The organism is Chryseobacterium sp. GVT01B, assembly GCF_019970045.1.
In the GTDB taxonomy this organism is placed as follows: Bacteria; Bacteroidota; Bacteroidia; order Flavobacteriales; family Weeksellaceae; genus Chryseobacterium.
Map to the genome: position 1 here is coordinate 1 of NZ_JAHXYI010000002.1, position 57,671 is coordinate 57,671.

Annotated in this window: 59 protein-coding genes (1 of these 59 running past the window's edge); 24 read left to right on the forward strand and 35 right to left on the reverse strand. The window is 36.1% G+C overall.

From position 1 onward, the window contains the following. The first annotated feature begins 6 nt into the window (after positions 1 to 6). Complete coding sequence (locus LC457_RS23475; RefSeq protein ID WP_223599152.1) at positions 7 to 99, forward strand: IS3 family transposase; 93 nt, start codon at positions 7 to 9, stop codon at positions 97 to 99. A gap of 50 nt (positions 100 to 149) precedes the next feature. Here LC457_RS23475 and LC457_RS03410 read toward each other — a convergent pair whose 3' ends face one another. Then, complete coding sequence (locus LC457_RS03410) at positions 150 to 923, reverse strand: GLPGLI family protein (RefSeq protein WP_223598607.1); 774 nt, start codon at positions 921 to 923, stop codon at positions 150 to 152. A gap of 71 nt (positions 924 to 994) precedes the next feature. After that, positions 995 to 1,279 (reverse strand): hypothetical protein, encoded by a 285-nt coding sequence (locus LC457_RS03415; RefSeq protein ID WP_223598608.1) that lies wholly within the window; start codon positions 1,277 to 1,279, stop codon positions 995 to 997. A 442-nt stretch (positions 1,280 to 1,721) separates the two neighbouring features. Here LC457_RS03415 and LC457_RS03420 point away from each other — a divergent pair, with 442 nt between their 5' ends. Next, positions 1,722 to 2,228, forward strand: coding sequence for a pyridoxamine 5'-phosphate oxidase family protein (locus tag LC457_RS03420; RefSeq protein ID WP_223598609.1), 507 nt, complete (start codon positions 1,722 to 1,724; stop codon positions 2,226 to 2,228). Positions 2,229 to 2,476: 248 nt separating this feature from the next. On the opposite strand, the gene LC457_RS03425 is transcribed toward LC457_RS03420, so the two are convergent. From LC457_RS03425 to LC457_RS03435, 3 genes are all read right to left on the reverse strand, one after another. Continuing rightward, positions 2,477 to 2,710: a thioredoxin family protein gene (locus tag LC457_RS03425; RefSeq protein WP_223598610.1), complete on the reverse strand. Its 234-nt coding sequence runs from the start codon at positions 2,708 to 2,710 to the stop codon at positions 2,477 to 2,479. Between the two features lie 9 nt (positions 2,711 to 2,719). Next, positions 2,720 to 3,604, reverse strand: coding sequence for a dihydrodipicolinate synthase family protein (locus LC457_RS03430; protein WP_223598611.1), 885 nt, complete (start codon positions 3,602 to 3,604; stop codon positions 2,720 to 2,722). Positions 3,605 to 3,707: 103 nt separating this feature from the next. Next, complete coding sequence (locus LC457_RS03435) at positions 3,708 to 4,163, reverse strand: cupin domain-containing protein (RefSeq protein ID WP_034698222.1); 456 nt, start codon at positions 4,161 to 4,163, stop codon at positions 3,708 to 3,710. 101 nt (positions 4,164 to 4,264) lie between these two features. Between LC457_RS03435 and LC457_RS03440 the strand changes: the two genes are divergently transcribed. After that, a complete protein-coding gene (locus tag LC457_RS03440; RefSeq protein WP_223598612.1) occupies positions 4,265 to 5,695 on the forward strand; it encodes a PLP-dependent aminotransferase family protein in 1,431 nt (476 codons plus the stop codon). Positions 5,696 to 5,763: 68 nt separating this feature from the next. On the opposite strand, the gene LC457_RS03445 is transcribed toward LC457_RS03440, so the two are convergent. After that, positions 5,764 to 6,900, reverse strand: a complete 1,137-nt coding sequence (locus tag LC457_RS03445; protein ID WP_223598613.1) for an Atu1372/SO_1960 family protein — start codon at positions 6,898 to 6,900, stop codon at positions 5,764 to 5,766. Positions 6,901 to 7,028: 128 nt separating this feature from the next. On the opposite strand from LC457_RS03445, the gene LC457_RS03450 reads away from it, so the two are divergent. Beyond that, on the forward strand, positions 7,029 to 7,817 hold the full coding sequence (locus tag LC457_RS03450; RefSeq protein ID WP_223598614.1) for an AraC family transcriptional regulator: 789 nt from the start codon (positions 7,029 to 7,031) through the stop codon (positions 7,815 to 7,817). Here the strand turns inward: LC457_RS03450 and LC457_RS03455 are convergent. From LC457_RS03455 to LC457_RS03510, 12 genes are all read right to left on the reverse strand, one after another. After that, positions 7,814 to 8,470 (reverse strand): DUF6766 family protein, encoded by a 657-nt coding sequence (locus tag LC457_RS03455; protein WP_223598615.1) that lies wholly within the window; start codon positions 8,468 to 8,470, stop codon positions 7,814 to 7,816. The two genes, LC457_RS03450 and LC457_RS03455, sit on opposite strands and share 4 nt — an antisense overlap. 38 nt (positions 8,471 to 8,508) lie before the next feature. Then, a complete protein-coding gene (locus LC457_RS03460; protein ID WP_223598616.1) occupies positions 8,509 to 10,038 on the reverse strand; it encodes an FAD-dependent oxidoreductase in 1,530 nt (509 codons plus the stop codon). A gap of 24 nt (positions 10,039 to 10,062) precedes the next feature. Further along, complete coding sequence (locus LC457_RS03465; RefSeq protein WP_223598617.1) at positions 10,063 to 10,227, reverse strand: hypothetical protein; 165 nt, start codon at positions 10,225 to 10,227, stop codon at positions 10,063 to 10,065. A gap of 28 nt (positions 10,228 to 10,255) precedes the next feature. Then, entirely contained in the window at positions 10,256 to 11,002 is a 747-nt protein-coding gene (locus tag LC457_RS03470) for an SDR family oxidoreductase (protein ID WP_223598618.1), read from the reverse strand. Between the two features lie 48 nt (positions 11,003 to 11,050). Then, the gene (locus LC457_RS03475; RefSeq protein WP_223598619.1) at positions 11,051 to 11,551 is read right to left on the reverse strand and encodes a CinA family protein; all 501 of its coding nucleotides are present in this window, start codon (positions 11,549 to 11,551) and stop codon (positions 11,051 to 11,053) included. 119 nt (positions 11,552 to 11,670) lie between these two features. Continuing rightward, positions 11,671 to 13,815 (reverse strand): catalase, encoded by a 2,145-nt coding sequence (locus LC457_RS03480; protein ID WP_223598620.1) that lies wholly within the window; start codon positions 13,813 to 13,815, stop codon positions 11,671 to 11,673. A gap of 57 nt (positions 13,816 to 13,872) precedes the next feature. Beyond that, on the reverse strand, positions 13,873 to 14,250 hold the full coding sequence (locus tag LC457_RS03485; protein WP_223598621.1) for a hypothetical protein: 378 nt from the start codon (positions 14,248 to 14,250) through the stop codon (positions 13,873 to 13,875). Between the two features lie 14 nt (positions 14,251 to 14,264). Beyond that, positions 14,265 to 14,567, reverse strand: coding sequence for a hypothetical protein (locus LC457_RS03490; RefSeq protein ID WP_047422939.1), 303 nt, complete (start codon positions 14,565 to 14,567; stop codon positions 14,265 to 14,267). 65 nt (positions 14,568 to 14,632) lie between these two features. After that, on the reverse strand, positions 14,633 to 15,220 hold the full coding sequence (locus LC457_RS03495) for a ferritin-like domain-containing protein (protein ID WP_223598622.1): 588 nt from the start codon (positions 15,218 to 15,220) through the stop codon (positions 14,633 to 14,635). A 359-nt stretch (positions 15,221 to 15,579) separates the two neighbouring features. Then, positions 15,580 to 16,194, reverse strand: coding sequence for a Crp/Fnr family transcriptional regulator (locus LC457_RS03500; protein WP_223598623.1), 615 nt, complete (start codon positions 16,192 to 16,194; stop codon positions 15,580 to 15,582). A 55-nt stretch (positions 16,195 to 16,249) separates the two neighbouring features. Next, complete coding sequence (locus tag LC457_RS03505) at positions 16,250 to 16,846, reverse strand: Crp/Fnr family transcriptional regulator (protein WP_223598624.1); 597 nt, start codon at positions 16,844 to 16,846, stop codon at positions 16,250 to 16,252. 317 nt (positions 16,847 to 17,163) lie between these two features. Further along, positions 17,164 to 18,048 (reverse strand): DMT family transporter, encoded by an 885-nt coding sequence (locus LC457_RS03510; RefSeq protein ID WP_223598625.1) that lies wholly within the window; start codon positions 18,046 to 18,048, stop codon positions 17,164 to 17,166. Between the two features lie 96 nt (positions 18,049 to 18,144). Here LC457_RS03510 and LC457_RS03515 point away from each other — a divergent pair, with 96 nt between their 5' ends. Then, positions 18,145 to 19,566 (forward strand): PLP-dependent aminotransferase family protein, encoded by a 1,422-nt coding sequence (locus LC457_RS03515; protein WP_223598626.1) that lies wholly within the window; start codon positions 18,145 to 18,147, stop codon positions 19,564 to 19,566. Between the two features lie 150 nt (positions 19,567 to 19,716). On the opposite strand, the gene LC457_RS03520 is transcribed toward LC457_RS03515, so the two are convergent. From LC457_RS03520 to LC457_RS03540, 5 genes are all read right to left on the reverse strand, one after another. Then, on the reverse strand, positions 19,717 to 20,313 hold the full coding sequence (locus tag LC457_RS03520) for a Crp/Fnr family transcriptional regulator (protein WP_047374905.1): 597 nt from the start codon (positions 20,311 to 20,313) through the stop codon (positions 19,717 to 19,719). Beyond that, a complete protein-coding gene (gene ytxJ / locus LC457_RS03525) occupies positions 20,310 to 20,690 on the reverse strand; it encodes a bacillithiol system redox-active protein YtxJ (protein ID WP_223598627.1) in 381 nt (126 codons plus the stop codon). The genes LC457_RS03520 and ytxJ overlap by 4 nt, the downstream gene beginning before the upstream one ends. Next, complete coding sequence (locus LC457_RS03530) at positions 20,687 to 21,148, reverse strand: DUF1569 domain-containing protein (RefSeq protein WP_223598628.1); 462 nt, start codon at positions 21,146 to 21,148, stop codon at positions 20,687 to 20,689. The genes ytxJ and LC457_RS03530 overlap by 4 nt, the downstream gene beginning before the upstream one ends. After that, a complete protein-coding gene (locus tag LC457_RS03535; protein WP_223598629.1) occupies positions 21,142 to 21,678 on the reverse strand; it encodes a YfiT family bacillithiol transferase in 537 nt (178 codons plus the stop codon). The genes LC457_RS03530 and LC457_RS03535 overlap by 7 nt, the downstream gene beginning before the upstream one ends. A gap of 211 nt (positions 21,679 to 21,889) precedes the next feature. Then, the gene (locus LC457_RS03540) at positions 21,890 to 23,032 is read right to left on the reverse strand and encodes a DEAD/DEAH box helicase (protein WP_223598630.1); all 1,143 of its coding nucleotides are present in this window, start codon (positions 23,030 to 23,032) and stop codon (positions 21,890 to 21,892) included. Between the two features lie 245 nt (positions 23,033 to 23,277). Here LC457_RS03540 and pncA point away from each other — a divergent pair, with 245 nt between their 5' ends. After that, on the forward strand, positions 23,278 to 23,883 hold the full coding sequence (gene pncA, locus LC457_RS03545) for a bifunctional nicotinamidase/pyrazinamidase (protein WP_047374914.1): 606 nt from the start codon (positions 23,278 to 23,280) through the stop codon (positions 23,881 to 23,883). A 191-nt stretch (positions 23,884 to 24,074) separates the two neighbouring features. Here pncA and LC457_RS03550 read toward each other — a convergent pair whose 3' ends face one another. Continuing rightward, the gene (locus LC457_RS03550) at positions 24,075 to 25,016 is read right to left on the reverse strand and encodes a pseudouridine synthase (protein WP_308116399.1); all 942 of its coding nucleotides are present in this window, start codon (positions 25,014 to 25,016) and stop codon (positions 24,075 to 24,077) included. 338 nt (positions 25,017 to 25,354) lie between these two features. Between LC457_RS03550 and aroB the strand changes: the two genes are divergently transcribed. From aroB to LC457_RS03580, 6 genes are all read left to right on the forward strand, one after another. Further along, on the forward strand, positions 25,355 to 26,401 hold the full coding sequence (aroB, locus tag LC457_RS03555) for a 3-dehydroquinate synthase (RefSeq protein ID WP_223598632.1): 1,047 nt from the start codon (positions 25,355 to 25,357) through the stop codon (positions 26,399 to 26,401). A gap of 279 nt (positions 26,402 to 26,680) precedes the next feature. Continuing rightward, a complete protein-coding gene (locus LC457_RS03560; RefSeq protein WP_223598633.1) occupies positions 26,681 to 27,316 on the forward strand; it encodes a porin family protein in 636 nt (211 codons plus the stop codon). Between the two features lie 233 nt (positions 27,317 to 27,549). After that, on the forward strand, positions 27,550 to 28,176 hold the full coding sequence (locus tag LC457_RS03565) for a porin family protein (protein WP_223598634.1): 627 nt from the start codon (positions 27,550 to 27,552) through the stop codon (positions 28,174 to 28,176). 204 nt (positions 28,177 to 28,380) lie between these two features. After that, positions 28,381 to 28,965 (forward strand): porin family protein, encoded by a 585-nt coding sequence (locus LC457_RS03570; RefSeq protein WP_223598635.1) that lies wholly within the window; start codon positions 28,381 to 28,383, stop codon positions 28,963 to 28,965. Positions 28,966 to 29,421: 456 nt separating this feature from the next. Beyond that, positions 29,422 to 30,120, forward strand: a complete 699-nt coding sequence (locus LC457_RS03575) for a porin family protein (protein WP_223598636.1) — start codon at positions 29,422 to 29,424, stop codon at positions 30,118 to 30,120. 363 nt (positions 30,121 to 30,483) lie between these two features. Continuing rightward, the gene (locus LC457_RS03580; protein ID WP_223598637.1) at positions 30,484 to 31,191 is read left to right on the forward strand and encodes a porin family protein; all 708 of its coding nucleotides are present in this window, start codon (positions 30,484 to 30,486) and stop codon (positions 31,189 to 31,191) included. 248 nt (positions 31,192 to 31,439) lie between these two features. Here the strand turns inward: LC457_RS03580 and LC457_RS03585 are convergent, their stop codons facing one another. The 6 genes from LC457_RS03585 to LC457_RS03610 all read right to left on the reverse strand — a co-directional run bounded on the left by LC457_RS03585 (position 31,440) and on the right by LC457_RS03610 (position 38,390). Further along, positions 31,440 to 32,387 carry a glycerophosphodiester phosphodiesterase family protein gene (locus tag LC457_RS03585; protein WP_223598638.1) on the reverse strand — a complete coding sequence of 316 codons (948 nt, stop codon included), beginning with the start codon at positions 32,385 to 32,387 and terminating at the stop codon, positions 31,440 to 31,442. A 140-nt stretch (positions 32,388 to 32,527) separates the two neighbouring features. Further along, positions 32,528 to 34,027 (reverse strand): amidophosphoribosyltransferase, encoded by a 1,500-nt coding sequence (gene purF, locus LC457_RS03590; protein WP_223598639.1) that lies wholly within the window; start codon positions 34,025 to 34,027, stop codon positions 32,528 to 32,530. A gap of 140 nt (positions 34,028 to 34,167) precedes the next feature. Further along, on the reverse strand, positions 34,168 to 34,890 hold the full coding sequence (purC, locus tag LC457_RS03595; protein WP_027372243.1) for a phosphoribosylaminoimidazolesuccinocarboxamide synthase: 723 nt from the start codon (positions 34,888 to 34,890) through the stop codon (positions 34,168 to 34,170). A gap of 36 nt (positions 34,891 to 34,926) precedes the next feature. Then, on the reverse strand, positions 34,927 to 35,622 hold the full coding sequence (locus LC457_RS03600; RefSeq protein ID WP_223598640.1) for a DUF3307 domain-containing protein: 696 nt from the start codon (positions 35,620 to 35,622) through the stop codon (positions 34,927 to 34,929). Positions 35,623 to 35,624: 2 nt separating this feature from the next. Beyond that, positions 35,625 to 36,230 carry a SatD family protein gene (locus LC457_RS03605; protein ID WP_223598641.1) on the reverse strand — a complete coding sequence of 202 codons (606 nt, stop codon included), beginning with the start codon at positions 36,228 to 36,230 and terminating at the stop codon, positions 35,625 to 35,627. Positions 36,231 to 36,476: 246 nt separating this feature from the next. Further along, complete coding sequence (locus tag LC457_RS03610; protein ID WP_223598642.1) at positions 36,477 to 38,390, reverse strand: endonuclease; 1,914 nt, start codon at positions 38,388 to 38,390, stop codon at positions 36,477 to 36,479. 191 nt (positions 38,391 to 38,581) lie between these two features. Between LC457_RS03610 and LC457_RS03615 the strand changes: the two genes are divergently transcribed. From LC457_RS03615 to LC457_RS03660, 10 genes are all read left to right on the forward strand, one after another. Then, positions 38,582 to 39,721: an acyl-CoA dehydrogenase family protein gene (locus LC457_RS03615; RefSeq protein WP_034698301.1), complete on the forward strand. Its 1,140-nt coding sequence runs from the start codon at positions 38,582 to 38,584 to the stop codon at positions 39,719 to 39,721. A gap of 20 nt (positions 39,722 to 39,741) precedes the next feature. Beyond that, positions 39,742 to 40,239: a DinB family protein gene (locus LC457_RS03620; RefSeq protein ID WP_223598643.1), complete on the forward strand. Its 498-nt coding sequence runs from the start codon at positions 39,742 to 39,744 to the stop codon at positions 40,237 to 40,239. 366 nt (positions 40,240 to 40,605) lie between these two features. Continuing rightward, positions 40,606 to 43,536 (forward strand): reprolysin-like metallopeptidase, encoded by a 2,931-nt coding sequence (locus LC457_RS03625; protein WP_223598644.1) that lies wholly within the window; start codon positions 40,606 to 40,608, stop codon positions 43,534 to 43,536. Positions 43,537 to 44,002: 466 nt separating this feature from the next. Beyond that, complete coding sequence (locus LC457_RS03630; protein ID WP_223598645.1) at positions 44,003 to 44,716, forward strand: glycohydrolase toxin TNT-related protein; 714 nt, start codon at positions 44,003 to 44,005, stop codon at positions 44,714 to 44,716. Positions 44,717 to 44,726: 10 nt separating this feature from the next. Then, on the forward strand, positions 44,727 to 45,137 hold the full coding sequence (locus tag LC457_RS03635; RefSeq protein ID WP_223598646.1) for a hypothetical protein: 411 nt from the start codon (positions 44,727 to 44,729) through the stop codon (positions 45,135 to 45,137). Positions 45,138 to 45,354: 217 nt separating this feature from the next. Further along, complete coding sequence (locus LC457_RS03640; RefSeq protein ID WP_223598647.1) at positions 45,355 to 45,978, forward strand: hypothetical protein; 624 nt, start codon at positions 45,355 to 45,357, stop codon at positions 45,976 to 45,978. Positions 45,979 to 46,133: 155 nt separating this feature from the next. Further along, positions 46,134 to 46,601 (forward strand): nucleoside triphosphate pyrophosphohydrolase family protein, encoded by a 468-nt coding sequence (locus LC457_RS03645; protein ID WP_047374946.1) that lies wholly within the window; start codon positions 46,134 to 46,136, stop codon positions 46,599 to 46,601. A 3-nt stretch (positions 46,602 to 46,604) separates the two neighbouring features. Further along, the gene (locus LC457_RS03650; RefSeq protein ID WP_223598648.1) at positions 46,605 to 47,168 is read left to right on the forward strand and encodes a thioredoxin family protein; all 564 of its coding nucleotides are present in this window, start codon (positions 46,605 to 46,607) and stop codon (positions 47,166 to 47,168) included. A 2-nt stretch (positions 47,169 to 47,170) separates the two neighbouring features. Then, positions 47,171 to 47,776, forward strand: a complete 606-nt coding sequence (locus tag LC457_RS03655; protein ID WP_142716873.1) for a DUF4230 domain-containing protein — start codon at positions 47,171 to 47,173, stop codon at positions 47,774 to 47,776. Between the two features lie 71 nt (positions 47,777 to 47,847). After that, on the forward strand, positions 47,848 to 48,033 hold the full coding sequence (locus tag LC457_RS03660; protein ID WP_047423221.1) for a hypothetical protein: 186 nt from the start codon (positions 47,848 to 47,850) through the stop codon (positions 48,031 to 48,033). An 89-nt stretch (positions 48,034 to 48,122) separates the two neighbouring features. Here the strand turns inward: LC457_RS03660 and leuB are convergent, their stop codons facing one another. The 4 genes from leuB to LC457_RS03680 form a co-directional block, all read right to left on the reverse strand. Then, entirely contained in the window at positions 48,123 to 49,247 is a 1,125-nt protein-coding gene (leuB, locus tag LC457_RS03665) for a 3-isopropylmalate dehydrogenase (protein WP_223598649.1), read from the reverse strand. Beyond that, the gene (gene leuD, locus LC457_RS03670) at positions 49,228 to 49,836 is read right to left on the reverse strand and encodes a 3-isopropylmalate dehydratase small subunit (protein WP_223598650.1); all 609 of its coding nucleotides are present in this window, start codon (positions 49,834 to 49,836) and stop codon (positions 49,228 to 49,230) included. The genes leuB and leuD overlap by 20 nt, the downstream gene beginning before the upstream one ends. Positions 49,837 to 50,062: 226 nt before the next feature. Continuing rightward, on the reverse strand, positions 50,063 to 51,451 hold the full coding sequence (gene leuC / locus LC457_RS03675) for a 3-isopropylmalate dehydratase large subunit (protein WP_223598651.1): 1,389 nt from the start codon (positions 51,449 to 51,451) through the stop codon (positions 50,063 to 50,065). Positions 51,452 to 51,480: 29 nt separating this feature from the next. Next, entirely contained in the window at positions 51,481 to 52,644 is a 1,164-nt protein-coding gene (locus tag LC457_RS03680; protein ID WP_223598652.1) for a 2-isopropylmalate synthase, read from the reverse strand. Positions 52,645 to 52,792: 148 nt separating this feature from the next. On the opposite strand from LC457_RS03680, the gene LC457_RS03685 reads away from it, so the two are divergent. Further along, positions 52,793 to 54,337 carry a hypothetical protein gene (locus LC457_RS03685; protein WP_223598653.1) on the forward strand — a complete coding sequence of 515 codons (1,545 nt, stop codon included), beginning with the start codon at positions 52,793 to 52,795 and terminating at the stop codon, positions 54,335 to 54,337. A 260-nt stretch (positions 54,338 to 54,597) separates the two neighbouring features. Here LC457_RS03685 and LC457_RS03690 read toward each other — a convergent pair whose 3' ends face one another. Continuing rightward, entirely contained in the window at positions 54,598 to 55,572 is a 975-nt protein-coding gene (locus tag LC457_RS03690; protein WP_223598654.1) for a dipeptidase, read from the reverse strand. Positions 55,573 to 56,014: 442 nt separating this feature from the next. Between LC457_RS03690 and thrS the strand changes: the two genes are divergently transcribed. Further along, positions 56,015 to 57,671, forward strand: partial view of a threonine--tRNA ligase gene (thrS, locus tag LC457_RS03695; protein WP_223598655.1) — the 5' portion only. The gene runs 263 nt beyond the window's last position; the window shows 1,657 of its 1,920 coding nt (coding positions 1-1,657); the start codon lies at positions 56,015 to 56,017; the stop codon falls past the right edge of the window.

Sequence of the window (57,671 nt, forward strand, 5' to 3'; positions counted from 1 at the left end):
CAATATATTGACTATTATAATAATGATAGGATAAGAATTAATTTAAAAGGAAAGAGTCCGATAGAATATCGAACTCTTTATTATCAAAAGATTATTTAATTTTGTCTAAACTTTTGGGTGCACTCTATTTTTTTTGAGGTGCTTTTATTTTATTCAGATGGTTTATCTTCCCATTCATACTTTTGCTCTACAGAAAACCTCTGATTTGTAGTCACTCTGGCTTTATAGTTTTTGGGCAAAGCATCTGTAAGCTTAGCAAATATTTTATTCATGTGAGCTTCTTTTGCTGCAACATAATCCTTTAAACTAATTTTTTCTTTTTTTAAGAATTGAGGTTTAAAAGCAATATTTGATTTATCATTTAAGTCTACCGACTCAGCTTTCCATATGTCATAATCTTTATTATCTACTCTAATATCAAGAATTAATCCTGGAAGCCCATAAAATTTGAACGGCCCCGTAGAGTAGGGCAAATCTTTAGTAAAATAAGCAGTTACCTTTGAGCCTCTAAACATCGTTGTCGCTTTTTGACACTTGTAACCAGCTATTGTTTTGGTTTCTTTTTCTTCAATATTCCATTTTGGTTGTGGAACTTTGTCATAAATAAAAAATTCTCTACTATCTACATTAGAAGTGAAAAAGAAGTTTCTTTCCACTTCATTATTTTTATCTAAATCAGAAACAAAGTATTGTTTTGCTGGTTTTTTACCATTATCTAAATTCACACCCAAAGTCCAAGAGTCTGTTAATTTATTATTAATGATAATTGAATCTTGAATTGACAACACTTGATTATTTTTTATATACAGATCTTCATGTGTTGTTGTAAAAGAGGATAATACTCTTAGATATTTTACATGGACTTGTTGAGCGAAATAAAACCCACAAATTAAAATTGAGGATAATAAAAGTATCTTTTTCATAAATTATCTTTTTTAAAATCATAACCCTTTCAACATCTGCTGAAAGGGTTAGAAGCATTAAATCAACTTAATTAACTTAGCCAGAAACCAGCTGCCCATAAAGCGACTTTAACTCCTGTTTGGAAGTTTTGGCAACTCTGTAAATCGGGTTGATCTGATGTTATCGTTTCTTGTCCTACTATTTGGCCACCTGACCAATAAGTAACAACAACACCACACTCTTGATATGCAACAGTTTTTTGCACAGTTACAGTTTCAGCGCTTTCATCAATTTTGATCATTTTTCCAGTGTCATTGCCTTTAGCGTTAACAAGTCCAGCTACGCCGAAGGTAGCTAATAAAATTAATTTTTTCATAATAAATTGTTTTTTTTATGTTAAGTTGCTTTGTTGTAAGCGTTTACGCATATTTAAAAATAAAGATTGTAACTTTATTACGGAAATCCGTATTGTAATTAAGAAAGATTTTTTAAAGAGTATTTAAATAGTATTTAAATGGCATTGAAATAAAAAAAAAACATCCATCAGGATGCTTTTTTTATCATTGCATTACTCAAAAATTAAGACGTTTGAATTCGCGATTATAAATGTACAGAAAAATAAACTGTTTTAATAATCAACTTTATCGAAGATAAAATCCTTGCACCTTTATACCTAAAAAAATATCCTGCATCTTTTCGATTTCCAGTAAATACCATCAGTTTTTGAAAAAAAATCTATTCCAGGTACCACATTTTATTGCCTTTTGGTCAGGTATTTGAATAATTTAGTTTACACCAATCATTTAAAATATTATATTATGTCAACACAGAATCTCAGCCATCTCGAGGCGATTAAAAAAATCAAAGAACTTTCAGAAAGTGCAAAAATATGTATGTTCTGTACAGAATTGGAAACTGTTCCTGTTAATTCAAGGCCTATGACCCTTCAGGAAACAGATGACAGTGGAAATCTCTGGTTTATCAGCAGTGGAACCAGCAACAAGAATTTTGAAATCAAAGAAGACAGAAGAGTACAGTTGTTTTTTATGAATAACAGTGATTCCCAATATCTTTCAGTGTATGGAGAAGCTTCTGTTTATAAGGATAAGGCTACCATTGAAGAAAAATGGTCTCCTTTAGCGAAAGCCTGGTTCGATGGAAAAGACGATCCTAATGTTACCATTATCCGTGTAGAGCCTAAGGAAACCTATTATTGGGATACCAAAGCTGGAAAACTTGTCAGCTTGTTTAGCTTTGTCGCTTCTGCAATCACAGGAATTAAAACTAATAATTCTGACGGTGTAGAAGGAAATGCAACCATTTAGAAAATTCTGAACAGGTAATAAATTCTCTCAAAGATTTTACAGATAAATGTTATGAGGAAGAAAACAAAAAACGAGGCTGTTTCAGAAAGTCAAATAATTGGCTTTTGTCATTGACTACGTCGAATCTTCGATTTCTGACGAAGGAAGAATCTCATTAATAACTAAATACACGAGATTCTTCACTACACTTCATTTCGTTCAGAATGACACTTCTGAGACAGCCTCGTTTATACAACAAGATTAATATTCTATTTTTTCACATCTTCCATAGATGCTCCAAAATTGATATGAAGTACGTTTCCGTTGGGTGTTACTAAAGCAGGTACAGACTTTACGCCTTCCTTTTCGGCCTCTTCAATTTTGTTTCTGTCATTTCCTAAATGGACAATTTCAACATTTTCCAAACCTATAAGGTTGATAATATCATGTTCTGCACTGATACATACAGGACATCCTGCGTGATAAAAAATGGATTTTTTCATAAGATTGTATTAATTAACAAGGGTTTTAATAATATTTTTTAATTCTTCAGTTTCTTTTTCCTGAAGAGGTTTTAAAGGACTTCTCAAATTTCCGCCGTCTTCACCCAGAATTGTAAGCCCTGATTTTACAGCTCTTGGCAGTCCTTTATTCACAATAAATTTTAAAAGATCGAACTGTTGGTAGAAAATAGCTTTTGCTTTTTCCAGATTTCCTTCTTCAACGGCATTATAAAGGCTGATGGTAAGTTCGGGAATAAGATTCGGGGCCGCTGTACACCAACCTCTTGCTCCGGCAGAAAAGGCGGCCAAAGCCAAAGGATTAGAACCATTATAGAATGCCACTTCTTCTCCCAATTCTCTTCTCAAAAAGTGCATTCTCTGAATATCTCCTGTACTTTCTTTGATCATGGTTACATTAGGAATTTCCAGAAGTCTTTTCAACAAGGCTGGTGACATATCTACTCCACTTGTTGCCGGATTGTTATAGGCCATAATCGGAATTGAAATCTTCCGGGCTACCGCATCATAATGCGTTACAATCTCATCATCTGTAAGTTTCCAGTAACTCATCGGGATAATCATAACCGCATCAGCACCTGCTTTTTCTGCAAACTGAGCGTGACGAATGGTTTTCTCCGTTGTAAGATTGGAAACCCCTACAAGCGTTGGAATTCTTCCTTTTACCTGCTGTAAAGTAGCTTCCGTCACTTCTTCTTTTTCTTCATCAGATAAATAAGGCATTACCCCGGTACTTCCCAACGGAGCAATTCCATGGTTTCCGGAAATAACCAGTCTTTCAACCAAATGTTTGAAAAGAGGAATATTGACTTTTTCATTTTCATCAAAAGGTGTTATGGGATAGGCAATAATCCCTTTAAATGGAACATTTTTCATGTTTGCTGATTTAAAAATTTAAAATAATTCTAAACCATTAAGAGAACCTAAGCTGTTAAGAATATTGAGTTGAGAAAGCATCTTAATGGTTTACTATTTATTATTAAAGGTCTCTGCCCTCTTCTTCTCTCAAAGCAACTCCCAGATTCTGCAGCTGAGGAGCATTTTCGCAGGCAATATACTTGGCGGGTTCAGTATCGCTGAGATTCTGATGCTTATGCCACGCCCATGAAGGAATATATACGGCATCTCCTGCTTCCCAATGCACTCTTTCATCTTCTACTTCTGTCCAGCCTTTCCCTTCGATCACAAATAATACGGTTTCGTAGGTGTGACGGTGTCTGTTGGTCTGCTGTCCGGGAGTAAGTCCGCCAATCGTCATGCTAACATTCTTACTTGGTAGATCTACAAAGAAAACGGGATGTTTTCTTTCTGTTGAAAATTGGTTGTGTTCTCCTGCATTTTCAACATTTTTATGAATCAAATGGCTTGGCTTTACATACTTGGGTCTTGCAAAAGTTTCGTGGAAATCTTTAGAACTGAATTGTTTCTTATCCATGATTTTAAAATTATTATGGTTTTGTGCTTTATTGCATGACAAAATTATTTTATATTTGGACCATTCAAATGATTCAGTTTTTACATAAATAGATAGTCCAGATGTTACGCCCTTGGAAATTAGAATTGGAAATTGATAAAAAGCTTGATAAAGCCGTTTATCTACAGATTGCAGATACCATTATCAATGATATCCGCTCAGGAAGATTGAAAGCCGGAAATGCACTTCCCGGAAGCCGGAATCTTGCACAAACCCTGAAAATCAACAGAAATACCGTAGTAGAAGCTTATCAGGTGCTGATCAATGAGGAATGGGTCATTTCAAGAGAAAGGAAAGGCATTTTTGTATCAGAAAGACTGCCTCTTTTGCATGAAAGAAATGCTGAAATACCCCATCACTCTCACCATCACTCGGGAAAAAACGGTACTATTTTAATTAATTTTGATGATGGTCATCCCGACAGCAAAATTGCCCCTGTAACGGAACTGGCAAGGGCATACAGGCAGATTTTCAGCATTAAGGCGAAATGGCAGATGATGGGCTATGGAGATGAACATGGTGACAGGGAGTTTCGCAAAATGATTTCTCAAATGCTCAACCATCAGCGCGGAATGCATATTCAAGAAGATGAGATTTCTATTACAAGAGGCAGCCAGATGGGCATGTTTCTGACCGCTCAGACTCTTTTTACTTCCGGTGATGCTGTTATTGTAGAAGATCCGGGATATCAGCCTGCGTGGCAAGCTTTTGAGTATGCGGGAGCACAACTTTTACCTGCACCTGTAGACCATGAAGGAATCAGTATTAAAGCTATTGAAAAGCTTTTAACAAGGCATCAGAATATAAAAGCAATATACATTACCCCTCACAGACAATATCCTACTACTGTTACCCTGAGTTTATCCAGAAGATTAAAATTAATAGAATTGTCAAACCAATACAATATCACGATCATTGAAGATGATTATGATAATGAGTTTCATTTCGGTTATCGTCCTATTTTGCCGATTTCAAGCTTTCCGGAGCTTCAGAATTATGTTTATATCGGAACTTTGAGTAAGGTGGTTGCACCTGCTTTGAGAATTGGCTATCTCGCCACTGCCAATCAGGAATTATTGAAAAAAATAGGAAATCTGAGAAAGATTATTGATGTACACGGAGATGTCATTATGGAACAGGCCGTTCTTCAGCTGGTAAAAGAAGGCGCTGTAAAGAAACACATCAGAAAAGCAACCGTTCATTACAAAAATAAAAGAGATTTTGTTTTTGAGCTTTTGAAAAAATATATGACTGATATTGCAGATTTTACGCTGCCTGAAGGTGGACTTGCTTTTTGGATTGTGCCTAAAGTAAAATTAGATTGGGATGCCGTAACCGCTCAGTTATTGGAAAAAAATATAAAAATCATTCACCCGAAACAGTACAGTCAGCATCATGTAAATGGATTCAGATTGAGCTATGGTGCGCTTTCCGAAGAACAACTGGAGCAAAGTATTCCTGTTATTTCAGAAGTTTTTGCTCAGTTTTTTTAATATTTGAATAGCATAAAATGAAAAAATCTGTGGTCAAATAGTAACCACAGATTTTATTTTTTTGAAATCTATTCTACTTCAAAAACCGCCTGAATTTCAACAGAAGAATTCACCGGAATTGAAGAAGCTCCAAAAGTCGCTCTCGCATGTTTTCCTTTGTCTCCGAAAACTTCAACGGCCAGGTCTGAAGCAACATTCATCAAGTCTGCATGTTTTGTATAATCATCTTTTGTATTGAAAATTCCTGTAAGCTGCACACATTGTTTTACTCTGCTCAAATCTCCTCCTACCGCTTCATTCAATACAGAAATAACGTTTAGCATGGTCACTTTTGTAGCGTCTTTTACCTGTTGTTCATTTACTTCAACACCCAGTTTTCCCGGATTGAAAATTTTCCCGTCTTTCAAAGCAACCTGATTAATAAATACCAGATTTCCGGAACGCACAAACGGCTGATAGTTTCCTGCCGGCTTAGGAACCTGAGGAAGCAGAATATTTTTCTGTTTCAGTATTTCATTGAAGTTCTGATGAATTTCAACGATAGGTGTACTTTTTTTCGGACGGGTGTCTTTCAGTGCCAATGCTATTTTTGCAAAGTTTTTTCCTTGAAGTTCAGCAATATTCCGTTCTCCTTTGGTAGGTCTTTCCACATCTTTTAAAGAAGCCATACTTGTTACTCCTAAAACGGTATTTCCCTGCGGAATAGCTTTGTTCAGCTCTTCTGTTCCACGAATTCCGTTAGGTACCAGTACCATCCCGTGTACGGCAAGGCTGTTCCAGAATGCCTGAAGAGCAAGCTCCTTTCCTGCCCCGCTTCCTGCTGACATAAAAACAGTAGCCGGAACTCCTTCTAAAGCATGACTGGTCCAAAGCTGAACGGTTTTGGATAAAAATTCACTCATTCCCGTACTTATATTTCCAAAATAAACCGGTGAGCCAAAAGCAATTCCATCATAGTTTGTCAGTTCATCTGCCGTTGCTACAGGCAGGTTTTTCAGATTGGGATGTTGGGAAGGTTTGACTAATTTGATATAAGGAACCGCATTATTTTCGCTTTCAATGCCTTTGGCGACCTCTTTGGCCAGTTCGTAAGTTCCGCCATTATCAGAATGGATAAGAACCAGTATTTTAGCTTTATTTTGTGCCATGATATGGGTGGTATTAGATAATAAAATTAAAATAAAAAAAAGACATAATTTTTTCATTCAGAATAAGATATAAGTTAATATTTTTTGTTGAGACTATTGATTTTTAATGTCTGTTATCTTGCTCATACAAAATTACCATTGTCGTTTTTATTAAATTTGCCAAAATATACATACAAAACGACAATATGAAATGTGGACTGATTGAAAAAACGGAAAGCCAGTTTGTAGATTCCATCGAAAAAGAAGCTTACGTATGGTGTGAAAAAAACTGGAAACATGACGATTATGAACACCAGCATAACCGTGCCCAGCTCACCTTTGTGGAAGAAGGATACCAATATTTCCATATTGACCGGAAAATCTATCTTGTCCCACAACATCATGTCATTTGGATTCCCTCACAAAAAGCCCACAAAATAACGTCTGAAGCACAAACGGTGAATCTAATGGTATTTCTGTTTAAAAATGTTTTTGATGATGAATTTTATCAGAATGTACAGGTGTTTGCCGTTCCTCCTGTTCTTAAGGAGATGCTTTTGTATGCGTCAAAGTGGAATCAATCATTGGATGAAAACGAAGAACAGGATATTTTCTTTAAAGCGATATTAAAGAGTCTCCCTAATTTCTGCAAAGAAAGCAGCGGACTGGAAATTCCTGTTCCTACGGATACCAGATTGATTCCTGTATGTAATGATATCAATGCTCATTTTAAATATAATCTGGATATAGATTCGTTAGCTGAAAAAGCGCAAATGTCTGTGAGAAGCCTTCAGAGAATTTTTAAAAATGAAACAGGAATTACGCTGCAAAAATATCTTCAGCTGACAAGGATTTTAAAAAGCATAGAGCTGATAGACACCAGACAATACACCTTGAGTGAAGTTGCTTATAAAGTGGGCTATCAAAGTCTCTCCGCATTTACATCATCCTACTTTGCCATTATGCAGGTAAAGCCAAAACTCAACAAAAATTAAGGGGTTTCATCATGAGGCATATCAACCGGTTTTGATTCCGGTGAGCCTTTTTCACGAAGCCAGACAGATAAAAGAACAAGGGAAGCTACAGCCAGAAATTCACTTTGCCAGTTCTGAAAAGATTCAAACCAAAACCTTGATTCTGAAATATACTGCATTGCTGTTATGGCAGGTTTGCTTTTCATCATCTGTTCATCATTAAAATCCTTAAGACTTCCATAGAAATGCAAAATAAAACTTGTCAGGAAAAGGATTGCAAACGCAAGTGATAGTGAATGTTTATAGATTTTCAGCCATATTCCTCCTTTTTTAACGGGCCATGGCGCTTTGGAATGTGCTATGGGTTCTCTGTCAACATCTTCTTTGTCTGTCAGAGATTTTGATTCGCTGGAGCCTTTTTGTCTGAGCGAGATGGTTAACAAAACATAAAGCATCATCTGAAGAAATTCACTTTCCCAATTTTCAAAAGTGGCCTGTATAAAATGACCACTGTGGATGTATTCGCCGATCTTTAAAGCAGAGCGGCCGTTTTCAATCAGTTCTTTATTTTCTGTTCTCCAACCCATAAAAAATTGCCCTGCAAGAAAAATAATCATCAGGGTAATGAGAACAATACTTAAGCTGTTGCGATAAAAGAAACTGGGGCGTGACATGGGTTTGGGTTTAAAGTTTATAGTTCAGGGTTAAAAGTTTATGGGTTGCGTTTTTGATATGGAAATATCTTCTGCAGGTTCTTTGTGGTAGGTCCGGTAAGAATTTTTCCGTTGACATTGAAACGGGATCCATGACATGGACAGTCCCAACTCAGCTCGGCACTGTTCCACCGGACTTCACAACCAGCATGCGGACAGGTACTTTTGAGCAGATGCAAAGTCCCGTCATTTTCTTTATAAAGCGCATAGGATTCTGATTCGTAACGGATCACTTTCGCCTCACCTTCTCCTACTTCTGAAAAGGAATCAATTTTTTCGGTTACAATCTTATCTTTTATAAAGTCAAATGCTACGGTTGCAGCTTCTTTTACAAAATCCGAGAATCCGGCAACAGGTTTGATTCTTGAAGGATTGAATAAGTCTCCGTATTTACTTTTTCCGGTAACAATCAAATCATGCAGAATCTGTGAAGAAAGGGTCCCGAATATCATTCCATTACCCCGGAAGCCTGTTGCTGTAAATATTCTTTCTTTAGTTCCCGGAAGCTTTCCTATATACGGCAGTCCATCCACAGGTTCATAGTATTGACTGGACCAGGTGTAGTATACTGTTTCCACCTCAAAATATTTTCTTACATAGTTTTCAAGCTTTGAAAAACATTCTCCGGTATCGTCTGCATGCCCTGTTTTGTGATCTTCACCACCGGCAATCAATAAATTTTCCCCATTGAGACTCTGAATTCTGTAATAATGATAAGGTTCACAGAGATCATAACCAAGTTCCCAGGGATATTTATCATTTTTCATTGTAAATGCCATGGCATAGCTTCTGTAAGGAGCATTGGTAAAGTGAAGAAGGTTGACACCGGGCGGAATATGGGTGGCATATACTACATTTTTTGCCTTTATCTCTCCTTTTGACGTTTTTAAAATCACATAATCTTCATGTTCATCATGACTTTCACATAGACAGTTTTCCTGAATAGAACCCCCAAGTTTTATAAAAGCGTCACAAAGTCCTTTGATATATTTTATAGGATGAAAATGCCCCTGTCCTGGAATAAGCACCGCTTCTTTGAATGGGATCGGAAAAGGAATTTCATTTACATAACTCATTTCATGGCCTACGTTGGCTGCTCCTTCTACAATATCTTTCAAACGATCCTCCTGTTTTTCATCCAAAGCAAAAAGATAGGCTGATTTCCGTGTAAAATCACAGCTGATCTTATACTGATGGATATTATTTTCAATAATTTTAATAGCATCAACTCCTGATTGTGCATATAATTTGGCATTATCCAATCCAAAATCACGGATGACCTGATTAAAGGTGGTATCAAAAAAATCATTTAAATGGGCTGTTGTACCTCCTGTAGTACCAAATCCTATATTGGAAGCTTCCAGGATAATACACCGCTGCCCGGATTCCTGAAGCTTCAACGCTGTTGAAACTCCTGTAATTCCGCCACCTACTATGGCAACATCAAATAGCGGGCTGAGATCAGCTTCTGCAGAAAATTTTCTGACCTCTTCCTGCCATATACTTTTTCTTGCACCGTCTCTGTACATAACCAGAATATTTTGTTGTTAAACTTATCTGATACTCAAGGTATCGCTTTCGGGCAGACCTGTTTTACCAGCATTGGCCTGGTTATTCTTTTGGTCTCTTTTTTTGTTTTCATCTTCATCAATATTACACCTGCAGGAAGTAAAAGCAAATAAACTTATCACTCCCAAAATAAATGCTGTAGTTTTCATATTCTAATATTTTGTTGGGTTTATAATTTTAACCGTTTACGATCAATCCTCCATTGGGATGAAGTACCTGTCCCGTAACCTGTGAGGCCTCAGTACCTGCCAGAAATAAAAAGCTAAACGCGATTTCTTCCGGTGTGGCATTTCTTTCCAGAGGAGGTTTGTCAGGATTCTCTTCTTTTTCGTCAAATGTTTCTTCAGTAAGCGGAGTTGCAACCGGGCCTGGAGCAACAGCATTGACACGGATTCCTTTGGTTTTTGCCTGTAATGCCAGCGAACGGGTAAAGGAAACAATAGCGCCTTTTGTTGCTGAATAATCTAGCAATTCAGGGTGTCCCTGATAAGCAGAAACGGAGGTTGTATTGATGACAGAGCTTCCTTCTTTCAAATAAGGAAAAACGACTTTCGTTAGTAAAATCATTCCAACAATATTAGAATCAAAGGTCTGCCTGATGTTTTTCTCTTCAAGATCTTCAATTCTATCGGCAGGAAACTGAACCCCTGCATTATTGACGAGAATATCAATTTTCCCGAATGCGGAAATGACTTCTTTCACCGTTTCTTCACAGAATTCATAATCATTGATATCACCTTTGAAAATAATGCATTTTTTATTCAGACTTTCAATTTCTGCTTTTGTTTTTCCGGCATCATTATCACTGGAATGGTAAATAATTGCAATATCTGCTCCTTCCAATGCAAAAAGAAGAGCTACTGCTTTGCCAATTCCACTGTCTGCTCCGGTAATCAAAACGGATTTGTTTTCTAATTTTCGCATCTCATCATTTTTTTATTTTTCTCCTGTAGATTTCTGAATTTCTTCCATTTATTTCAAGATTAAAAGCCTGTTGAGCTCACTTTTAAAACAGCCTAAAATAAATTCCGTATAATACAGCTGGGCATTCAGGGCCTGAGTTTTGGGATGTAATTCCAGTTTTTTAGTCAGAATGATCTCCCCTTTATAGGAAAATGAGAAATACGCAAAAATTTTATACCCGGAATTCCGGATGGGTGTGCAGTAGCCGGTGGTAGCAATAGACCAGTCCGATTCGTAGAGCTTTGCAACATTTAATGCCATGGTTTCTGCAATATTTTCTGAAACACAGTCACATTCTTCAGCTTCCTGTCTGTTGACTTTTAATAGTCTTACTTTCTCTGGTAAAGAATAAGTTGTCATGCCCCCCTTGTAAAACATTGAGGCATTGGGCATCTGTGAAAAGGCCAGCTGCAGACACCCTGAAGTGACACTTTCAGCAATTGAAATGGTCTCATCGGTAGTCATCAATGACTGGCTTATATATTCTAAGAGATTTTGTTGAAAATCCATAATATTAATATTTTGAATGAGGTTTAAAATGAATTGGGAAAAACGAAAAAGAGAGGTTTAAAAAGCTGCTGAATGAATGCAGCAGCTTAACATTAATATTTAAATTGGTGTGAAAGGTGCTATGATGATGTGTTTCTCTCTATTTCAAGATCCCAGACTCTGTGTTTGGCAATAGCATCAATAAATTTATCTGCCGGATTTCCATCTTCCCAAGTAATAATCCCCGGATCATCATGTTGCTTAGCTGATACATTGGAATTATGATAAAGTGCCTGTGTATCTGTACCGAAATAAATGGCCTTACAATGCTTATAAGCTTCATTGATAAAATGCAGGACATGATGCTTATTTTCCGAAATCATCAGTTCTTTTACAGATTCTGCACCAGAACAGATGAATAGTGCATCGAAACAGACACTGGCAGTATTGGTCAGAGAATATTTCGGGATAAGATCTGTACCATCATTGGTTTTTACAGGAGCAAGACTTGGCGCGATTAATTCAACTTTAGCTCCTTCTGCTTCAAGTTTTGTTTTAAGATCGCTGACAGCTCCACCATCAACACCGTTGGCCAGGATAAATCCTATTTTTCTGGTTTTAATGGTATTTTTAACGGTATGTCTCATGCTTAAGGCGTCAGAAATCTTTGTATTAGGTTCCCTTTCTTCGCTCTGAAGTTCTACGATATTACTATCTGCCGGCAGACTTTGGTTGGGCCATTCTAATTTTTTGACTTCTACCCCTAATTTTTCTGCAATTCTCCAGGCGAGAATCATGTCAATATACGCCAGCTGCCCTACCACCCTTTCTCTAATTTCAGGACGGGTCACTTTAGACAATTCAAAGATCAATGCATTCTGAAGGTGAGTTTTTTCAGGTGTCGACTGACTGTTGTAGAATAGCTTAGCCTGCGAATAATGATCTACAAAACTTTTACTTCTTTCTCTGATCTTTACCCCGGAAACTCTTTCCTGCTGGGAAGTAAATCCACCTTCAGACATCATCGCCTGAAAAGGACACCCACCGCCTATAGAATTGGGTTCATAGCTCGTTTTTCCTTTAACAATCTGCTGTCTCATATGCCCATCCCGTTGATTATTATGAACGGTATTGAGAGATCTGTTAATCGGGATTTCATGGAAATTGGGCGATCCCAGTCTTGACAGCTGAGTATCGGTATATGAAAATAATCTTCCCTGCAGCAGCGGATCATTCGTAAAATCTATTCCGGGAATGATATGTCCGGGATGAAAAGCTACTTGTTCAGTTTCTGCAAAGAAATTATCCGGATTTCTATTAAGGGTTAATGTTCCTACTATTTCTACAGGAACTTCTTCTTCAGGAACCAGTTTGGTAGGATCCAGAAGGTCAAAATCAAATTTGTGCTCGTCTTCTTCAGGAATTAATTGTACGCCAAAATCCCATTCAGGATAGTCGCCGTTTTCAATTGCTTCCCAAAGGTCTCTTTTGTGAAAATCAGAATCTACTCCGGAAATAATCTGAGCTTCGTTCCAGGCTACGGAATGCACTCCCAGTTTTGGTTTAAAATGGAATTTTACGAAATGTACTTTTCCTTCCTCATTAATGAATTTAAAAGAATGTACTCCAAAACCTTCCATCATTCTCAAACTTCTGGGAATAGCTCTGTCGCTCATCACCCACATAATCATATGCATACTTTCCGCCATGAGTGAGATAAAATCCCAAAAAGTATCATGAGCGGAAGCGGCTTGCGGAATTTCATTATCCGGTTCAGGTTTTACCGCATGTACCAGATCGGGAAACTTCATAGCATCCTGGATAAAAAAAACAGGTATATTGTTGGCTACGAGATCATAATTTCCTTCATCAGTATAAAATTTTACAGCAAAACCTCTTACATCTCTGGCCAGATCTGTACTTCCTTTACTTCCTGCTACAGTTGAGAACCGAACAAAAACGGGTGTTTCTTTTCCCGGTTCCGTTAAAAATTTTGCTTTGGTATAAGCTGCAAGGCTTTTGTTAAGTTTAAAAACTCCGTGTGCACCGGAACCTCTTGCATGTACTACTCTTTCAGGAATCCTTTCATGATCGAAATGAGTAATCTTTTCTCTAAGGATAAAATCTTCCAATAATGAAGGACCGCGCTCTCCGGCTTTTAAAGAATCCTGATTGTTATTGATCTTTAAGCCCTGATTGGTAGTCAGTTTTTCATTTTCATTGGAAGTGCTGTGTACATCCAGTTGTTCTGCTTTTTTGTTGTGTTCGTTGGTTTTCATATTCATAATCTTTTTGTGGTTGGTGTAAGGTTGAAAAGCAGTGAGATGAGATACTCTGAAGAATTAATCTGCTCTTTTCTCCAGAATTTCAAGAAGTCTGTTGATATATTCTTCCTCCTTCAGCACCTTATAGTAAGCCGTTTTGGCATACAAAGTGAAATCCGGAGATTCAAATCTTATTTCAGCATCCATATCAGTAGTTTCCGTACTGTTTTTAGTATGAAACTCCCGGATATGAAGGATATATTCTTCTATGTAAGCATCTATTACTCCTTTCAGAATCTCGCACTGAGCATTATTTTTAATCTTTTCCAATGATTTGATCAGAAAAGCAGTCACTCCGTAAGAATTGATAATAAGCGGAAATAAAGATTCATTCTCTATCGCGTTATTTTTATCATTCAACCCGGAATGTTGTAAAGTGTCGTTTTCAAATATCATGTTCAAAAAGGGTATTAGTTATGGGAAGCTTTTAAATATTGCTCAAAATAGTGGAGGTCGTTTTTATCCTTGATGGACAGATAAAACATGATCTGTTCCGGCTCTTTTAATCCAATACTGTTGAAACAGTCAAAATGAGCAATTAATGCCTGTATATTTTCAATATCAATATCTTTCAGGATAATGAATAAAAGAAAAATGTTTTCTTTGATCTCTTTGGCATAGATCGCTGCCCCGTCCTCAAAACACTCCCCTGCATGAGGTATTTTTATAAAATCTTTGTGTCTCAGCGTTTTTATTATTTTCTGACCGTCCATATATATTTTGATTTCATGGTTAAAATAAGCCATATAGAACAAGCTACATGGCTTATTATGTGTTTTTAATCTTCCTGTTCTGCATCAAAATTGATGGATGTTTCCGCAATATCTGTAAGATGCGAATCAGTGTTTTCTTCTTCCTGAAGTGTTCTCTCAAGGAGATCGGCGGCTTTATCATGTCCCATGGTAATTGCAAGCTGTGCAAGCCCTCCATACGTTGCAATTTCGTAATGTTCTACTTTTTGTGCAGCAATAATCAATGCAACATCTCTTGTTGCAGAGCCGTCTTCAGTAGATTTAATGACTTCTTCACCTTCTTCAATGATTCCTTTTATAGCCTTACATTCTTTTTTTTCGGGCTTTTCGTCAATAAGTTTGAAAACTTTTTCCAGACGTTTTACATGCTTTTGGGTTTGAAGATGATGATCTTCAAAGGCATCCTTCAATTCTTCGGTGGTAGCAGCTTCCTGCATTTTTTCCAACGCATCAAGAATGGCATTTTCAGCATAATAAATATCTTTCAGGGCACTTACAAAGAATTTGTGAAGCGGGGCATTTTTCATCTCATCCTTGTTGATAATCTTCTTGTCCGCAGTTCCTTTCTGGGTGACAGAAACTGCATTATTGGTTTCTAATATTTTATTTGGCATGGTGTAAAATGGTGTTTATTTTAAAAGGATTACCTCTTTATATAGGTCTAAAGAGGTAATCCAGGAAAAAGAATTATGAATTACGTCCGCCTGAAATATCTCGTTTCCTGAACTACGGTTTTTTGACTTTCTAGTGTTCATAACTGAATTTTTATATTAATATTTAGTGATGTGTGTTGCAGTCCGTGACTAGTATTAGACGGCAACAGTTGGGTGTCGGTAATTTCAAAATGATTATAAAAGCAAATGCTTTTGTGTGTGCCTTTTACTAAGGTCTTAAGTATGTATTGAAAAACTTATATATCAAATGTACGTCAGAATAGCTCACTTTTTTATGACCTGAGTCATGTTAAAGCAGATTAATACAAAATTTTTTGGTCTTGTAAAGTAATGCTGCCTTCTTTCTCCATTTTTTTTAAGGTTCTGATGACAGTTTCGACACGCAGACCCGTGAGATTGGCGATCTGCTGTCTTGTAAATGCTATATGAAAGCAGTGATGACAGTCTTCATCGTGGTAACTTTTAAGGTAATCCAATAATCCTATCAGTCTTTGCATAGGATTTTGAGAAGCCAGGCTCTGCACCATTTTAAGTTTGTAATAGATTTCCTGTGAAAGACAGGCATTCATTTCCAAAGAGAGATGAGGATGCTGACTGATCATTTCAAAGAAATTATTTTTAGGAAGTCTTATTATTCTGGAATCTTCAAGAGATACAGCATTGATAGGATAATTATGGCTGAGGAAAAGCATTGCTTCTCCAAAACTCTGTTTTTTGCCTAAAATATTATGAATAAACTCTTTTCCGTCTTCATTATAATTATTAAGTTTTACTCTTCCCTCATTGATCTGAAAATAATAAAGTGCATGATCTCCTTCCTTAAAAACCGGCTCCCGTTTTTTATAATCCCTTCCTTCCGCACCAAAAGAGTACAGAAGGTTTTCATCAATATTCATGCAGCTTATTGTTTTCATAAATTCATTAGGTTTTAACTAAAAAAATCACAAAATCATATACCTGAAATTGATTCTAATATAAGATTTTGCGATTTTCAATTCTTAGGATTTTATCCCTTTCCATATGTTTAATGGTCCTTATAGCGGTTTCCACACAAAGGCCTGTAAGACTTGCCATCTGCTGCCTCGTTAAAGGGATCAGAAAAGAATAAGGAGTTATATCCTTCTGAAAGCTCTTAAGATAATCCATCAGTCCTTTTAATCTCGTAGAAGGATTTTGAGATGAGAGATTCTGCATCATGACAAATTTATAATAAAGGCGTTCGGAAAGAAAATTGCTTACCTCCATGTATAATTCAGGAGATTGATTCAGTAAATTGAAAAATAAGGATTTATGAAGTCTTAGAACAATACATTCTGTAATGGCTTCAGCATTCATAGGATAGGGTTTGTCTATGAAAAGGATAGATTCTCCACAGCTTTCTCCTTCGGATAGGATATTTTGAATAAATTCTCTCCCTTCCTCATTATAATTGTTGAGTTTCACCTGCCCTTTAATAATCTGGTAGTAATAATTACAAGTATCCCCTTCGCAGAAAATAGTCTCTGAAGGGGTATAGTGTCTCGTTTCTGCTCCCGCTGAAATCAAAATATTTTCGTCGATAACCATAATAGTTGCTTTTGGCGTTGTTTTCTTCTTCTCTTCTTCTTAGTCTTAGTAAAAATATCATTGGGAACTGATAGGATATGCATGCAAAAAACGAACCTTAATAATCATTAAAAAAGTTAAATAATGTTAATTTTTTATTAATTATAACTCCTTTTATTCTTATCTGGCTACATTTAACAACAAATCCATTTTATATTCATTATTCCATAATGAAATGAAAAAAAATATATTGCAACATTTTGATTATGAAAGCGAAAAGCCTCATTTCTAGTTGAAATGAGGCTTCTATAGGCATTTATATGAATTTTAAATTTTACTTATTTCGCAAATTTTTTAGTTCCTGCAACACACAGGATAACTCCTATTGTCACTCCCAACATTCCCATACTCACCTGCTCATGAAGAAGCCAGGCAGCCAATGCCAATCCAAAGAAAGGCTGAAGCAGCTGCAATTGCCCCACTGTAGCAATACCACCCTGCGCCAATCCTTTATACCAGAATATAAAACCAATGAACATACTGAAAAGGGAAATATAAGCCATCCCAAACCATCCCTGAAAACTCACATTTTGAATATCATCAGGAAAATAAATAAAAAATAAAGGAATCATAATTGGTAATGCCAGCACCAATGCCCAGGAAATCACTTGCCAACCCCCAAGTGTTTTAGATAATTTGGCACCTTCAGCATAACCCATACCGCATAAAATAACAGCAAGCAGCATCAGAATATCCCCAATCGGAGAGGCAGATATTCCTTGTGAAACGGCATATCCAATCACTAAAAGACTTCCAACAATCGAAAAAAACCAAAATACAGGATGAGGTCTTTCGCCGCCACGCATTACTCCAAATACAGCAGTTGCCAAAGGAAGCATTCCCAGGAATACTATAGAATGGGCCGAAGTAAGGTATTGAAGAGCCAATGCCGACAAAAGAGGAAAACCTACCACACAACCAAGAGAAACCAACAACAAAGGAGTTAATTGTTCTTTAACAGGACGCTTTTCTTTACCCAGCCATAATACAATAAGAGCTAATATCCCCGCCACGGCTGCACGAACGATCGTTACAAAAGTAGGACTCATTTCCATTACAGCTAATTTGGTAGCAGGTAAACCACCACTAAATAATACAACTCCTATAAAGCCGTTGATCCATCCGCTTATATTTTCATCTTTTGATATCTGTTTTGTCATCATCTTATTAAAGCTTTTAATTGATGGTTCAAAATTAGAAAGGATAATTAGATAAACACAGTATCAGTTTTGTATATTTGCATGAGCACAGTTGAAAATATGAGCAAAGAATTTTTATATACAGAAATTGCAGACGGTATTGCAGGACAGATCAGGAATGGTATTTTAAAGGCCGGAGACAAACTTCCTTCGGTAAGAATGCTATGCCAGGAACATCAGGTAAGTATGAATACAGCCAAGCGTGTTTTCCTGGAACTGGAATCCCAGTCCTTGGTAGAATCTAAGCCGCAATCCGGTTATTTTGTAAGTCAGTTATTATCCGCAAAACTTCCATTGCCGGAAGTGAGCCGTCCGTCATTGATCGCCAATAATGATGAACCGGATGAATTGATCAGTAAGGTTTATGAAAATATGGGTAAAAAGGATCTTACTTTTTTTTCTATCGGAATTCCGTCCGGAGATCTACTACCTCAGGCAAAACTGAAAAAAGAAATCGTAAATGCCATCAGGGAATTAAAAGATGGCGGTACAGAATATGAGGAGCTTCAGGGAAATCTGAAGTTAAGAAGAATGATTGCCATACGTTCTTTGCAATGGGGAGGAAATCTGAGCGAAAATGACCTGATAACGACGAATGGCGGAATGAATGCTTTATCTTTCTGCTTAATGGCCTTAGGAAAACCAGGTGATACAATTGCTATTGAAAGCCCTTGTTACCCGGGAATTCTACAGCTGGCCAACGGATTGGGCTTAAAAGTTCTGGAACTTCCTACGCACCCTACTACCGGAATAGAAATTGAGGCTTTAAAAAAAGTAATACCCCAAATAGATATCTGCCTGCTTATTCCCAATTTCAATTCACCTTTGGGAAGCTGCATACCTGACGAAAATAAAAAAGAAATTGTAAAAATTCTTTCGGAAAATAATATTCCATTGATTGAGGATGATGTGTATGGAGATCTGTACTTCGGTTCTACCCGTCCGAAATGCTGCAAGTCTTTTGATAAAGACGGAAATGTATTGTATTGCAGCTCTATTTCAAAAACTTTGGCTCCGGGGTATCGTGTAGGCTGGATTGCTCCCGGAAAATATAAAGACAAAATCATGAAGCTTAAGCTCCTGCATTCCACTTCCTCTATTTCGATTGTCAATGAAGCTGTAGCTAACTTTCTGAAATCCGGTAAGTATGAAAAACATCTTCAGCAGCTGCGCCGGACTTTGCAAAATAATTATCAGAACTATGTTCAGACTATTGCAGAATCTTTCCCGGAAGGCACCAAAACCAGCCGTCCCCAGGGAGGATTGTCTTTATGGATAGAATTTGATAAGAAAATACGGACAACTGAGTTATACGATCTGGCCATCAAGCAAAACATAAGTATTGCTCCCGGAAGAATGTTTACCTTTCAGGAGCAGTTTGAAAACTGTATGAGACTCTGTATAGGACTTCCCTGGTCAGAAGATACGCAGACAAAGCTCAGACAGATTGGACAGCTTGCCAAAAAGATTTATTTGAAGTAAGGAAGATAGAGGCTGGAAGATAGAAGCTATTAGGGTTTTAAGAATAGATTATGTCAATTCTTATTAATAACGATGTTTAAATAATAACGATCAAGTTCTTTTTGTCTTCACCAGAACTTCAAGCTTCCCTCTCCCATCTTCCTGCCTTTTCTATTTGTTATCCGGAACGAAATTTTTTCTCGCCAGCTCTTTTCTTACACGGCTAAGACTTTCAGGAGTAATTCCAAGGTAAGAAGCAATCATCCATTGCGGCACTCTCAGAAGCAAATCCGGATACATTTTAATGAATTTCATATATCTTTCTTCTGCCGTCTCACCAAGCAAAGAGTTGATTCTGTTCTGAAGACTTCTGATATGTTTCTGAAGCAGGAAATCACTTCTTTCAATACTGTTCGGAAACTGTTCCACCAATTTATTAAAGAAATCAGGATGCAAAAACAGAATTTCTGAATCTTCAACCGCTTCTATATAATAAATGGATTTTTCATTGAAATAGAGACTGCTTCGGTCGGAAATCAGCCAGCTTTCAGGGGCAAACTGTATAATGTGTTCTTTCCCATTTTTATCAATGGAATACATCTTCAACAGCCCTTTTTCTACAAAGAATATATGCCTGCAAATTTCACCGTACTGAAGAAGAAACTGATTTTTAGGAATTTTCTTTACTTCATAGTGCAGGCTGCAAGTGTTCACATTTTGGAGGGGAACATTTAAAACTTTGGCTAAATAATCATTTATATTCTTCATGATACAATCTGGCTTAAAGAAATATCCTGGTGTGAAGCATTGTTCACAGGTTTTCCGTTCTCTATTACAATCAGCTGCGGACTTTCATGTCTTATTTCAAAATCTGAGGCTATTTTATTGGAAACAGGTCTGTAAGCCAATAGATCAAGGTAGTATACATTGACTGGCTGATCTGAATTTTCAACTTCTTTTTCAAAGTTCTTCAGTACAGTTCTGCTGATAAAACAGCTTGTTGAATGTTTAAATATAGCAATCTTATTCTGAAAAGAGTCTTCTATAGCTTTTGCAAGGTCTTCTTCAGACTCTATTTTTTTCCAGAATGTTTTTTGGTCAGGGGTTTCGTTTTTTCCACCGAATATTTTATCAAAAAAACTCATACATTAAATTGTTTTAGATGGTGATCAAGATGTTTGTATTCTAAAAATGTCCAGTCTTTTTCAGTCATGTTTCCAAATAATCTGTGATAATCCGGCAGGCTGTTTTTTTCACAGGCTTCCCGAAATTCCTCCAGCGTTTTCAGCAGATTGGCTTTTGATACATCAAAATCACACTCAAAATTAACGATTAGTTTTTGAAAAGTAGGCATGTTTCTGGGAATTCCATTATTGAAGACATACATTTCTGCTTTCGTGAGTATTCCTATTGCCTTATACAGGATATTAATATGGGGTAATTCCACTTTTATCAAAGCTACCTGAAGAACCAGGTCACAATGCTTTAGCATTTGACATACGTTCATTTTCCCCCATTTTACAGGGGAATTTTCAGACAACATGGAAATTCGGTCTACAATTTCCTTATAGTATATGGGATTATTAAGACGCTTCCTTACCAACCTTTTTCTATCTTCAGATTTTCAATATGAGCAAAATGATGATTACAGTGCCAGACGTATAAAGCAAGACTTTCTCTTAAATTATAATTTTTATTATGCTCCGGATGATGAAAGGTTCTTTCAAATTGTTTATTCGTAAGGCTTTTAAGGAGTACAACCCATCTTTGGTGTGTTCCTTTCAGCATTCTCATAGCTGGTTTTACAGGCATATGGAAACTGTCCTGAAGCTCAGCCCATTTGGCTTCATCATAAGGTTTTATGGTAGGATTATCTTCGGTAAGAGTCAGCTTAAAACGTATAAAACTATTCATATGACTGTCAGAAAGGTGGTTGATAACCTGCCTCACAGTCCAGCCTCCTTCTCTGTAAGGAGTATCCAATTGATCGTCCGTAAAATGTTCAATGAGATTTTTTAGCCTGCCGGGAAAGTCTTTGATCACTTTGATATAAGTATCCAATGTAGTATCGCAGATGTTTTCCGGAACTTCAAACGGGCCTATTGGAAACTTTTTATTCTCTAAATCACTCATTGCTCAAGGTTTTAATTTGTAATTATTGCCGATTTGTCCGGTTATTATAGGTAAGAACAATGTAATATCAGCTTGTGTAAATTTATCAAAAATTCAAGAAACTAAGGTGAATAAAGCATTAATTATAGAGATAATAATTTTTGTGGTACCAATTGTTCATAAAAAAGGCTTCACGGATCAACTGAAGCATTTTATAAATTATATTGAAAGATTAATAACCATGCAGATCAATACCTTCTGTTCTTTGTAAGGTTACTTTTTTCCCCATTTTCTTTTGAATCACTCTGAAATGCTGCAGTTCATCATCCGTCAGAATACTGATTGCTGTTCCTTTCTCATTAGCACGCCCCGTTCTTCCGATACGGTGAATATAATCTAAAGGAGAACGCGGCAGTTCATAATTGATCACACATGGTAATGACTCAATATGAATTCCACGCCCAATCAGGTCTGTTGCTACCAAAATCTGGGCTCCGTTTACTTTAAACTCTTCCAGGTTATTTCTGCGCGCACCCTGCGATTTCTGACTGTGAATAGCCACCGCTTTAATTTTATTCTTTTTAAGTTTTTCCACCAGATTATCTGCAGACCTTGTAGATGAAACAAAGATCAAAGCCTTTTCCACCTTTTTTTCTTTAATCAAATAGCGCAGGAAAGGACCTTTATTTTCAGGAGAAACATGATATGCAAGCTGCTCGATATTATCAATTTCAACTTCTTCTTTTTTAATTTCGATAATAGTGGGATTGATGGACAGGCGTTCTTTCATTTCAGAAACCTTATCATTCAAAGTTGCTGAAAATAAAGTCGTTTGTTTTACCACAGGCATCATTGCGAAAAGTTTATTCATTTCTTCTCCAAAGCCCAGCTGAAACATTTTATCCGCTTCATCAATCACCAAATGCTGGATTCCGGAAATACTCAACGCATTATAATCAATTAAATCTAATAAACGTCCGGGAGTGGCAATAAGAACTTCTACCCCAAACATCCCTTTCATCTGCGGATTGATAGAAATACCTCCATAAACCGCCATTGTACGAACTTCACGCTTGAGATTTTCTGTAAAAGCTCTGAAAACTTCATCGATCTGAATGGCCAATTCACGGGTAGGAACCAATATTAAAACCTGAACATTACGGTCCTTTTTAACTTCAGAATTCTGTAATTTTTCTAAAATCGGCATTACGAAACAAGCCGTTTTTCCGGAACCTGTCTGTGCAATTCCCATCAGGTCTTTTCCCTGCAGAATAACAGGAACTGCCTGCTCCTGGATTGGAAATGGTTTCAAATACCCCAGTTTATTTACAGAACGAATAATATTGTGTGATAATCCTAACGATTCAAATGACATAAAAATACTTATTTATTGCAAAGATAAGCTATTGAGATTTAGTTTCAGATAAAAGGTCAGAAGCCTGAAGGTGGAAGAAGGAAGTAATGATAGGCATAGAAACAATGATACTCTCTTTCATCATTTTAAAAGAACTGTTATATAAAGGCAGTTATTTTTCTTGCCGATTTGTCCGATAATTAGGGTTTGGACAAATTTTTGAAGATTAGTTTTGTAAATTTATCAAAAATTCGAGAAATCAAAATATGAAAAAAGCGTTAATAATAGTCGATGTACAGAATGATTTTTGTGAAGGCGGAGCACTGGCAGTCCCTGGATCCAACGAAATTATCCCGTATATCAATCTTCTGATGGAGGAAAATGCATATGATCAGGTGGTTCTTACACAGGACTGGCATCCTGCAGGCCACAAAAGTTTTGCAAGCAGCAATGGCAGACAGGTTGGAGAAAGTATTATTTTAAATGGTGTTCCACAGTTTATGTGGCCGGATCACTGTGTTCAGGGAACTTTCGGGGCAGAATTCCACAAAGATCTGAACAGAGACAAAGTAACTCACATTGTACAAAAAGGTAAAAATATTGAGATAGACAGCTATAGCGGTTTCCAGGATAATAACCATTTTATGAAAACCGGACTGGATGATTTCTTAAAATATCATGATATCCAATTGGTAGAAATCGTTGGATTGGCATTAGACTATTGCGTTAAATTCACTGCTCAGGATGCTGTAGCTAACGGATATGTAACATGCCTTCATTTCAATGGAACACGTGCAGTAAACGTAAAACCAGACAACGCCAGAGATGCCATCTACGAGATGATTGAAAAAGGAGTGACAGTTTTGGGATAGTTCTTTTTTAATGATGAATTACAAATGATGAGTTATGAATTCTGGAATTCACAACTTAATACAAAAAAAGCGCAGAAAATAATTCTGCGCTTTTTTATTTTTTACACTTAAATGTACTTTTCAAAATAATGGAATAAGTTACAATCCTGAATCTATAATTCATCATTTATAACTTATAATTCATCATTATATTAAAGCATTTTAAGGTTGTTTACTTCCAGTTCTGTAAGGATTCTCCAGTGCCCTCTCTTGATATTCTTCTTCGTTAATCCTGCAAACATTACTCTGTCTAAAGCTTCCACTTCGTACCCTAATCTTTGGAATATTCTTCTGATAACACGGTTCCATCCAATATGAATCTCGATTCCGATCTCATTTTTAGGTTTTCCTTCAATGTACGAAATCTGGTCAACAACGGCTACACCTTCATCTAAACGGATTCCTTCTGCAATAAGACGTAGATCTTCACCCGAAAGCTTTTTATCTAACGTTACATGATAAATCTTTTTAGCATCAAAAGATGGATGCGTTAATTTTTTAGTCATGTGTCCATCATTGGTCAATAGAATAACCCCCGTTGTAGAACGGTCTAATCTTCCAACCGGGAAAACTCTGTAAGGAGAAGCATTAGCTACAAGATCCATTACTGTTTTTCTCGCTTTGTCATCTTTCGTCGTAGAAATGTAACCTTTTGGCTTATTCAAAAGTACATAAACCGGTTTTTCAGGAGTAATATTTTGTCCGTCAAAAACTACTCTGTCAGTTTTCTGTACCTGATAGCCCATTTCGTTGACTACTTTTCCGTTTACTTCTACCAATCCCTGAGTAATAAGATCATCCGCTTCTCTTCTGCTGCAGATCCCTGAATTGGCAATATACTTATTGAGACGGATAGTGTCTTTATGAACATCTTTGTCAATTTTGTTTAACCTTCTTTTTTGTACAAAAGATTTTGCTCTGTCATCTCTTTCATCTCCATTAGAGGGCCTTCTGCCATATTTCAGACTACCTCTTTCATATTTATCTCTTGTATCAAAGCTTTTTCCTCCTCTTTTGGGTTTTCCGAAAGATTTTTTCTCAAAACTCTCACTTTTATTCGTGATGTATGGTTTTCTTTCAGATTTTGAACCCATATCTTCGTTGGAACCTTCAGAGCTGTCAGTATTTCTCTTGAATGGTTTTTTATCGAATTTTGAGTTAGACCCTCTATGTTCCGGAGCTGTTCTGCCTCCGTCTTTAGAAAAAGGTTTTTTAAAAGGTTTTGATCCTGAAGAATTTCCAGATCTGGAAGCACGAGAATCATCAGAACTTTTCTTGGTTGAAATTCTTGGTCTCTTTGATCTGTCTGAATTATTATTATCTCTGCTCATTCTAAAAATTTCTGCAAAGATAGTAATTTAGTTACGAGTTAAAAATTAAGAATCATAACTTTGCACTATAGTTTACATTTTAACTTTACAAATATTAGAAGATGATAACAATATTAAACGATAATTTTTCTCAGCTTAACGAGTTTCTTCATGAAAAATCTTTCAGTAAAATTTTCATTCTCGTTGATGAAAATACTCATGAGTACTGCCTTCCTATTCTTTTGGGAAATATGGAAACAGACCTTGGCTTTGAAATTTTAGAGATTGAAGCCGGAGAAGAAATGAAAAATATCCAGACTGCCAATCAGCTTTGGGAAATTCTTACGGAAATGCAGGCAGACAGAAAAGCGCTGGTTATCAATCTTGGGGGCGGTGTGATTACTGATATGGGAGGATTTGTGGCATCTACTTACAAAAGAGGAATACAGTTCATCAATATCCCTACTACTCTTTTATCTATGTGTGATGCTTCGATAGGAGGAAAAACGGGTATTGACCTGATGCATTATAAAAATATGGTGGGAACTTTCGCTTTTCCTGAACAGATCTTTATTTTTCCAAAATTCTTAGAAACATTACCATTTAAAGAATTGAGAAGCGGATTCGCTGAAATGCTGAAACACGGATTAATAGCTGATAAAAATCATTGGGATCAGCTGATTCAGGTTCGTAAACTGGAGGTTGATACAGTAATTCCACATATTCAGACTTCTATGAATATCAAGCAGGACGTTGTAGATAAAGATTTTCATGAACAGAATATCAGAAAAACATTAAACTTCGGGCATACAATAGGTCACGCCGTAGAAAGTTTATGCTTACAGCAGGGAAATCCTATTCTTCACGGAGAAGCCGTTGCCATGGGAATGATTGCAGAAGCTCATCTGGCTTATCTGGAGAATCTTATTTCTGAAACAGATGCAGATATGGTCATCGAAAATGTTCAGAGATACTATCCTTACCTCGATATAAGTGATTTTAAAGACGAAGATATCACGGCATTATTACTGAATGATAAAAAGAATACAGACAGTAAAATCAACTTTTCATTACTTTCCGGAATAGGTTCTTGTACTTATGACCATCAGTGCAGCCAGGAAAATATCCTTGAATCGCTGTCTTTTTATAGAAAATTGAATAATGCTTAACGATTTTTTGGAAAGATAAACCCGGTTTGAAAGGTTATTTTTAACAAAATTGTCAATTTAGACCTCTTCTAAACAAATGTTTATTTAAATATGTAATAAACTGCAAATCAACTATATATTTCCAATACCACTTATTGTCTAAGTGGTATTTTTATTGATTTTAATCATAAAAAATATTTTTGGCAAGCAATTTGAAAGATACTCTGCGTTCAACTGAAAATGCTGAACAAGTAGTAAAATTTAAAATTAAGAAAGAGTAAAATTAAAAAAATTAAAGTTATGAAAAAGTTAATTTTAGGATTAGCGTTAACTGCAGGAACATTCGCATTCGCTCAACAGACAGGAAACACATCTTCTAATCCAGTAACATTTGGGGTAAAAGGGGGAATGAACGTATCTTCACTTTCAAAAGACAGTGGTCTTGATGATCAGAAATCTAAAATTGGATTCAATGCAGGTGTATTTGCCAACATTCCGTTAGCAGCTTCATTCAGCGTTCAACCGGAAGTATTATATTCTCAATATGGTAACAAATCAGATTTCACCTCATTTGGGACGAAATTTTCGGCTTCTACTAAATTAGATTATGTTACTGTACCGGTAATGTTCCAGTACAACCTTATTCCTGACCTTTATGTTGAGGCAGGACCAGAATTCGGTTTCATGGTAAGTGCTAAAAATAAATTGAAAAATGAATCCAACGGAGATTCTACTACATCAGACAATTACAAAGATAATTTCAATACATTCAACTTTGGTATTGGTCTTGGTGCCGGGTATTACTTTACTCCGAACCTTGGACTTACAGCAAGATATGTTGCAGGTTTAACTGATATCGCAAAAAACAGACCTAACGGTTCTGATGCGGTAAGAAACAATGTATTCCAGGTAGGTTTAGCTTATAAATTCAAATAAGCTTATACATTCACTAACAAATTTTATATTCAATAGAAAAGATCAGATTAATTTTTTAATCTGGTCTTTTTTTTATAGGTAAAGCATTGATCCTTTGATAAAACATTAAACATATATCCCAAACCATTGATTTTTCAATCTGTTAAAGATATATAAAGTCTTTATTGAAGGGAGTTCACGGCATATTGTTTGTTGCTTTCCGAGCGTTAAACAACTTAAATTAAAACTAATCTATGAAAAAGATTTTTCCAGGCCTGGCACTTATCGCAGGTACTTTTGTTTTTGCTCAGAACACTTCAACTGATGCTACTCCTCCATCCACATCTTCTTCTTCTAAAATCAAATTCGGTTTGAAAGCAGGACTTAATGTTTCCACTCTTTCCAATATGGATATGAAATCAAAAGCTGGATTTTATGGTGGTGTTTTTATGAATATTCCTGTCGCTAAGGATTTCTCTGTTCAGCCTGAAGTATTATACAGTAATGTAGGAGCTAAACAGAAAGGAGACAGTAATGCAAAACTTGAAGTAGAATATATTTCCATTCCCGTAATGTTTCAATATAAAGTACTTCCTAATCTTTATGTAGAAGCCGGACCACAATTTAGCTTCTTAATGGATGCCAGATTAAAGGACGATGTAGGGAGTTTACACCTTAAAAATGCAACCAGAGGCTTTGATTTCGGAATCGGCTTGGGAGCCGGTTATAATATAACAAAAAATATTGGTGTAAATGTGAGATATACTGCAGGCTTATCTGATATTGTGAATGCAAAACAACAGAGATATCTTTATGGGTATGGCAGACCAGGATCTGTAAGAAACGGTGTATTCCAGGTAGGAGTAAATTACAAATTCTAAAGCTTATTAGCTTTTCTCGTTAAGTTTTTATAATTAAAGTGGAGCCGGATTAAAATTAATCCGGCTTTTTCATGTAAAATAAAGATTACTTTTTCCAATTTATAGCATAAACACTGGATTTATAATATGTTTTAACTTTGGCACGCAGTTTGATTCTTAATGAAATGTTAAATAAAACTTAAAAACTATTAAAATATAAAACTTATGAAAAAGATTCTTTTAGGTCTTGCCCTGGTAGCAGGTACTTTCACTTTCGCTCAGAAGACTTCAACTTCTACTGCTTCATCTTCCCCAGTTAGATTTGGTGTAAAAGCAGGTCTTAATATTTCAACTATTTCTAACAGTGATTTGAATTCAAAAGCTGGATTCTACGGTGGTGTTTTTGCAAACATTCCAGTAGCACAGGATTTCTCTGTACAACCGGAAGTATTATATAGTGGGATGGGTGGTAAAGCTAAGTCTAACAGCAATGTAAAACTAAATACGGATTATATCGCAGTACCGGTAATGTTGCAGTACAATCTGATTCCTAATCTATATGTAGAAGCAGGTCCTCAATTCGGGTTCCTTATCAGCGCTAAAGGAAAAGCTAATGGTTCATCTGTAGATGTTAAAGATAATTTGAAAACTTTTGATTTCGGAATTGGTCTTGGAGCTGGATATTATTTCACACAAAATATTGGAGTGAATCTAAGATATACCGCAGGATTATCTGATGTTCCTAAAAACAACCCAGGTGATGCTTCTAGAAACGGAGTATTTCAGGTTGGTTTAGCTTATAAATTCTAAGAAATCAGATTAGCTTTAAAGCGAAATTTCTAATCAATACAAAGCCGGATTATATTTAATCCGGCTTTTTTATTTGGCAGATGATTTTTGGCAAGAAATTTGCGTACTGAGTAATGATTGTACTCTATTCCGGAAATCCCAACACATGATTCCGTTTTTACAATGAAGCAGGTATTGGTTCAGTTGATCAATCAATTGAATTTTAATACTCAAACGTAACTATTACCATTATAAACTTTTAACGGGAACAGCATTGGGTTGATTAACACTAGAATGCAAGGCAGGATACAGCAATGTATGTTGTTCAATAATTAGATACATTTTGATTTCAATAGAAAAAGTCAGGTTTATTAGTTTAGGCCTGACTTTTTCGCTTATTGCATGATTTTTATCACTTCTCCCGCTTGTGGCAGATATTTTGTCGCAATGAAGAGAAATTAAATTAAACTTTAAATCATGAAAAAACTCTTTATAGTACTGGCAGTGGCGGGCGGCATTTTCGCGAATGCACAGGAAAAAACTCAATCAAAAACTTCTTCTCCTGTTACTTTTGGTGTTAAAGCAGGTCTGAACGGATCTACGCTTACCAGAGGAGACGGTTATGAATATGATAATAATGAAAAAATGAAAGTAGGTTTTCATGCAGGGGTGTTCGCCAATATTCCGGTTTCTGAAAAATTCAGTATCCAGCCTGAGCTTCTTTTCAGCCAGCTGGGGTCAAAATCAGACTATAACTACAGAACAAACTCAGGGAACTACAGAAGAACACAGCACTATGATTATAGTACAACATTAAATTATCTTTCTCTTCCTGTAATGGTTCAATATAATATTCTTCCTCAGCTATATGTAGAAGCAGGCCCTGAATTTGGATACCTATTGGGAGGAAAAACAAAAGGAGATTTAACTACTATTGAAACTACCGGGAATTCAATTACAATTGATCATACGGAACATATTTCAAAAAATATTTCAACAGGTCTTTTTAACCGTTTCAATCTGGGATTAGGTATTGGTGCCGGATATTACTTTACTAAAAGCTTTGGGGTAACCGCAAGATTTACTGCTGGTATTACTGAAGTTTACAAATATAACGATGATGATAAAGTAAGAAATAATGCACTTCAGATTGGAGTTGCTTATAAGTTTAAATAGGGATATTTATTATTTTCAAAATGGTACCGGGTCTATTAGGGTCCGGTATTTTTATTTCAGATCCTGAAAACAATCCGGATACTCCATTTTTTTAGAAAAACAGCTTCTGCTTTTAAATTTTTTATCATTTCAATTATCTACAGTAATATTTTTCGACTCTTCAACTCTTTTCATAAAATATTCAGTTTGGGATACATTTATTCATCAAAAAGGGATAAATGATTAAGAAAAATATTTCTGAAAACCCCTTTAAAACCCCTGCAAATAGGTATTTTTCAACTTTGGCAAGCAATTTGCAAAATAATTGGAGTCTGATTGAGAAATCATCCGACACACAAATAGTAAAATTAAAAAAATAAAATTATGAAGAAGTTATTTTTAGGATTAGCATTAACTGCTGGTACATTAGCTTTTGCTCAAGAGACAGAAACAAAAACAGTAAATGCATCACCACTAAAAAAAGATGTTCAACCCGTTAGATTCGGGATTAAAGCAGGAGGAAACTCTTCTTATTTCAGTCAGCAGAAGTTTGGGATCAACACCCAGCAATTAGGTTTCCATGCAGGTGCATTCGTTAATATTCCAATTTCAAAACAATTTAGTTTCCAGCCAGAGGTTTTATTCAACCAAATGGGGGCTAAAGATGTAATGTATTCTACAGAAACTGACAATGGCGTTACGAATGTGAAGACTAAAGTACAGAGCAGAGTACAAATGAATTACATTTCAGTTCCATTAATGGTTCAAATGAGACCTATTGACAAGTTTTATATTGAAGCAGGACCTGAATTCAGTTATTTCCTTAATGGTAAAAACAAATCAGAATCTACTGTAGCAAGTACTACAGGAGGTATTACTACAACTACTGCAAGTTCAAACTCTCAGGATATCGATAAAGATATGATCAACAAATTCAATTTCGGATTGGGTCTTGGTTTAGGGTATGATATCACTTCCAACATTGGTGTAAGTGCAAGATACGTAAACAGCTTAACTAAAATTGATAAGAGCAGACCTGCTGCTGAAAACAACAACAGAGTATTTCAGTTAGGTTTGAACTATAAGTTCTAATTAAAAAAAACAATTTTTTAACCGAAGTGCATTAACCAGCACGTATAAAATAGCCGGAAGATTTTTCTTTCGGCTATTTATATTTAAAAATAGGGCAATTATATACAATTTTATATTAATCCTGCTATCTCATTATTATGACTCTGTCATTCTGAATGTAACAGTGAAATGAAGAATTCAGGCTTTACATGAGATTCTTCCTTCGTCAGAATGACAATGGTGTAAAATTCTATAGTCACCCAGAATATTTATTCAAATATTCTGGGATCATCACTGATTACCCCGTCTATTCCCATATCCTTTAATTCCTTCAATCTTTCTTTTGTATTTACAGTCCATGGGATTACTTTCATTCCTAATGCGTGACATTCCTGTACTAATTGTGGGGTCACAAGATTATGTTCGGGGCTGTAAATGGTAGGGGTAAAACTCAAAAATTTCATATCTCCTGCCACTCCACTTAAATGATCAGGATACATTTTGAATTTCTCTGCAGGAATGTTTTTAAAATAAGCCTGTTGCTGAGCCAGCTTTTTATCATCTACTTTTTCTACCAGAAGAGCTGTCATAATTTTAGGATATTCTTTATGAAGGATTTCCAGTGTTCTGGGATCAAAAGACTGGATAATCACTCTGTCCTGAATTTTTTTCTCTACAATAATCTTCATCATCAGATCTACAAATTCTTTGGGTTCCGGATGAAATATATTATCAGAGAAAGGACGTGTCTTTGTTTCTATATTATAAAAAGGCAACGGTCTTTTCAGCTCACGGGCATAAGCCTCACATGCATCTATGATATCGGAAAAAAGAGGTTTTTGAACCTTCATTTTCTTTTGATCAGGATAATTACTCAGTTTCTTTAAACCTACATCAAATGTCTTAATTTTTGCATAAGGCATTTCATAAATCTTATAATAAAAACCTGAGTCTTTTGGAATGTAGGTTCCATCCGGCTTGGTAACCAACTCCGGCGAAAGGAATGCATCATGGGAAAGAATCACCTTTTTGTCCTTTGTAATAGCCAGATCCATTTCCAGGGTCGTTATATTCATTTTTAAGGCATTCTTCATTGCCGGGATGGTATTTTCCGGATAAAGAGATTTCCCTCCGCGGTGTGCCTGTTTATCGAAAGATTGTGAAGTGTAAAGCTGGGTAAATACCAGAAAAACACCCGTGAAAAATGCATTTTTCATATCCTGAAGTTTTAATCATACAAAATTAAAACTCTATTGTATATTGTATAATACAGGAATATTAAGCTTCTGCTACATTTATAACAAAAAGAGCCAGGTGATAGCCCGGCTCTTTTGTTTTTATGATTTTAATAAAGAGATTAGTTGAATAAATCTACCTCTTCTCCTTTTCCTACAGGATATTCTTCTGTAAAGCATCCGAAACAGTGGTTGGCAGAACCTAAAATGGTTTTCAGGTTATCTATGCTTAAAAACTCCAGGGAATCTACTCCTAAATAATTTTTAAGTTCTTCTGTCGTCATGTTGGCAGAGATCAGATCATCTTTAGACGGAGTATCAATTCCCAGATAACATGGTGCAATGATTGGCGGAGAAACACTTCTGAAGTGGATTTCCTTTACTCCTGCATCTTTTAGAATTTTAACAAGTCTCTTAGATGTTGTCCCTCGAACGATAGAATCATCAATGATCACTACTCTTTTATCCTTCATCTCAGAGATGATCGGGTTCAGTTTAAGGTTCACTACCCTTTCTCTCATTTCCTGTGTAGGAACAATGAAACTTCTTCCGATATATCTGTTTTTAATCAAAACAGGACGGAAAGGGATTCCTGAAGCTTTAGAGAACCCAATGGCAGCAGGAACTCCGGAATCCGGAACTCCAATAACCAGATCAGCCTCTACAGGAGCCTGTTCCCAGATTTTCTCCCCGGATTTTTCTCTGATTTCGTATACATTGATGTTTTCTAAGGTAGAGTCAGGTCTTGCAAAGTAGATATATTCAAAAGAACAGATTCTTTGCTTTCCTTTCGCCTCATCCATCATATAAGAATGAAGTTTTCCAGGTTCGTTTTCATTGGTATAAATGATCTCACCAGGAAGTATATCACGTACATATTGAGCTCCTACAGCATCCAATGCCACAGATTCTGAAGCTACTACATAAGATCTTTCGTCTATAGCTCCTAAAACCAATGGACGGATTCCGTTGAAGTCTCTGAATGCAAAGAATTTATTTCTTGTCATTCCCACTACGGAATAAGCTCCTTCGATCTTTTCCATGGTTGCTTTAATAGCTCCGCGAAGACCTAAATCAAGGTTTTTCTGGATCAGTCTCAGGATCACCTCAGAATCGGATGTCGCTCTGAAAACCACGCCTTCAGCCTCTAATTCTGCTTTTAATTCTTTTGCATTGGTAAGGTTACCGTTGTGTGCTATAGAAAGTATAATCTGGTCATATTCGTTTTTCGCGAAAAATGGCTGGAAATTATATTTCTTCTTATCTCCTGCAGTGGTATAACGGGTATGCCCAATTGCAGAATTTCCCATAAAAGTTTCAGGTTCCTGAATTTCTTTATAAACATCTAAAACCAGTCCTTCATCTTTCATATTGGTGATTCTTCCATCTTTTAAAACGGAAATACCACAAGCTTCCTGGCCTCTGTGCTGTAATGCAAAAAGACCAAACTGTGAAAGAGAGAAAGTATCCAGATCATTATCCGAATACATTCCGAAAATCCCACACTCTTCATTGGGAGCATCCAGTCTTTCCTCTTCCTGAGTTCTGAAAAGATTTCTTCCGTAAGTCTGGGTTTCAAACTGTTTTAAATATTCACTTTTATGAATGTCTAAACTTTTCATTTCTATTTTTTCTAATTGTAGATCTTAGAAGTCAGATTTCAGATTTCAGACTAAAAGCTAACTTCAAATTTAATTTTGTTTTAACCAACAAAGTATTTTCAGTATCAACATCTGATATATGAAATCTGGTATCTAAAGTCTTATTTCTGTAAAAGATTTTTAAGACGGTTGTAGATTTCTACATAAGCCTCAGTAACTTCTCCCAAGTCTCTTCTGAATCTGTCTTTGTCAAGCTTCTTCATAGTATCTTTGTCCCAAAGTCTGCAGGTATCCGGAGAAATCTCGTCAGCAAGGATAATTTCACCGTCTGAAGTTTTACCTAATTCGATTTTGAAATCTACAAGGATAATATTGATTTTATCAAACAGGTCGATAAGGATTTCGTTGATATCTGAAGTTAACTCATACATCTCGTCAAGCTCTTCATAGGTAGCAGCTCCTAAGAAAACAGCGTGGTGATCATTGATAAGCGGATCTCCCAATTCGTCTTTTTTGTAGCAGATATCGAAGATGGTTACCGGAGATTTGATTCCTTCTTCCACTCCTAATCTTTGTGCCATACTTCCTGCAGAGTAGTTTCTTACCACCATTTCCAAAGGAATGATAGATACTTTTCTTACCAACTGCTCTCTTTCGTCCAATTGTTTGATGAAATGAGTTTTGATTCCTTTTTCATTTAAGTATTCAAAAATAAGGGTTGTGATAGCATTGTTCATTTCCCCTTTAAGATCAACCTGACCTTTCTTTTGAGCGTTAAATGCTGTAGCATCGTCTTTGAAACGTACTACTACTTCATCAGGATTATCGGTTGCAAATACTTGTTTTGCTTTCCCCTCGTACAACATTTCTTTCTTTTGACTCATAATTTTACTTTCTAAATTGTAGTTAGATTTATTGATTTATTTTATAATTATTCCTGTTAAGACAGCCAGTCCAAAACTCAGCAGTGTACCAATTAATACATATTCTGTAAGTTTTCTCTGTTTTGCCTGTGCAAGGTCGCTAAACCTGAAAACAGATTTGGCAGCCACCATGAAACCTACGCCTTCCCAGTGATTCACCATGATAAAAGTGAAGACCAGCAGACGTTCTAAAATTCCGATATATTTTCCGGCACTTGATAAAGATTCGGTTTGAATAGTGTTGGGGCCATCTGGAGCGGGTGTCCATGATGACAGTAATATTTTGATAAAAATAGATGCGGGTGTCGTTAAAAACAACGCTGCCATAAGTATCTTTAAAAATTCCTGATTCTGTAAAAATGCAAAGCTGAATTCCTGGAAATAAAATGAAACTCCGATAATCACAAGAACATGCAGCAGCTGATCAATGAAAAACCATCTTTTTTTAGTCTTTACATTTTGAAATGTCAGTTTGGCGGCATCAATAATAAAGTGAGTGATCCCTACCAAAACGGCTACCCACCAAAGTTTCAGATCCCAAAGAAAAATAAGACTTAATACAGTGTGAATCAGAACATGAAAGTATAAAAACTTACTTTTTAGTTTATAGTTCTCCTTATCTGCAACCCATGAATTTGGCTGAAGTATAAAATCTCCGAGTAGATGTGCCAATATGAGTTTGATAAAGATCATGCCTATAGTTCTGAGATTTTCTTTCTGAAATACTGGTTGGTTTCCACGATGAGCTCATAGTTGGCTCGCTTCAGTCTCTGACTTACCGAAGACTGTGAAATAGCAAATCTTTTAGCAAGATCTTCCTGGGTAATATCCTGATTCATGATCATTTCATGAATAATCTCTGCCGTAGCCATAGTCCAGTTGTCAAAATCTTTGGAAGACCATTTCAGCAGGATATTAAGATCCCTGTCCACCGGGTCGCTGGATGTTTTGATGGCAACGGTGTGACCGTCATTTTTAAGGTCATTAAGCAGTCTTCCGGAATGTACATAAGCCGTACCATTGGATTCTGTGATTTTCTCAGAAGAGAAACTTTCTTCACCAATGCCTATGGCTATTCTTACATCTAAATTTTCCAGACTTTTAATAAGAGATTTTATGGCTAGAAAACGCCAGAAAACGTCATCAATATTGCATTTGAACTGGAACTCATCTCCCCTGTAGATTTCCCATGTGCCAGGAGCGCTTCCCCATCTTTCGAGAAGATTTTTAAGTCTGGTAATCCAAACTTCAGTGTCCGCATGCTGTGAATTTATAATATCACCGGTAATGACCGCTATCATACTGCAAATATAAGCATAATTACTTATAAATAAAAAATATAAGCAGAAACACTTATAGATATTGATTATTAGTGAATCTGCTTATATCGATTATGCAGTAACCATAAGGTTTTTAGGCTTTTAATGAAAAACTTAAATTTATGAAAATGCAAAAAACTGATGAAATTTTTATCATTACATTTATTTAACTCTACATTTTTAACTTTATTTTTAAGCAAGAAGCTATTCCTGCTATCCACTCATACTCTATCTTTTAATAAACTGATGGGCCTTATCATCAAGCTGCAAGAAATAAATTCCCGCCGGAATCCCCTGGACTGAAATATTTTTCTTATTTCTGAAAGGATCTTTCTCTGTGTAAATCACTTTTCCGGAAAGATCTATAATCCGGGCTGTTTTTACCTGTTCAGCAGTTCCGCTTACATAAAGATCATCGTAAACCGGGTTCGGGTATATTTTAAATTCACTGGCAGAAGTAATCAGTTCCGAAGACGACAATGTACCACCAAGATCCTGACAGTAATTAGAAGGATAAGAATCCCATTGGTTGATATTAAAGCTGCTTGCCGGCTGATTAACCGTACTTTTTCTGTATAAAGAGACGTTTCCATTATTATTAGTCGTGTATTTTACGCCGATAGCATCTATCGTAACCGTTTTATTATAAGCAAGCTCCACATAATTCTGTCCTGCAAACAACATAGGATCAGAAGCCGTTACAAATCTTGCCTGATCATTGGTATAACATGATAAAGTCGCTTTTGGATTCAAAATAACAAAAGTTTCATTATTTCCTACTTTTCCTTCCAACTCATAGGTATCTCCGCTATAAATAGCTCCTGACGAATTGTTTTTAAACTGGATATTGATCCTGTAATTATTTAAATTGACTTCATGCCCTGTTTTATTAACGATTTCCAGGGCATTATTCTTAACGAAATCTGTATTGGTTCCTGAAATATACTTTGTAATCATAAGATCCTGAGCATATGAATCTGAAGCAATTGTTGAAGTTGTAACCGTATTACTGAACGCAGATTCCAGATAAGCTTTGTCAAAAGCTTTCACTGTAAAAGTATATGTTGTAGACGGACTAAGGTGGTCTATGCTTATAGAAGTTCCTTTTGTAACAGCTACAGGTGTTGCTGAACCATTCATATAAATTCTGTATCCTAAAACATCAGTATCAGGAGAAGCCGTCCAGTTCAGATTCACAAAATAAGCATTCTGTTGTGTTGAAACCAGAGATCCGGGAGCTGTTGGTGTAACATTGTCAGGTGTTTCAGACCAGATCATATCAATCCACTCAGGATGGTCAATAAATGGATTTCTGTTTTTCTGAATGGTATAGATAGCATTATTCCTGTCGATTTCTCTCTGCGAAACAGGATCTGCAGCGCTCCATTGCTTCAGCATGGCAACATAGGGAAGATCAACTGCTCTTTCTTCCGTTCCGTCAAGCGGACACTGATCTGTAGCCGGTGTTAAGTTGGCTGATGTAGTATAGGCTGTATTAAACGACCCCAGTTTCCCTTCATATCTTACGGCAAAATATAATAAGGTTCTTGCAATATCCCCTTTAAATTCGTTAATGGGTTCGTAAACTCTTCCGGTATAAGGATAATTTGGAATTGCAGCATTGGACATCCTCGAAGTATTGCTGAAAATATAATGATTGGTATTATTTCCTATTCCATAAGGATAATTATTCCTGCGCTGGTTGATATAGGCATCAACAGGAATAATGAAGTTCAGATCCGAATACATAGGATAATCACTGATAGAAGAACTTGTACTGAATGTACTTTGAGGCATCATATGTTCTCTGTTGTAGCCCAGTCCTTCTCCGGATGCACCCGCTATCAACTGATCCGATTTGTATTCATAAGCATCCGGTCCAGAAGGTATTTCCGAATAGATATCCAGCATGTACTGTGTATTGGAAGCATCATGATCATAATATTTATCGAGGTCAGTCTGGTTATAAAGTGTCTTCAGATCGTCATAATGCCAGTTGACCATTTTATCCGAAATAATATCGTGCAGCTTCGACTTTAGGGCGTACCCCGTCAATCCGGCTGTTCCGTCATAATATCCGGCAGGTGCCTGCGCAGAAATATATGATGAAATTAAAATGATAGGAAGTAAATTTTTTTTCATGCTTTAAAAATTGGGGAACTAAAATAGTGAAATAAAAAACGGAAAAGATTGAATATTTTATTAAGAAAACATTAATTCTGAAAATATAAAAAATTGAAAATTAAACGCATTACCGCTTAAATATTACGAATGAAATAATTTATTTTAGCATTCCATCAATTTGGTTATCTTTGGGCACTAACTATTATTATATGAATACAGAGACTATTGACAACATCAAAATGATAGCGGAGACGGCTAGAGAATTTGCAGAAAAGAATATCAGACCGAACATTATGGAGTGGGATGAAAGCCAGACTTTTCCAAAAGACTTATTCCACCAGTTAGGTGAGATGGGTTTTATGGGAATTGTTGTTCCTGAACAATATGGAGGTTCTGGTTTAGGTTATCATGAGTATGTGACTATTCTGGATGAAATTTCTCAGGTTGACCCATCTATCGGTCTTTCTGTAGCAGCGCACAACTCTCTTTGCACCAACCATATCTATGAATTTGGAAATGAAGAGCAGAGACACAAATGGCTTCCTCAGCTGGCTTCCGGAAAAGTAATCGGAGCTTGGGGTCTTACAGAACACAATACAGGTTCAGATTCAGGAGGAATGTCTACTACTGCTGTAAAAGATGGTGATGAATGGATCATCAACGGAGCTAAAAACTTTATTACTCACGCTATTTCAGGAGATATTGCCGTAGTAATGACAAGAACAGGAGAAATAGGTGCTAAGAACAACTCTACAGCTTTTGTTTTAGAAAAAGGAATGCCTGGGTTTACTTCCGGGAAAAAAGAAAATAAATTAGGAATGCGTGCTTCCGAAACTGCAGAACTCATCTTTGATAATGTGCGCGTACCGGATTCTCACCGTTTAGGAGAAGTAGGTGAAGGTTTCAAGCAGGCTATGAAAGTATTGGATGGTGGTAGAATTTCTATCGCTGCTCTAAGCTTAGGTACTGCGAGAGGAGCTTACAAAGCTGCTCTGAAATACGCAAAAGAGAGACATCAGTTCGGAAAGCCTATTGCAGATTTCCAGGCGATCAACTTTATGTTAGCAGATATGGCAACAGAAATTGATGCTGCTGAACTTCTTATCCAGAGAGCTTCTACTTTGAAGAATGCAAAACAGAAAATGACAAAAGAAGGAGCTATGGCAAAACTGTATGCTTCTGAAGCTTGTGTGAGAATTTCTAACAATGCTGTTCAGATTTTCGGAGGATACGGTTATACAAAAGATTTCCCGGCTGAAAAGTTCTACAGAGACTCTAAGCTTTGTACAATCGGAGAAGGTACTTCTGAGATTCAGAGACTGGTTATCGGAAGAGATATTACAAAATAAATCTTTAAATCCCAATACAAATGATTAAACAGGCACTTTTAGGTGAATTTCTGCACGAAGCGGAAAACACCAGAAAAATTTTACAGGCAATCCCTGACAGCGCACTGGACTGGAAACCGTCCGAAAAAAACTGGACAACCGGTCAGCTGGCCTCTCATATTGCTGAAGTATACAATTGGTACGAATCCACTTTCAATGAGGATACTTTTGATATGGGTGCATACAAGTATGACAAAGGAGACATTTCCAAAGCGGAAAATGTCCTTGCAAAATTTGAAGAAAATGTTGCCAACGCACAGAAAGTTCTTGAAAACTCGGATGAAAACACTTATTTTAATGAATGGAAAATGGAAATGAACGGAAATGTAATTTTCCCGCCATCTCCGAGAATTCAGGTGGTAAGAGGCTTTCTTTATAATCATCTGTACCATCACAGAGGCGAATTGGTTGTTTATTTAAGATCGACCGGGAACAAAGTCCCTGGACTTTATGGTCCTACTGCTGATGATAAAATGTAATTAAGAATTATATAAAAAAAGCTGTTTCATTTTGAAACAGCTTTTTTTATACACAAACGTAGAGCTATGTAGTAACATTTACTAAAATTTAATTCACTAATACTATTCACATATAATTAAATAATTAATAAATTATATTGTCTCATTTTAATAAATTAATAAAAATATACATCTATTTCATTTTTTTCAAAATTAAAATTCATTTCATTGCTTTTGCATTTCTTTTATTAATAAGCTTTTTCAATTATATTCAATGTATTGCATAGTATTTTAAATCTGTATTCTAAATTTCTCTTAAAAAATTTTGTTTTTGATAATATATTTTTCATTAGCTTTGATATTCCACAATCAAATTTAATATTTAATATGAAAAAACAATTAACGCTGATTGGAATGCTCCTTATCTCGGGTATTTCTTTCGCACAGACTGACCGTCTTTGGTCTGAAGGTTCCAGAAAAACTTCATCAGAGGTTTTTGAAAACAAAACCGGTATCAGCAATCCTAAGGTTTACAACCTAAACATCGACGGATTGAAAAATGCTTTAGCAAAAGCTCCCAAAAGACTGGCTGCAGGCGAAAAATCAGAACTCATCATCTCTTTTCCAAACTCTGAAGGCAGAATGGAAAATTTTAAAGTGAGGGAGAATTCCAATTTTGCCCCTGAACTGGCAGCAAAATATCCGGATATTAAATCCTACGTAGGACAAGGTCTGGATGATCCTAATTCCACAGTCTATTTCAGCGTTTCTCCGCTTGGACTGTCATCAATGGAAATCTACGGTGATAAATCTGCCGTTTTCATTGAACCTTACACCAAAGATCTTTCCACTTATGTAGTGTACAGAAAATCTGACAAAAAAGACGATCTTAACAAGTTTGAATGTACAGTAGTAGATGCTGCACAGAAAGGAGTTTCCAACTCTGCTCTTGCGGCAAGACCTAATGCTGATGATGCCAAACTAAGAACGTTCAGATTAGCCTTATCCTGTACCGGAGAATACACTACTTATTTCGGGGGTACAAAAGCTCAGGCTTTAGCTGCAATGAATACCACAATGACCCGTGTAAATGGTGTTTTTGAAAAAGACTTCGCGGCAAGAATGGTTCTGATAGCCAACAATGACGCTGTAATCTACACCAATGCTTCTACAGACCCTTATTCTGCGGCTTCCGGAATGAGCAGCTGGAATTCACAGTTACAAAGTACTTTAACTTCTGTCATTGGTGAGGCCAATTATGATATCGGACACTTGTTCGGTGCTTCCGGAGGTGGAGGAAACGCAGGCTGTATCGGCTGTATCTGTACAAACGGATCAAAAGGAAGCGGATATACTTCTCCGGCAGATGCTATTCCTTCAGGAGATAATTTTGACATCGACTACGTGGCTCACGAAATGGGACACCAGTTCGGAGGAAATCATACATTCTCTATGAATAATGAAGGTACTGGTGCCAATATGGAACCGGGATCAGGATCAACCATCATGGGGTATGCCGGAATTACCAGCCAGGATATTCAGCCGCATTCTGATGCATTTTTCCATGCGATAAGCATTCAGCAGATCACTAATAATATCAAAGCTAAAACTTGTTCTGTCAATACAAATACAGGAAATTCAATTCCGACAGCAAGTGCAGGCTTAGACTATACAATTCCAAAAGGAACTCCATTCGTACTGACAGGTACAGGAACAGATGCTGACGGAGATTCTTTAACTTATATCTGGGAGCAAATGGACAATGCTTCTTCTTCTCAAACAGGAGCAAGTTCAGCAGCCAGTGCAACAAAAGCTTCAGGGCCAAACTTCAGATCATGGACTCCTACCACTGCTCCTGTAAGATACTTCCCAAGAATGGCTTCTGTATTAACAGGTGCAACAACTACAGCAGGTTCTGAAATCACTGTAGAAGCTCTTTCTTCAGTAGCAAGAACATTGAATTTCAGATTTACTGTTCGTGATAACAAAGCCGGAGGCTCAGGAAACAATTCTGATGACGCTGTAATTACTGTTAACGGAACTGCAGGACCATTTAATATCACTTCACAGAATTCAGCAACAACGTATGCCGGAGGAAGTTCTCAAACGATCACATGGAACGTTGCAGGAACTACAGCTAATGGTGTAAATGCCGCTAATGTAGATATCCTTTGGTCAACAGACAGTGGAAATACATGGACTACCTTATTGGCAGGAACTCCGAATGACGGTTCACAGGCAGTGACCATTCCTAATGCCAATACAACGACAGGAAGAATTATGGTAAAAGGATCAAACCACATTTTCTTTGATGTTAACAATGCTAACATTTCTGTAAATGCTGGTTCCGGAACTCCTGACACTGTTGCTCCTACAGCTCCTACCCTTGCAGCTTCAGGAACTACTGCTACAACGACCAACCTTTCATGGTCTGGTGCTACTGATAATGTAGGCGTTACCGGATATGACGTATATCAGGGAGCTTCATTAATTGGTTCTACAGCTACAACTACCTATACTGTAACAGGACTTACTCCATCAACAACGTATTCTTTCTCTGTTAAAGCAAAAGATGCAGCAGGAAATGCTTCAGTTTCCAGCAATACAGTAAGTGTTACCACTCTTGCAGGAGGAAGCGTTTCATATTGCTCTTCTTCAGCATCCAACACCGCTGATGAAAGAATTGGAAATGTAACATTCGGATCTATTAATAATACTTCTACTGGAACTGCAGGTTATGAAAACTTCACTTCAGTTTCTACCAATGTAACCAGAGGAAGCGCTTATACAATCTCGGTTACTCCGGTTTGGACATCAACAAAATATAGCGAAGCATACGCTGTTTATATTGACTACAACGGTGATGGAGACTTTACAGATAGTGGAGAATTAGCATGGACAAAAGCTGGTTCTACAACAAGCCCGGTTACAGGATCTATCACCATTCCGGCTACAGCAACTGTGGGGTCAACAAGAATGAGAGTAATGATGAAATACAGTTCAATCCCTACTTCATCATGTGAAGCTTTCACTTATGGCCAGGTTGAGGATTACACCCTTAATATCGTTTCTTCAGGAAAAGGAGATCTTCAGAATACAAAAGATCTGATCACAGATATTAAGCTTTATCCAAACCCTGTAAGAGATATCCTTTATATTTCCAACACAACTTCAGAAGACTATAAAATCTTCGATATGGGTGGAAAACTAATTGATTCAGGAAAACTTCAGAGAGGGTCTGTAAATGTAAGCAATCTAATTAAAGGGGCTTATATGCTTCAAATTGGAGAATCATCTAAAAGATTTATTAAAAATTAATAACTTTTAAAATTAAACGATGTGAAAAAACTGCCCCTAATAGGGCAGTTTTATTTTTTACAAAATGTAAAATATTATATTAAATACATTTATGATTATAATTAATTTCATAAAAATATTTTATTTAAAATAAAATAACTAGTATTTGAGTTTTTTGATTTAAATTTATCGCACAATAATATTCTTTTATTGTACCGTTTACCCCAGTTTGTATTTAAGGGAGCTCAAAGTTGTTTTTAAACGTCTGACAGTTGCTTCTCTCGACCCGTTTTATCCAATTGATTTTTAATAATATATACTGCCAGAAAATCTATTATCAAAGCAGATTCCGTTTATTTTTTGATTGGAAAAACATTAATACTATTTATATCAATATTTCCACTTAAGATTTTTGTAAAGAATGATGTTTCAAAAAAGGTAGCCCCTTCTAATACCTCCTATTTTAAAATAATTTAAAATTTTTTATATGAAACATTTATTTAAGTATCTCTTTTTTTTAACTATTACTTCGCTCTCAGTTGCCTGTAGCTCAGACAATGATGATGTAATAGACATCAATCCCGATATCACTACGGTATTCTACAAAAATGCAGATGAACTGGCAGTAACTTATGACCCCAATAATTCGGTGAGCCAGGCGCTTAAAAATCAAGCTTACGATTTATACAAAAGAGGAAAATGGAGTGAACTGGAATCACTTTTTAAGGCTAATAATTTAAATGGCGGATGGCCACCTGCTAATGGAGGCTACAATATAGTTGATGATGTTGCTTTACAGGTTGGGCAGAAATTTGATAGATACAGCGGAGCTGTAGGCAGTTACAACGGAACAGGTGTTCCCACTTTGGGAGGAAGTTTCACAAGTCCTATCATCAACGGATATACTTATACGTTTACCCAAAGAGCATTAAACCAGCCTGAAGACAAATACGATTTCTATTATGAGATTGATGTTCTGAACAATTCAATGCAGTTTAAAACTCAGACAGCAGACATCATTCCATGGTTTAGCCAGGCGGGTAAAGGAAAGCAAACCATGTGGAAAATTCCAATTGACATCAACACTGGTTATCAGAAAACATGGAATAAGCTGGCAGAAGAAGGTTATATAAAAGTCACTATTAAGAAAAGTCCAAGCGGAAAATACCCTAACTTAGTAGGCACAGTTATTCAGCCATAAATCAACTCAGATGTATTCAATTTCAAATAAAATAGACATTACTAAAAAAGCTTCTGTTACAAAAAGTACTTTCATTAATGATGAAGCTCTTCCCTCAGCCGTTACTACTTTTAACTGCTGTAATTGTGGTCATGAAAATACCATTGAGATAAAGCCTTACGAATCAGGATTTCCCATCTTCCAGTTGTACAATGAAGATAAAGTAGTCTCCAAAAGTGAATTGTTAAAACATGAAATCGTCAATGTAACCTCCCAAAGAATGCTTCATTTAGGAGAACTGACCGTTAATGATCTTCCCACTTTATATTTTGGGACAGATTGTTCTTCCTGCCATTCAAAATACATATGTGTATTCAGCTATGGCGAAAAACAGCCGGGATTGATGATATTGAGTATATCAGGTATCTGGAAATACGGATAACTGAAATAATGTATTGAATACAAACCAAAATAAAAAAGCAAAAGTCCACAACCTGAAAATTGTGGACTTTTTATGAAAATGTATTATTTAAATATATTTTATTCGACGAATTCATATTTTTCCACATAAATAAAGGAGATCAAATCCTTTAGCAAATCTTCTTTTCACCTAAATTTACTCCATGAAACTAACTTTTTCTGAATCAATCAAACTTTAGATGGAAAGATTACCTAAGAAAACTCTGATTTTAACAATAATTTGGATTGCCTACAGTTTTACAGATTATTTTATTCTACCCTATTTCTTTAAACCTCTTTTATGGCTTTTAGCATGTTTGATACTATTGATTTTATCTTTACGACAAATCGTAAAACGATTTAAAGAACGCACAAAAATAACATCAACCGGGATTATTAGTTTTTTAACAACTATTGTTCTTTTCTTTTTAACCTTTTATAGATTTAATAAAATTCCAAGCTCCATAATCGAAAAGTTAGACTGGAAAATTTCTTATTGTAAACGCCATCAAATAGTAAATGAAATTTTAAAGGAGACTATAAAACCCAATACTTCAATGAAAAATGGAATACATAAGCTTTCATTTGACTTTCCAATTATTTCAAATGGAGGAAATGACATTTGGATCTATGAGAATAAAACAGAAAATACAAAAACAATTAAATTTTGGATCTCCCGTGGTTTTTTTGAAGCACCACAAATCTACTTTATATTCACCAACGATCCCAAAACTAAAATGAGTTACGAGAAACTTATAAAAAATGACCCTGAACTTAATTGGAAATTAGAAGATCAATGGTATCGAATAGTGGAACGATATTAAAACCTCTCATAAATTTCAATCAGAGCTTTCCAAAAACATGATATTAGAAAGCCTAAAATTCTGAATTGTTCAATTCCCTCCATCATTACATTTTCCTTCTGTACATTTCACATTTTACAAATCCTTTTCTATCTTTGTGGGAAATAAAAAAATTCATGGATAAAATTGATAGTCTGAACCAAGTAGCAGAATTCCATACTACTTTCAAAGCCCCTATTTTAGATACCCCACAAATTCCTTCTCCGGAAAGATGCAATCTGAGAGTAGAACTTTTACAGGAAGAATTAAATGAACTGAAGCAGGCGATTGCAGATAATAATATTGTAGAAATTGCAGATGCATTATGTGATCTTCAGTATGTTTTGAGTGGTGCTGTGCTGGAATTCGGACTTGGCAGCAAATTTGTAGAGCTATTCAACGAAGTTCAGCGTTCCAATATGTCGAAGGCATGTGATAATGAAGAACAGGCAAAAGAAACTGTTGAATTTTACAAAGAGAAGGAAGTAGAATCTTTTTATGAAAAGTCTGGAGAAAAATTCAATGTTTACAGACAGGCAGATCATAAAGTATTGAAAAACAAATACTACTCTCCTGCTGATTTAAAATCAATTATCGAAAAATAAAATATGAAAAAATTTATTACCAATATTGTTGCCTTTTCAAGTCTGTTTTTAGCTGCACAACAGCTTAGCGCTCAAAAAGTAGTGGTAAACCGTGAAGTTGAAACTCAGAAAGACGGCAAAATGCTTTTAGGAAACCAATTGAAAGAGCAATTTTTAAAAGCTCCTTATGCAGATTGGTACGTAAAGGAACATGATGAATATGCCCTTGACCAAAAAGCAGTCAGTGAATTAAAAAAAGAGAAAATCGGGACCTATGACATTATTGTTTTCATGGGAACATGGTGTGAAGACAGCCACAGAGATTTTCCAAGACTGATGAAAATATTGGAAGCCGTAAACTATCCGGAAAATAAATTAAACATTATTGCTGTAAACCGTAAGAAAGAATCTCCTACCGGGGATGAAAGTCTTTATAATCTTCAGAAAGTCCCTACCATTATCCTTAAAAGATATGGAAAAGAGATTGGAAGAATCGTAGAAATGCCTACTACAGGCTATATTGAAAGAGATTTAGTTGAAATCCTTAAAAAGAACGATTCCTCAGTTATTAAAGAAATTTTTAAATAGATTTGAGAAATTATAGAACAATCCTGTCCTTTGCAGCCGGTGCCGGCGCTATGGTGCTTCTGTTTTTTGGTCTGAAGTCCTGCCTGAACCTTGGAACTAAAACTGAACAGTCGGATTATTATATCCTGACCAATCAAATTTCCAAGATGAATAAGATGGTGGTGCTGGAACAGAACACTTCCAGTATGCAGAAAACCAAAATGGGCTATGAAGTATTCGGGAAAGAAGTTTCCAGCAACAGCATTATTACGTATACAAAGACTAATGCACAGGTTTCTTATGATCTTAATAAAATGAAGATCGAGGTAGATTCCATCAACAAAAAACTGGTTATTACAGAACTTCCTGACGCTGAGATCAGAATCACACCTAGTGTTGAGATTCAATCTTTAGATGATTCTTTCATTAACAGAATTTCAGAAAAAGATATTAAGAATGTTACCGCAAAAGCTAAAGAAACGGCAGAAAAATCAATTGATCAGAATCAGTTGAGAAATGAAGGCCGTAAACAGCTGATGGAAAACCTGAATAATGTTTTTGTTTTGGCGAAAGCTCTGAATTACACCATTGAGGATAAAACCGGGAAAATTGGTATTTTAGGACTTTAGGATAAAATATTTCCGTTTGGCAAACACTTTGAATGATACTATCCATATTCTTGAAATTAAAAATTTAAGTCATGGATACAAAAGGAAACACCAAAAAGAAAGAATCTGCCAATACTGCAGAAACTAAACAGCAAAATCAGGATTTCCAGAACATTCCTGCTGCATCGAAAAAGTCTAATCCGCCTGATATTGACAAAGAAGATATTCAGAAATCTTCAAAGAACAAATCAGGAAAAACGGATAATACAAAAAAATAAAAGAGCCATCAGGCCTTTATAATTGAAAAGTTCCGTCTCATACGAGGCGGAACTTTTCTTTCTAACTATCTAAATGAACTTATTGTTTTCTATACAATCGTTGATTTTCCGATTTTTATATTTTCAAAATTATAATACGATTTCTCGGAATATCTGATATGGTCTGCAATAAAGCTTCCCACTTCACTTGTTGAGTAATATTGCTTGGTATTAAGATCAATAGTAACATATTTGTTCTCAATAGCATGTTCTACAGATTGTCTTAATTTCTCAGCGGCAGCATGTAAATTAAGATGATCCAGCATCATAGCAACACTTAAAATAGAAGCAACAGGATTTGCAATACCTTTTCCTTTGGCTTGTGGATAAGATCCATGGATAGGCTCAAATAAAGCATTCTTCTCTCCTACCGAAGCAGATGGAAGCAGCCCGATAGAACCACCAATCACACTGGCTTCATCCGAAATAATATCACCAAACATATTTTCAGTCAAAATAACATCAAAATGTTTAGGATTAAGGATCAACTGCATGGCTGCATTGTCTACAAACATATAATCAAGCTGTACATCCGGATATTCCGGAGCAATTTCCTGGCATGTTTTTCTCCACAGTCTTGAAGTATCCAGAACGTTCGCCTTATCAATAAGAGTAAGCTTTTTATTTCTTTTCTGAGCTTCCTGAAATGCCATATGCGCAATTGGAATAATATCTTCACGGCTGTATTTGCAGACATCATAAGCATAATTACCTTCCGGATCTGTAAATTTTTCACCAAAATAAATTCCACTTACCAATTCTCTGAAAATCTGGATATCTGCTCCTTCAATAATTTCTCTTTTAAGCGGACTTTTATCAATCAATGATGGATATGTTTTCAAAGGACGGATATTGGCGAATAAACCCAGTTCTTTACGGAGTTTCAACAACCCTTGTTCAGGTCTTACTTTCGCTTCAGGATTATTATCAAAAACCGGATCACCAATGGCTCCGAAAAGTACGGCATCAGATTCTTTACAGATCTTTAATGTTTCTTCAGGTAGAGGATTTCCTGTCTTGAAAATAGCTTCTGCCCCGATTAATCCATAGTCAAAATGGAATTTGCATTGAAAAGCTTCAGCAATAACATCTAATATTTTAATGCTTTCACTGATGATTTCCGGGCCAATCCCATCTCCGGGAAGAACCGCGATTTTAAAATAATTGTTGCTCATTTGTTTTTTGTGTCTTTAGTTCAAAATTTGTGATCGTCTGCTTTCTGCTGATTAAAAAATCAATGTCATCATAACCATTCAACAGACATATTTTTTTATAGGAATCAATCTCAAAAGTCTCCGTCGTATCTTTAAAGCTTACGGATTGTAATTCCACATCAATCGCGATCTCATTGTTTGGATTTTCATTGATTCCTTCTAAAATTTCTTTTAAAAATTCTTCAGAGACTTTTACCGGAAGAAGTCCGTTATTTAAAGCATTTCCTTTGAAAATATCAGCGAAATAACTGGAAATAATTACTTTGAATCCATAATCTGTCAAAGACCAAGCTGCATGTTCACGGCTGCTTCCACAACCGAAATTGTTTCCTGCAACCAAAATTTCACCACTGAATTTAGGATTATTTAAAACAAAATCAGGATTGGGTTCTCCTGTATGGATATTGAATCTCCAATCTCTGAACAGATTTTCTCCAAAACCTTTTCTGTCTATACTTTTCAGGAATCTTGCCGGAATAATCTGGTCTGTATCTATATTTTCTGCCGGCAATGGAACTGCACGGGATTTTAAAACAACTAATTTTTGCATGTATTCTACATTGTTAGACTTGAACCACAAAAGTCACAAAAGTTTTTTCACCTCTGTTTACTTAAGGATGGATAAAAGAATCCATATAAGAAGTTCGCAAAAGAATGAAAATCAAAAATTTTCATAAAGCTTAAGTGCTCTTTTTATGTAAGCAAATGATAACTTCTTCTTACAAACGACACAACCTTTTGTGCCTTTTGTGGTTAAAATAAATTTAAAATTACTTTTAGTTTAAACTTTCAAGGGCTGATATTTTACCTTCTATTGCTGCTTTTGCTGCGGTAAGCGGGCTGGCAAGAATTGTTCTTGAACCTTGTCCCTGTCTGCCTTCAAAGTTTCTGTTGGAAGTGGAAACACAATATTCACCTTCAGGAATTTTATCATCATTCATCGCCAGACATGCTGAGCATCCCGGCTGACGGATCTGAAATCCTGCATCATTGAATATTTTATCCAGACCTTCCTCATAAATCTGTTTAACCACCTGTTGAGATCCGGGAACAATCAGAGCTTTTACAGCCTCGGATTTGCTTTTCCCTTTAATATATTGAGCTGCAGAACGGAAATCCTCTATTCTTGCATTGGTACAGCTTCCTATGAAAACATAATTAACCTTGATGCTGTTAACCGACTGTCCGGCTTCCAATCCCATATATTGCAGTGCTTTCTGCTCCGATTCATTTTGAGGAACCGGAATCACTTCACGGATAGAAATCCCCATTCCAGGGTTTGTTCCGTAAGTAATCATCGGATAAATATCTGACGCATCAAAACTTAGTTCTTTATCAAATGCAGCTCCTTCATCCGTTTTCAGAGTTCTCCAATACTCTACTTTCTCTTCCCAATCTTCTCCTTCCGGAGCAAATTTTCTTCCTTGAACATATTCAAAAGTCGTTTCATCGGGAGCAATCATTCCTCCTCTGGCACCCATTTCAATGCTCATATTGCAGACAGTCATTCTTCCTTCCATAGACATTTCTTCAAATACATTGCCTGCATATTCACAGAAATATCCTGTTCCGCCATCAGTTCCTATTTTTGAAATGATATAAAGAATCACATCTTTGGACTGAACATTTTCATTCAACGTTCCATTGACTGTTATTCTCATTGATTTTGGCTTGTTTAATAACAGACATTGGCTGGCAAATACCTGCGCAACCTGGCTTGTTCCGATTCCAAAAGCAATAGATCCGAATGCGCCATGGGTAGATGTGTGGCTATCTCCACAAACAATACTCATTCCCGGCTGGGTAATTCCTAATTCCGGAGCAATGATATGAACGATTCCCTGATATTGGTGTCCCAATCCGAAGAGTTCGATATTGTTTTTCTTACAGTTTTCCGTTAGCTGTTCTACCTGGTTTCTTGAAAGTTCATCCCTGATAGGCTGTTCCTGGTGTAGAGTGGGCACATTATGATCAGCTGTTGCTACAATCTGTTCGGGTCTGAAAATTTCCAGATTTCTGGATTCAAGTTCTGCAAAAGCCTGAGGACTGGTTACCTCATGGATAAGATGTTTGTCTATATAAATAATCTGAGGTCCGTCAGGAATGGTTTCTACCACATGAGCGTCCCATACTTTATCAAAAAGTGTCTTTTTACTGTTGTTCATTTTACTTTTATGTTGATTTAAAATCAAACCTATCCTATTTTTCTGTTGAAAGAATCCATCATCATGCTCAGATCATCGTTTCCTATTTCCTTTTTAAGATCAGCAATTTTCAAAAATTCCTGATACAGATAATCAAGTTCGTTTTTGGTAACCTCATAGCCGATATGTTTGAAACGATACGCCAATGCTGAACGTCCGCTTCTGGCGGTAAGAATGATTGAAGAAGCATTCACGCCTACTTCTGCCGGATCAATGATTTCGTAAGTTTCTCTGTTTTTAATCACACCATCCTGATGAATTCCTGAACTGTGAGCAAAAGCGTTAGCTCCTACAATAGCTTTGTTGGGCTGTACAGACATTCCCATCAGGTCGGAAACCATTGTACTCATTTCATTCAGCATTCTTGAATTGACATCCGTATGAAGATTCAAGTCTTTATGCTGTTTTAAAATCATGACAACTTCCTCCAAAGCCGTATTACCAGCCCTTTCTCCTAGCCCGTTGATGGTACATTCAATCTGGCGTGCTCCATTGATAGCTCCCGCAATTGAATTAGCAGTAGCCAGCCCCAGATCATTATGGCAATGGCATGACAACACTGCTTTTTCAATTCCTTTTACGTTTTCTCTCAGATACTTTATTTTCTGACCATACTCTTCTGGCAGACAATAACCTGTGGTATCGGGAATATTAAGAACAGTTGCTCCAGCTTTGATAACAGCCTCACAAACTCTTGCCAGATATTCATTATCCGTTCGTCCCGCATCTTCAGCATAAAACTCTACGTCTTCTACATACGTTTTAGCATATTTTACCGCTTCGGCTGCTCTTTCAATAATATCTTCTCTTGTTGAGTTGAATTTATATTTAATGTGAGAATCAGAAGTTCCGATTCCGGTGTGTATTCTTGGTCTCTTTGCAAACTTCAGTGCTTCTGCGGCTACATCAATATCTTTTTTATTCGCTCTTGTCAGCCCGCATACTTTAGCTTTTCTTACCAATTTTGAAATTTCTGAAACAGATTCAAAATCTCCAGGACTGGAAATCGGGAATCCTGCTTCAATGATATCAATCCCCAGCTCATCAAGCCTTTCAGCAATAATCAGTTTTTGTTCCGTATTCAGTTTACATCCCGGAACCTGTTCCCCATCTCTTAGTGTTGTATCAAAAATTTCAATTTTTTCGGAATTCATAAGTGAAGATTTTTACTTAATTTTGGTTCAAAACTACGGGTTGCAATATTTTTTCATTTTCAATTTTTCTGAAAATTACAATACTCAACCGTTGAAAAAATAATCATATCCATTTATTAATCAGTATTTTAATTTATAAAAATTTACAATGGCAGAATTGCAGAAAGATTTTTTGTTTGTATTGGTAAAGTCATTGACCACCTCTGAAAAACGACAGTTTAAGTTGTATGTAAACCGTCTCGGAATTAATGTAGATGCTAAATTTCTATTGTTATTTTCTGAAATGGATAAGATGAAGGAATATGATGAAAATATAGTTATTGAGAAAAAAATCTCTACCAAACAACAGCTTTCCAACCTTAAAGCCCATCTTTACAAACAGATTCTTGTAAGCCTCCGTATGAACCCAAGTCATCAGAACTATAGAATTCAGCTTCGTGAACAGTTGGATTTTGCTAATATTCTGTATCAGAAAGGACTTTACAAGCAGGCTCTTAAAATACTGGACAAAACCAAACAGTCTGCATTGGAACTGGATGAAAAAAGTATTGCTTCTGAAATTATAGACCTTGAAAAAGTAATTGAATCACAATTCATTACCCGAAGTATTGAAGGTCGTGCCGAAGAACTTATCAAGCAATCTCAGGAAATAAGCAAACAGAACCGTTATACCACAAAACTGTCTAATCTTTCTCTGAAATTATACAGTGAAATGCTTACTCACGGCTATGTAAAAAATGATGCAGACCGACAGGAAGTGATGGATATTTTTAATGCTCAGATTAAAAACATAAACCCAGAAAAGCTAAACTTCACAGAAAAACTCTGGTATTATAAAGCTCATGTCTGGAAAAACCAGCTTTTACAGGACTATAAATATACCTTGAAATATGCTTATCAGTGGGTAGATCTGTTTCATAAAAAGCCTGAAATGATCTACAGCCACCCGGTTTGGTACATTAAAGGGAATACTTATCTGCTGAAAATCCTGTTTTTGTATGGAAATATTGATATTCTCGAAGAGCATTTTGAAAATTTCAATAAAATGGTACATGCAGAGAATTTTGTGCAGAATGAAAATCTTCAGTCTCTTATTTTTCTTACCCATTACAATACACTGATGAATATTCACTTTGTAAAAGGGGAATTTTTCACAGGAACCAAGCTAATTCCTGAAGTGGAATTAAAAATGGAAAAACTCAGAGAAAGAATAGATGAGCACCATTTTATGATTCTCTATCTGAAAATGGCCGCTATGTTCTTCGGCAGTAAAATGTTTGACAAATCTATTGAGTATTCTATGAGAGTCATAGAATCCAAAGGAAATGTACAGGAAGATCTACTGTTTCATACCAGAATTCTGATCTTAATGGCAAAATATGAGTCTGGAAATGATGAAGATTATGATGAATTTATTGCTTCTACTTTAAAGTTTGCTAAAAAAATGAAAAAGCCGGAAGAGTTCCATTTTGAAAGCATTCAGTTTTTCAAGAACCAGAATAATCAAGTACCGGATCAGAGACAGAAAACCTTTGAAGCCTTTGATAAAAAGCTGGAAGAGTACTCCAATAATGAATACTATAGACGCTCATTATTCTATATTGATATTCATGGATGGATTAAATCTAAAGTCCAGAATGTAGATGTGATCGAGATTATTAAGCAAAAAGTTAAATATAAAAGAAAACATTAAATAAAAATATATAAACACTTAATTTACAAAATATTATTGAATTTACCTCATGTGAAATAAAACACCCAATAAGTTGTTTTATTTTTAATATACTCTCACAGATTTAGTATTAACAGGTCACTCCTCTGGAGCTTTACTTTTACGGACTTAATTTTTTTCTATTAACAGTAGATCCATCCAGCTCCAATGGGAGCTAACAGTTAATAGAAGTATTTGTTTTAAAGTGATAGCTCCAGAGTAGCGACCTGTTAATTATGATTTTATTTATACATATTCTTTATAAAGTTCAAAGCATTTTTATGACTGATTTTTTCAACCAGCTCCGATGAAAACCGTTCCTCAATTTCTTTATTGACTGCCGGATATACTGCAGCGTTAGAATGCTCGGGAAAGAAAAAAGGATGACGGGATTTGTCCGGGTGATCCTTCCAGTAAAAATAATCTGCACCATAGGCTATGCTGTCTTCTCCACCAAGATCCAGTCCGTATTGAATATGCTCATAGAGTCTTTCGGGATGTTCAATATCAACATAATCTTTGATAAAATTCAGGCCAATCAATCCTTTTCTGGAAATCACTTCTTTCGCCAGTTCATCAGGAAGGTTTCTATTATTTTTGTAAACAGTTCTGTAGTTGGAGTGGCTTGCCAGAATAGGAATTGAATAATTTCTTTGATCGATATAAGTGAAAATATCATAAGCCAGCTGATCGCTTGTATGGGCTAAATCAATGGCAATTTTCCGGTCAGAAATATAGTCGATCAGTACTTTTCCATCTTCTTTCAATCCTGCTGTAGCATTATTTCCGCCTCCAAAACGGTTTTCCAGGTGATGGGTAATCCCAATATAAAATACTTTTTCAGTATTTTCAATAATGGTCTCCAGATTTTTGAATCCGGAATCCAGACTTTGGTTTTCATCGCAGAAAGCAGATGCGTTTTCAATAGAAGCAATGACTCCTACCCGGTTTTTATTTTCCGGAGCGTTGAAATTATCTTGATTAAAAAGGAAAAAATTCTCGTTTTTGATCAGTTTTGAAAACAATTTGCTTTGTTCCAGTCCGTGAGCTGTGCTATCAGCTCCTGTTCCCGCATACATCGCCATCACCTGAAGTTTTACATTTCCATCCTGTAAATAAGGCAGCGAACAACCTAATTCTTTATCATCAAGCGCTGAATCTGATCTTAAAAGATAATATAGAAGATCACAATGTAAATCAATGTTTATCCTATTCATAGGGATTGTAATTTTTGAAAATTTAATATTTATTGGATTCTAATTGAATATGGATATTGTATTTCAGAGATTTATAAAACCATCTTATTTTCAATTATTAAAACTTTTATTATTGCATCAATATCCTGTATTCATCGGATTAAGATATTACTTTTAATCTTCTGAAACTTATATTTTTATTCTTTTTATAAGATTTAAAATTTCTATTGCTTTTTTTGTAATCTATTTAAAAACAAAACCAGGAAAGTGATGAATTCCAGCTCTGTTAAGGTCATAAAAGTAATAAAATTCTTTCTTGAGAACACTGTAATATAAACTCTATAACTCCCAAACGTTAAAAATCTTTCTATTTTCGATATTAATTCTCATTCTAAATACAGATGGATATAGTATTTTATCTAAAAATTCCGTATTTTTGCCTCTTAAAATTTCTTAGTAAACAATGATAAAAATTACACTTCCAGACAATAGTGTCAAAGAATTCGAGGGAGCAGTGACTCCTCTAGATGTGGCAAAATCTATAAGCGAGGGATTGGCTAGAAACACCATTTCCGCAATTGTTAATGACAAACAAGTAGAAACAACCACACCTATAACCACGGATTCTACGGTACAGCTTTTGACCTGGAATGACGATCTTGGAAAGAAGGCTTTCTGGCACTCTTCTGCCCACCTTTTGGCGCAGGCTATCCTTGATTTTTATCCTAATGCTAAGTTGACCATTGGTCCAGCTATCGAAAGCGGATTCTACTATGACGTAGATTTCGGGGATGAAAGCTTATCTGAAAAAGATTTTGAAAAGATTGAAAAAAAGATCTTAGAAAATGCGAAGAAAGGTTCTACCTTCTCTCTTTATCCGGTTTCTAAAGAAGATGCTTTAAAAACATACGCAGACAATCCGTACAAAGTGGAACTGATCTCTAATCTTAATGATGGAGAAATTACTTTTGTAACGCACGATAACTTCACAGATTTATGTCGTGGTGGTCACATTCCGAATACTGGAATTGTAAAGGCAGTTAAAATTTTAAATGCAGCCGGAGCTTACTGGAGAGGTAATGAAAAGAACCCTCAATTGACAAGAGTATATGGTATTTCTTTCCCTAAGCAGAAAGATCTTACTGAATATCTTGAAAGATTAGAAGAAGCTAAAAGAAGAGACCACAGAAAATTAGGTAAAGAACTTGGAATTTTTGCATTCTCTGAAAAAGTAGGCGCCGGGTTGCCGCTTTGGTTACCAAAAGGAACTGCTTTAAGAAGAAAGCTTGAAAATTTCCTTTCTGATGCTCAGAAAAAAGGAGGTTACGAATTTGTAATGTCTCCACACATCGGGGCAAAAGAATTGTATGTAACTTCAGGACACTGGGATAAATATGGGGAAGACAGCTTCCAGCCGATTAAAACTCCGAATGAAGGGGAAGAATTTTTGCTGAAACCAATGAACTGTCCTCACCACTGTGAAATTTACAAAACTTCACAATGGAGCTACAGAGATTTACCAAAAAGATATGCAGAATTTGGTACGGTATACAGATATGAGCAAAGTGGAGAACTTCACGGTTTAACGAGAGTTCGTGGATTTACTCAGGATGATGCTCACCTTTTCTGTACTCCGGATCAGCTTTCTGAAGAATTTGAAAAGGTAATTGATCTTACCCTTTATGTATTCAAATCTTTAGGGTTTGAAGATTTTGTAACTCAGGTTTCTTTGAGAGATCCTGAAAACAAACAAAAGTATATCGGTTCTGATGAAAACTGGGAGAAAGCAGAAAGTGCCATCATCAATGCAGCTCAGAAGAAAGGATTAAAAACAGTGGTGGAATACGGTGAAGCGGCATTCTACGGTCCTAAGCTTGACTTCATGGTGAAAGATGCTTTAGGAAGAAAATGGCAGCTGGGAACAATCCAGGTAGATTATAACCTTCCTGAAAGATTTGATCTTCATTATATCGGAAATGATAATGAAAAACACAGACCGGTAATGATCCACAGAGCACCATTTGGTTCTATGGAGCGTTTCATTGCTATTTTGTTGGAAAACACTGCAGGTGATTTCCCATTATGGTTAAGCCCGGATCAGTTTATTATTCTACCGATCA

Bases quoted from the DNA above. Each gene is read 5' to 3' on its own strand.
- LC457_RS03410 (WP_223598607.1), bottom strand. From the start codon at position 923: ATGAAAAAGATACTTTTATTATCCTCAATTTTAATTTGTGGGTTTTAT.
- LC457_RS03415 (WP_223598608.1), bottom strand. From the start codon at position 1,279: ATGAAAAAATTAATTTTATTAGCTACCTTCGGCGTAGCTGGACTTGTT.
- LC457_RS03420 (WP_223598609.1), top strand. From the start codon at position 1,722: ATGTCAACACAGAATCTCAGCCATCTCGAGGCGATTAAAAAAATCAAA.
- LC457_RS03425 (WP_223598610.1), bottom strand. From the start codon at position 2,710: ATGAAAAAATCCATTTTTTATCACGCAGGATGTCCTGTATGTATCAGT.
- LC457_RS03430 (WP_223598611.1), bottom strand. From the start codon at position 3,604: ATGAAAAATGTTCCATTTAAAGGGATTATTGCCTATCCCATAACACCT.
- LC457_RS03435 (WP_034698222.1), bottom strand. From the start codon at position 4,163: ATGGATAAGAAACAATTCAGTTCTAAAGATTTCCACGAAACTTTTGCA.
- LC457_RS03440 (WP_223598612.1), top strand. From the start codon at position 4,265: ATGTTACGCCCTTGGAAATTAGAATTGGAAATTGATAAAAAGCTTGAT.
- LC457_RS03445 (WP_223598613.1), bottom strand. From the start codon at position 6,900: ATGAAAAAATTATGTCTTTTTTTTATTTTAATTTTATTATCTAATACC.
- LC457_RS03450 (WP_223598614.1), top strand. From the start codon at position 7,029: ATGAAATGTGGACTGATTGAAAAAACGGAAAGCCAGTTTGTAGATTCC.
- LC457_RS03455 (WP_223598615.1), bottom strand. From the start codon at position 8,470: ATGTCACGCCCCAGTTTCTTTTATCGCAACAGCTTAAGTATTGTTCTC.
- LC457_RS03460 (WP_223598616.1), bottom strand. From the start codon at position 10,038: ATGTACAGAGACGGTGCAAGAAAAAGTATATGGCAGGAAGAGGTCAGA.
- LC457_RS03465 (WP_223598617.1), bottom strand. From the start codon at position 10,227: ATGAAAACTACAGCATTTATTTTGGGAGTGATAAGTTTATTTGCTTTT.
- LC457_RS03470 (WP_223598618.1), bottom strand. From the start codon at position 11,002: ATGCGAAAATTAGAAAACAAATCCGTTTTGATTACCGGAGCAGACAGT.
- LC457_RS03475 (WP_223598619.1), bottom strand. From the start codon at position 11,551: ATGGATTTTCAACAAAATCTCTTAGAATATATAAGCCAGTCATTGATG.
- LC457_RS03480 (WP_223598620.1), bottom strand. From the start codon at position 13,815: ATGAATATGAAAACCAACGAACACAACAAAAAAGCAGAACAACTGGAT.
- LC457_RS03485 (WP_223598621.1), bottom strand. From the start codon at position 14,250: ATGATATTTGAAAACGACACTTTACAACATTCCGGGTTGAATGATAAA.
- LC457_RS03490 (WP_047422939.1), bottom strand. From the start codon at position 14,567: ATGGACGGTCAGAAAATAATAAAAACGCTGAGACACAAAGATTTTATA.
- LC457_RS03495 (WP_223598622.1), bottom strand. From the start codon at position 15,220: ATGCCAAATAAAATATTAGAAACCAATAATGCAGTTTCTGTCACCCAG.
- LC457_RS03500 (WP_223598623.1), bottom strand. From the start codon at position 16,194: ATGAAAACAATAAGCTGCATGAATATTGATGAAAACCTTCTGTACTCT.
- LC457_RS03505 (WP_223598624.1), bottom strand. From the start codon at position 16,846: ATGGTTATCGACGAAAATATTTTGATTTCAGCGGGAGCAGAAACGAGA.
- LC457_RS03510 (WP_223598625.1), bottom strand. From the start codon at position 18,048: ATGATGACAAAACAGATATCAAAAGATGAAAATATAAGCGGATGGATC.
- LC457_RS03515 (WP_223598626.1), top strand. From the start codon at position 18,145: ATGAGCAAAGAATTTTTATATACAGAAATTGCAGACGGTATTGCAGGA.
- LC457_RS03520 (WP_047374905.1), bottom strand. From the start codon at position 20,313: ATGAAGAATATAAATGATTATTTAGCCAAAGTTTTAAATGTTCCCCTC.
- ytxJ (WP_223598627.1), bottom strand. From the start codon at position 20,690: ATGAGTTTTTTTGATAAAATATTCGGTGGAAAAAACGAAACCCCTGAC.
- LC457_RS03535 (WP_223598629.1), bottom strand. From the start codon at position 21,678: ATGAGTGATTTAGAGAATAAAAAGTTTCCAATAGGCCCGTTTGAAGTT.
- LC457_RS03540 (WP_223598630.1), bottom strand. From the start codon at position 23,032: ATGTCATTTGAATCGTTAGGATTATCACACAATATTATTCGTTCTGTA.
- pncA (WP_047374914.1), top strand. From the start codon at position 23,278: ATGAAAAAAGCGTTAATAATAGTCGATGTACAGAATGATTTTTGTGAA.
- LC457_RS03550 (WP_308116399.1), bottom strand. From the start codon at position 25,016: ATGGGTTCAAAATCTGAAAGAAAACCATACATCACGAATAAAAGTGAG.
- aroB (WP_223598632.1), top strand. From the start codon at position 25,355: ATGATAACAATATTAAACGATAATTTTTCTCAGCTTAACGAGTTTCTT.
- LC457_RS03560 (WP_223598633.1), top strand. From the start codon at position 26,681: ATGAAAAAGTTAATTTTAGGATTAGCGTTAACTGCAGGAACATTCGCA.
- LC457_RS03565 (WP_223598634.1), top strand. From the start codon at position 27,550: ATGAAAAAGATTTTTCCAGGCCTGGCACTTATCGCAGGTACTTTTGTT.
- LC457_RS03570 (WP_223598635.1), top strand. From the start codon at position 28,381: ATGAAAAAGATTCTTTTAGGTCTTGCCCTGGTAGCAGGTACTTTCACT.
- LC457_RS03575 (WP_223598636.1), top strand. From the start codon at position 29,422: ATGAAAAAACTCTTTATAGTACTGGCAGTGGCGGGCGGCATTTTCGCG.
- LC457_RS03580 (WP_223598637.1), top strand. From the start codon at position 30,484: ATGAAGAAGTTATTTTTAGGATTAGCATTAACTGCTGGTACATTAGCT.
- LC457_RS03585 (WP_223598638.1), bottom strand. From the start codon at position 32,387: ATGAAAAATGCATTTTTCACGGGTGTTTTTCTGGTATTTACCCAGCTT.
- purF (WP_223598639.1), bottom strand. From the start codon at position 34,027: ATGAAAAGTTTAGACATTCATAAAAGTGAATATTTAAAACAGTTTGAA.
- purC (WP_027372243.1), bottom strand. From the start codon at position 34,890: ATGAGTCAAAAGAAAGAAATGTTGTACGAGGGGAAAGCAAAACAAGTA.
- LC457_RS03600 (WP_223598640.1), bottom strand. From the start codon at position 35,622: ATGATCTTTATCAAACTCATATTGGCACATCTACTCGGAGATTTTATA.
- LC457_RS03605 (WP_223598641.1), bottom strand. From the start codon at position 36,230: ATGATAGCGGTCATTACCGGTGATATTATAAATTCACAGCATGCGGAC.
- LC457_RS03610 (WP_223598642.1), bottom strand. From the start codon at position 38,390: ATGAAAAAAAATTTACTTCCTATCATTTTAATTTCATCATATATTTCT.
- LC457_RS03615 (WP_034698301.1), top strand. From the start codon at position 38,582: ATGAATACAGAGACTATTGACAACATCAAAATGATAGCGGAGACGGCT.
- LC457_RS03620 (WP_223598643.1), top strand. From the start codon at position 39,742: ATGATTAAACAGGCACTTTTAGGTGAATTTCTGCACGAAGCGGAAAAC.
- LC457_RS03625 (WP_223598644.1), top strand. From the start codon at position 40,606: ATGAAAAAACAATTAACGCTGATTGGAATGCTCCTTATCTCGGGTATT.
- LC457_RS03630 (WP_223598645.1), top strand. From the start codon at position 44,003: ATGAAACATTTATTTAAGTATCTCTTTTTTTTAACTATTACTTCGCTC.
- LC457_RS03635 (WP_223598646.1), top strand. From the start codon at position 44,727: ATGTATTCAATTTCAAATAAAATAGACATTACTAAAAAAGCTTCTGTT.
- LC457_RS03640 (WP_223598647.1), top strand. From the start codon at position 45,355: ATGGAAAGATTACCTAAGAAAACTCTGATTTTAACAATAATTTGGATT.
- LC457_RS03645 (WP_047374946.1), top strand. From the start codon at position 46,134: ATGGATAAAATTGATAGTCTGAACCAAGTAGCAGAATTCCATACTACT.
- LC457_RS03650 (WP_223598648.1), top strand. From the start codon at position 46,605: ATGAAAAAATTTATTACCAATATTGTTGCCTTTTCAAGTCTGTTTTTA.
- LC457_RS03660 (WP_047423221.1), top strand. From the start codon at position 47,848: ATGGATACAAAAGGAAACACCAAAAAGAAAGAATCTGCCAATACTGCA.
- leuB (WP_223598649.1), bottom strand. From the start codon at position 49,247: ATGAGCAACAATTATTTTAAAATCGCGGTTCTTCCCGGAGATGGGATT.
- leuD (WP_223598650.1), bottom strand. From the start codon at position 49,836: ATGCAAAAATTAGTTGTTTTAAAATCCCGTGCAGTTCCATTGCCGGCA.
- leuC (WP_223598651.1), bottom strand. From the start codon at position 51,451: ATGAACAACAGTAAAAAGACACTTTTTGATAAAGTATGGGACGCTCAT.
- LC457_RS03680 (WP_223598652.1), bottom strand. From the start codon at position 52,644: ATGAATTCCGAAAAAATTGAAATTTTTGATACAACACTAAGAGATGGG.
- LC457_RS03685 (WP_223598653.1), top strand. From the start codon at position 52,793: ATGGCAGAATTGCAGAAAGATTTTTTGTTTGTATTGGTAAAGTCATTG.
- LC457_RS03690 (WP_223598654.1), bottom strand. From the start codon at position 55,572: ATGAATAGGATAAACATTGATTTACATTGTGATCTTCTATATTATCTT.